Source organism: Rheinheimera tilapiae, assembly GCF_042432165.1.
GTDB lineage: Bacteria > Pseudomonadota > Gammaproteobacteria > Enterobacterales > Alteromonadaceae > Pararheinheimera > Pararheinheimera tilapiae.
On sequence record NZ_JBHLXP010000005.1, the window covers coordinates 343,823 to 401,493 of the forward strand.

General features: G+C 48.4%; 57 protein-coding genes, 1 tRNA gene and 1 pseudogene (2 of these 59 running past the window's edge). 18 read left to right on the forward strand and 41 right to left on the reverse strand.

Going from position 1 to position 57,671, the window contains the following annotated elements:
- From ACFFJP_RS17880 to ACFFJP_RS17890, 3 genes are all read right to left on the reverse strand, one after another.
- Positions 1–518, reverse strand: partial view of a sensor histidine kinase gene (locus ACFFJP_RS17880; RefSeq protein ID WP_377247456.1) — the start only. 661 nt of this gene lie to the left of the window's left edge; only the first 518 of its 1,179 coding nucleotides appear in the window; its start codon is at positions 516–518; its stop codon lies beyond the left edge, outside the window.
- A gap of 113 nt (positions 519–631) precedes the next feature.
- The gene (locus tag ACFFJP_RS17885; RefSeq protein ID WP_377247459.1) at positions 632–2,101 is read right to left on the reverse strand and encodes a sigma-54 dependent transcriptional regulator; all 1,470 of its coding nucleotides are present in this window, start codon (positions 2,099–2,101) and stop codon (positions 632–634) included.
- 107 nt (positions 2,102–2,208) lie between these two features.
- On the reverse strand, positions 2,209–3,009 hold the full coding sequence (locus ACFFJP_RS17890) for a flagellin (protein WP_377247462.1): 801 nt from the start codon (positions 3,007–3,009) through the stop codon (positions 2,209–2,211).
- 217 nt (positions 3,010–3,226) lie between these two features.
- Here ACFFJP_RS17890 and pseB point away from each other — a divergent pair, with 217 nt between their 5' ends.
- From pseB to ACFFJP_RS17950, 12 genes are read left to right on the forward strand one after another with little or no spacing between them, the layout of a single operon-like run.
- Complete coding sequence (gene pseB / locus ACFFJP_RS17895) at positions 3,227–4,228, forward strand: UDP-N-acetylglucosamine 4,6-dehydratase (inverting) (RefSeq protein WP_377247465.1); 1,002 nt, start codon at positions 3,227–3,229, stop codon at positions 4,226–4,228.
- Complete coding sequence (gene pseC, locus ACFFJP_RS17900) at positions 4,225–5,379, forward strand: UDP-4-amino-4,6-dideoxy-N-acetyl-beta-L-altrosamine transaminase (RefSeq protein WP_377247468.1); 1,155 nt, start codon at positions 4,225–4,227, stop codon at positions 5,377–5,379. Before pseB ends, pseC begins: the two co-directional genes overlap by 4 nt.
- Before the next feature lie 3 nt (positions 5,380–5,382).
- Positions 5,383–6,087 (forward strand): pseudaminic acid cytidylyltransferase, encoded by a 705-nt coding sequence (gene pseF / locus ACFFJP_RS17905; protein WP_377247471.1) that lies wholly within the window; start codon positions 5,383–5,385, stop codon positions 6,085–6,087.
- Entirely contained in the window at positions 6,087–7,205 is a 1,119-nt protein-coding gene (gene pseG, locus ACFFJP_RS17910; RefSeq protein ID WP_377247474.1) for a UDP-2,4-diacetamido-2,4,6-trideoxy-beta-L-altropyranose hydrolase, read from the forward strand. Before pseF ends, pseG begins: the two co-directional genes overlap by 1 nt.
- Before the next feature lie 26 nt (positions 7,206–7,231).
- A complete protein-coding gene (gene pseI / locus ACFFJP_RS17915; protein ID WP_377247477.1) occupies positions 7,232–8,293 on the forward strand; it encodes a pseudaminic acid synthase in 1,062 nt (353 codons plus the stop codon).
- Positions 8,290–8,865, forward strand: a complete 576-nt coding sequence (locus ACFFJP_RS17920) for a GNAT family N-acetyltransferase (RefSeq protein ID WP_377247480.1) — start codon at positions 8,290–8,292, stop codon at positions 8,863–8,865. Before pseI ends, ACFFJP_RS17920 begins: the two co-directional genes overlap by 4 nt.
- Positions 8,866–8,895: 30 nt before the next feature.
- Positions 8,896–9,159: an acyl carrier protein gene (locus tag ACFFJP_RS17925; RefSeq protein WP_377247483.1), complete on the forward strand. Its 264-nt coding sequence runs from the start codon at positions 8,896–8,898 to the stop codon at positions 9,157–9,159.
- Complete coding sequence (locus ACFFJP_RS17930) at positions 9,156–9,884, forward strand: SDR family NAD(P)-dependent oxidoreductase (protein ID WP_377247486.1); 729 nt, start codon at positions 9,156–9,158, stop codon at positions 9,882–9,884. Before ACFFJP_RS17925 ends, ACFFJP_RS17930 begins: the two co-directional genes overlap by 4 nt.
- Complete coding sequence (locus ACFFJP_RS17935) at positions 9,881–11,311, forward strand: AMP-binding protein (RefSeq protein ID WP_377247489.1); 1,431 nt, start codon at positions 9,881–9,883, stop codon at positions 11,309–11,311. The genes ACFFJP_RS17930 and ACFFJP_RS17935 overlap by 4 nt, the downstream gene beginning before the upstream one ends.
- Positions 11,311–12,387, forward strand: a complete 1,077-nt coding sequence (locus ACFFJP_RS17940; protein WP_377247492.1) for a LuxE/PaaK family acyltransferase — start codon at positions 11,311–11,313, stop codon at positions 12,385–12,387. The genes ACFFJP_RS17935 and ACFFJP_RS17940 overlap by 1 nt, the downstream gene beginning before the upstream one ends.
- 10 nt (positions 12,388–12,397) lie before the next feature.
- A complete protein-coding gene (locus tag ACFFJP_RS17945) occupies positions 12,398–13,573 on the forward strand; it encodes an acyl-CoA reductase (RefSeq protein WP_377247495.1) in 1,176 nt (391 codons plus the stop codon).
- 25 nt (positions 13,574–13,598) lie between these two features.
- Entirely contained in the window at positions 13,599–14,639 is a 1,041-nt protein-coding gene (locus ACFFJP_RS17950) for a hypothetical protein (RefSeq protein WP_377247498.1), read from the forward strand.
- Positions 14,640–14,672: 33 nt separating this feature from the next.
- On the opposite strand, the gene ACFFJP_RS17955 is transcribed toward ACFFJP_RS17950, so the two are convergent.
- From ACFFJP_RS17955 to ACFFJP_RS18115, 33 genes and pseudogenes are all read right to left on the reverse strand, one after another.
- Entirely contained in the window at positions 14,673–15,665 is a 993-nt protein-coding gene (locus tag ACFFJP_RS17955) for a GHMP family kinase ATP-binding protein (protein ID WP_377247501.1), read from the reverse strand.
- A complete protein-coding gene (locus ACFFJP_RS17960; protein ID WP_377247504.1) occupies positions 15,662–16,378 on the reverse strand; it encodes a sugar phosphate nucleotidyltransferase in 717 nt (238 codons plus the stop codon). Before ACFFJP_RS17960 ends, ACFFJP_RS17955 begins: the two co-directional genes overlap by 4 nt.
- Positions 16,375–17,892 carry a B12-binding domain-containing radical SAM protein gene (locus ACFFJP_RS17965; protein WP_377247507.1) on the reverse strand — a complete coding sequence of 506 codons (1,518 nt, stop codon included), beginning with the start codon at positions 17,890–17,892 and terminating at the stop codon, positions 16,375–16,377. The genes ACFFJP_RS17960 and ACFFJP_RS17965 overlap by 4 nt, the downstream gene beginning before the upstream one ends.
- 13 nt (positions 17,893–17,905) lie before the next feature.
- The gene (locus tag ACFFJP_RS17970) at positions 17,906–18,844 is read right to left on the reverse strand and encodes a CgeB family protein (RefSeq protein ID WP_377247510.1); all 939 of its coding nucleotides are present in this window, start codon (positions 18,842–18,844) and stop codon (positions 17,906–17,908) included.
- Positions 18,845–18,893: 49 nt separating this feature from the next.
- Positions 18,894–20,132, reverse strand: a complete 1,239-nt coding sequence (locus ACFFJP_RS17975; RefSeq protein ID WP_377247513.1) for a glycosyltransferase family protein — start codon at positions 20,130–20,132, stop codon at positions 18,894–18,896.
- Between the two features lie 73 nt (positions 20,133–20,205).
- Positions 20,206–21,147, reverse strand: coding sequence for a GDP-L-fucose synthase family protein (locus ACFFJP_RS17980; RefSeq protein WP_377247516.1), 942 nt, complete (start codon positions 21,145–21,147; stop codon positions 20,206–20,208).
- Positions 21,140–22,081 (reverse strand): NAD-dependent epimerase/dehydratase family protein, encoded by a 942-nt coding sequence (locus ACFFJP_RS17985; RefSeq protein WP_377247519.1) that lies wholly within the window; start codon positions 22,079–22,081, stop codon positions 21,140–21,142. The genes ACFFJP_RS17980 and ACFFJP_RS17985 overlap by 8 nt, the downstream gene beginning before the upstream one ends.
- The gene (locus ACFFJP_RS17990; RefSeq protein ID WP_377247522.1) at positions 22,078–23,256 is read right to left on the reverse strand and encodes a DegT/DnrJ/EryC1/StrS family aminotransferase; all 1,179 of its coding nucleotides are present in this window, start codon (positions 23,254–23,256) and stop codon (positions 22,078–22,080) included. The genes ACFFJP_RS17985 and ACFFJP_RS17990 overlap by 4 nt, the downstream gene beginning before the upstream one ends.
- A complete protein-coding gene (locus ACFFJP_RS17995) occupies positions 23,256–24,320 on the reverse strand; it encodes an alpha-ketoacid dehydrogenase subunit beta (protein WP_377247525.1) in 1,065 nt (354 codons plus the stop codon). Before ACFFJP_RS17995 ends, ACFFJP_RS17990 begins: the two co-directional genes overlap by 1 nt.
- A complete protein-coding gene (locus ACFFJP_RS18000; RefSeq protein ID WP_377247528.1) occupies positions 24,307–25,263 on the reverse strand; it encodes a thiamine pyrophosphate-dependent dehydrogenase E1 component subunit alpha in 957 nt (318 codons plus the stop codon). The genes ACFFJP_RS17995 and ACFFJP_RS18000 overlap by 14 nt, the downstream gene beginning before the upstream one ends.
- Positions 25,264–25,355: 92 nt before the next feature.
- A complete protein-coding gene (locus tag ACFFJP_RS18005) occupies positions 25,356–28,157 on the reverse strand; it encodes a 6-hydroxymethylpterin diphosphokinase MptE-like protein (RefSeq protein WP_377247531.1) in 2,802 nt (933 codons plus the stop codon).
- Positions 28,158–28,553: 396 nt separating this feature from the next.
- Positions 28,554–28,853 carry a hypothetical protein gene (locus ACFFJP_RS18010; protein WP_377247534.1) on the reverse strand — a complete coding sequence of 100 codons (300 nt, stop codon included), beginning with the start codon at positions 28,851–28,853 and terminating at the stop codon, positions 28,554–28,556.
- Positions 28,850–29,290, reverse strand: coding sequence for a flagellar export chaperone FliS (gene fliS, locus ACFFJP_RS18015; protein ID WP_377247537.1), 441 nt, complete (start codon positions 29,288–29,290; stop codon positions 28,850–28,852). The genes ACFFJP_RS18010 and fliS overlap by 4 nt, the downstream gene beginning before the upstream one ends.
- A 15-nt stretch (positions 29,291–29,305) precedes the next feature.
- Complete coding sequence (gene fliD, locus ACFFJP_RS18020; RefSeq protein ID WP_377247541.1) at positions 29,306–30,751, reverse strand: flagellar filament capping protein FliD; 1,446 nt, start codon at positions 30,749–30,751, stop codon at positions 29,306–29,308.
- A 17-nt stretch (positions 30,752–30,768) separates the two neighbouring features.
- Positions 30,769–31,176, reverse strand: coding sequence for a flagellar protein FlaG (locus ACFFJP_RS18025; RefSeq protein ID WP_377247544.1), 408 nt, complete (start codon positions 31,174–31,176; stop codon positions 30,769–30,771).
- An 82-nt stretch (positions 31,177–31,258) separates the two neighbouring features.
- A complete protein-coding gene (locus ACFFJP_RS18030; protein ID WP_377247547.1) occupies positions 31,259–32,086 on the reverse strand; it encodes a flagellin N-terminal helical domain-containing protein in 828 nt (275 codons plus the stop codon).
- Positions 32,087–32,727: 641 nt separating this feature from the next.
- On the reverse strand, positions 32,728–33,555 hold the full coding sequence (locus ACFFJP_RS18035) for a flagellin N-terminal helical domain-containing protein (RefSeq protein WP_377247550.1): 828 nt from the start codon (positions 33,553–33,555) through the stop codon (positions 32,728–32,730).
- A gap of 186 nt (positions 33,556–33,741) precedes the next feature.
- Positions 33,742–34,572, reverse strand: coding sequence for a flagellin N-terminal helical domain-containing protein (locus tag ACFFJP_RS18040; RefSeq protein WP_377247553.1), 831 nt, complete (start codon positions 34,570–34,572; stop codon positions 33,742–33,744).
- Positions 34,573–34,798: 226 nt separating this feature from the next.
- A complete protein-coding gene (locus tag ACFFJP_RS18045; protein WP_377247556.1) occupies positions 34,799–35,629 on the reverse strand; it encodes a flagellin N-terminal helical domain-containing protein in 831 nt (276 codons plus the stop codon).
- A 236-nt stretch (positions 35,630–35,865) separates the two neighbouring features.
- A pseudogene (locus ACFFJP_RS18050) lies at positions 35,866–36,573 on the reverse strand (flagellin).
- Between the two features lie 392 nt (positions 36,574–36,965).
- A complete protein-coding gene (flgL, locus tag ACFFJP_RS18055) occupies positions 36,966–38,192 on the reverse strand; it encodes a flagellar hook-associated protein FlgL (RefSeq protein WP_377247559.1) in 1,227 nt (408 codons plus the stop codon).
- Between the two features lie 6 nt (positions 38,193–38,198).
- Positions 38,199–40,229 carry a flagellar hook-associated protein FlgK gene (gene flgK, locus ACFFJP_RS18060; protein WP_377247562.1) on the reverse strand — a complete coding sequence of 677 codons (2,031 nt, stop codon included), beginning with the start codon at positions 40,227–40,229 and terminating at the stop codon, positions 38,199–38,201.
- A 32-nt stretch (positions 40,230–40,261) separates the two neighbouring features.
- Positions 40,262–41,476, reverse strand: coding sequence for a flagellar assembly peptidoglycan hydrolase FlgJ (gene flgJ, locus ACFFJP_RS18065; RefSeq protein ID WP_377247565.1), 1,215 nt, complete (start codon positions 41,474–41,476; stop codon positions 40,262–40,264).
- Between the two features lies 1 nt (position 41,477).
- Entirely contained in the window at positions 41,478–42,566 is a 1,089-nt protein-coding gene (locus tag ACFFJP_RS18070) for a flagellar basal body P-ring protein FlgI (RefSeq protein ID WP_377247568.1), read from the reverse strand.
- Between the two features lie 15 nt (positions 42,567–42,581).
- Positions 42,582–43,259: a flagellar basal body L-ring protein FlgH gene (gene flgH / locus ACFFJP_RS18075; RefSeq protein WP_377247571.1), complete on the reverse strand. Its 678-nt coding sequence runs from the start codon at positions 43,257–43,259 to the stop codon at positions 42,582–42,584.
- Between the two features lie 15 nt (positions 43,260–43,274).
- The gene (gene flgG / locus ACFFJP_RS18080) at positions 43,275–44,063 is read right to left on the reverse strand and encodes a flagellar basal-body rod protein FlgG (protein WP_377247574.1); all 789 of its coding nucleotides are present in this window, start codon (positions 44,061–44,063) and stop codon (positions 43,275–43,277) included.
- 23 nt (positions 44,064–44,086) lie between these two features.
- Complete coding sequence (flgF, locus tag ACFFJP_RS18085; RefSeq protein ID WP_377247577.1) at positions 44,087–44,830, reverse strand: flagellar basal-body rod protein FlgF; 744 nt, start codon at positions 44,828–44,830, stop codon at positions 44,087–44,089.
- Between the two features lie 154 nt (positions 44,831–44,984).
- On the reverse strand, positions 44,985–46,325 hold the full coding sequence (gene flgE / locus ACFFJP_RS18090) for a flagellar hook protein FlgE (protein WP_377247580.1): 1,341 nt from the start codon (positions 46,323–46,325) through the stop codon (positions 44,985–44,987).
- 22 nt (positions 46,326–46,347) lie between these two features.
- Positions 46,348–47,040 (reverse strand): flagellar hook assembly protein FlgD, encoded by a 693-nt coding sequence (locus tag ACFFJP_RS18095; RefSeq protein ID WP_377247583.1) that lies wholly within the window; start codon positions 47,038–47,040, stop codon positions 46,348–46,350.
- A 10-nt stretch (positions 47,041–47,050) separates the two neighbouring features.
- Complete coding sequence (flgC, locus tag ACFFJP_RS18100) at positions 47,051–47,464, reverse strand: flagellar basal body rod protein FlgC (RefSeq protein WP_208932143.1); 414 nt, start codon at positions 47,462–47,464, stop codon at positions 47,051–47,053.
- On the reverse strand, positions 47,464–47,862 hold the full coding sequence (gene flgB / locus ACFFJP_RS18105) for a flagellar basal body rod protein FlgB (protein WP_377247586.1): 399 nt from the start codon (positions 47,860–47,862) through the stop codon (positions 47,464–47,466). The genes flgC and flgB overlap by 1 nt, the downstream gene beginning before the upstream one ends.
- A gap of 110 nt (positions 47,863–47,972) precedes the next feature.
- Positions 47,973–48,803 (reverse strand): CheR family methyltransferase, encoded by an 831-nt coding sequence (locus ACFFJP_RS18110; protein ID WP_377247589.1) that lies wholly within the window; start codon positions 48,801–48,803, stop codon positions 47,973–47,975.
- Positions 48,804–48,820: 17 nt separating this feature from the next.
- Positions 48,821–49,750: a chemotaxis protein CheV gene (locus ACFFJP_RS18115; RefSeq protein WP_377247592.1), complete on the reverse strand. Its 930-nt coding sequence runs from the start codon at positions 49,748–49,750 to the stop codon at positions 48,821–48,823.
- Positions 49,751–49,892: 142 nt separating this feature from the next.
- On the opposite strand from ACFFJP_RS18115, the gene flgA reads away from it, so the two are divergent.
- The 3 genes from flgA to flgN all read left to right on the forward strand — a co-directional run bounded on the left by flgA (position 49,893) and on the right by flgN (position 51,415).
- Positions 49,893–50,585 carry a flagellar basal body P-ring formation chaperone FlgA gene (flgA, locus tag ACFFJP_RS18120; protein ID WP_377247595.1) on the forward strand — a complete coding sequence of 231 codons (693 nt, stop codon included), beginning with the start codon at positions 49,893–49,895 and terminating at the stop codon, positions 50,583–50,585.
- Positions 50,586–50,660: 75 nt separating this feature from the next.
- Positions 50,661–50,987, forward strand: coding sequence for a flagellar biosynthesis anti-sigma factor FlgM (gene flgM, locus ACFFJP_RS18125; RefSeq protein WP_377247598.1), 327 nt, complete (start codon positions 50,661–50,663; stop codon positions 50,985–50,987).
- Entirely contained in the window at positions 50,984–51,415 is a 432-nt protein-coding gene (flgN, locus tag ACFFJP_RS18130; RefSeq protein ID WP_377247601.1) for a flagellar export chaperone FlgN, read from the forward strand. The genes flgM and flgN overlap by 4 nt, the downstream gene beginning before the upstream one ends.
- Positions 51,416–51,456: 41 nt before the next feature.
- Here the strand turns inward: flgN and ACFFJP_RS18135 are convergent, their stop codons facing one another.
- Complete coding sequence (locus tag ACFFJP_RS18135; RefSeq protein ID WP_377247604.1) at positions 51,457–51,954, reverse strand: LPP20 family lipoprotein; 498 nt, start codon at positions 51,952–51,954, stop codon at positions 51,457–51,459.
- Positions 51,955–52,068: 114 nt separating this feature from the next.
- Between ACFFJP_RS18135 and ACFFJP_RS18140 the strand changes: the two genes are divergently transcribed.
- The gene (locus ACFFJP_RS18140; RefSeq protein ID WP_377247607.1) at positions 52,069–53,262 is read left to right on the forward strand and encodes a flagellar assembly protein T N-terminal domain-containing protein; all 1,194 of its coding nucleotides are present in this window, start codon (positions 52,069–52,071) and stop codon (positions 53,260–53,262) included.
- 2 nt (positions 53,263–53,264) lie between these two features.
- On the opposite strand, the gene ACFFJP_RS18145 is transcribed toward ACFFJP_RS18140, so the two are convergent.
- The 4 genes from ACFFJP_RS18145 to ACFFJP_RS18160 form a co-directional block, all read right to left on the reverse strand.
- Positions 53,265–53,340, reverse strand: a tRNA-Arg gene (locus tag ACFFJP_RS18145).
- Positions 53,341–53,457: 117 nt separating this feature from the next.
- Positions 53,458–54,087 carry a FlgO family outer membrane protein gene (locus ACFFJP_RS18150; RefSeq protein ID WP_377247610.1) on the reverse strand — a complete coding sequence of 210 codons (630 nt, stop codon included), beginning with the start codon at positions 54,085–54,087 and terminating at the stop codon, positions 53,458–53,460.
- 172 nt (positions 54,088–54,259) lie between these two features.
- Positions 54,260–54,976, reverse strand: a complete 717-nt coding sequence (locus tag ACFFJP_RS18155; RefSeq protein WP_377247613.1) for a FlgO family outer membrane protein — start codon at positions 54,974–54,976, stop codon at positions 54,260–54,262.
- Positions 54,977–55,003: 27 nt separating this feature from the next.
- Complete coding sequence (locus ACFFJP_RS18160; protein ID WP_377247616.1) at positions 55,004–55,597, reverse strand: FlgO family outer membrane protein; 594 nt, start codon at positions 55,595–55,597, stop codon at positions 55,004–55,006.
- Positions 55,598–55,762: 165 nt separating this feature from the next.
- On the opposite strand from ACFFJP_RS18160, the gene yegD reads away from it, so the two are divergent.
- Together yegD and ACFFJP_RS18170 are read left to right on the forward strand one after the other, a co-directional pair.
- Positions 55,763–57,070 (forward strand): molecular chaperone, encoded by a 1,308-nt coding sequence (yegD, locus tag ACFFJP_RS18165; RefSeq protein WP_377247619.1) that lies wholly within the window; start codon positions 55,763–55,765, stop codon positions 57,068–57,070.
- 124 nt (positions 57,071–57,194) lie between these two features.
- Positions 57,195–57,671, forward strand: the beginning of a protein-coding gene (locus ACFFJP_RS18170; RefSeq protein ID WP_377247622.1) for a DEAD/DEAH box helicase. It continues 942 nt past the right edge of the window; only the first 477 of its 1,419 coding nucleotides appear in the window; its start codon is at positions 57,195–57,197; the stop codon falls past the right edge of the window.

Below are 57,671 nucleotides of genomic sequence, written 5' to 3' on the forward strand. Positions count from 1 at the left end.
GCACCGGACAGCGGCGTGCGGATCTGATGCGCCAATGACGCCATCATCTTACCGAGCGAAGACAGGCGCTGCAGATGTGATAACCGGCTTTGCAACTGACGGGTTTCGGTCAGGTCAGTCAACACGATGAGTTGACCAGTTAAAGGTTCCAACGGGCTAATCGCCAGCTGCACACGCCGGCCATCATGTAACGACACTTCGAGACCATCATCATTGCGTGGCCGGAAACTGCGGTTAATCACATCCAGCCAGCGCTGCCCATGCAATGGCTCGCCGAGCATAGCGACAGCAACCGGATTTGCCTGCATCACATAGCCGCGCTGATCTAACACGACAATGCCGTTTGGCAACACCTGCAGTAAATGCTGTAAGCGCTGCAATTCCAGGCGCTCCGGATCAGAAATCGCCACAGGGACTACAGTCGCTGTCACACCTTGCAATAAGGCCAGATGAGGTACCGCAGACGCTGATGCCGGTAATGGACCTTTTTTCAGCGCAGCGTGTGGAGACGTGAGCATAATTTCACCGTCAGGGTTTTGAACACAACCCTTTCCAAGCAGAAATCATGCCACTAAATTTTATGTTGAAATTCAATATCTTAGATTATATTTGCCTGCCAAATTTTTGGCAGTCAGTCGTTTTGACCGTTGTCGGCTTCATCGCGCATCAGATTATACTTACGCATTTTTTCTACCAACGTAGTCCGGCGCAAGCATAAAATATCCGCAGCACGGGCAACAATAAAGTCGTGGCGTTCCAGTGCCTGATTGATCAGACTCACTTCCAGATCTGCCAAAAATTGTTTCAGGTCCATGCCATCATCCGGTAACAGATCGAGTTGCCCGGACGTCAGCGACGTGAAAGCAATCTCTTCATTACTCTCCTCGTCGTCACTGCCAAACTGAAACAGTTCATTGATTGCATCACGCTCCAGCAACGCTTCCGGATAATGCGGAATATAAGCTTCTACATCAATATGGCGATATTTTTGCGGCAGATCGGCAACATCAACCACTTGGTTCGGGAACATAATCGTCAAGCGTTCGACCAAATTTCCCAATTCGCGGACATTGCCCGGCCAGGCATGTAATTTCAGACTTTCAATGGCCCGTTCAGTAAATTTAACGCCGGCTTGTCCTTGAGTTTCCAGTCTTTGCAATAGTTCCGTCACCAATAAAGGCAAATCGTCAGCACGTTCTTTTAACGCCGGCGTGTCAATTGGAAATACATTCAGCCGGTAATACAAATCTTCCCGGAACCGACCGTCTTCAATCATGCCTTCAAGCTGGCGGTGAGTTGCCGCGATAATACGCACATCCGCGCGGATCGGCTGACTGCCGCCGACACGTTCATAGGTACGCTCTTGTAACACCCGCAGCAGTTTGACCTGCATTGGCAACGGCATGTCACCAATTTCGTCGAGGAAAATAGTCCCGCCCTGCGCCAGTTCAAACCGGCCCTTGCGAGTAGAAATGGCGCCGGTAAAAGCACCTTTTTCATGACCAAACAACTCGCTTTCGAGCAGTTCAGCCGGAATAGCGCCGCAATTAATCGGTACAAATGGGCCGTCACAGCGATGCGACAGTACATGAATGTTCCGCGCCACCACTTCTTTGCCGGTACCGGACTCGCCAAGGATCAGCACGTTAGCATCGGTCTTGGCCACTTGCTGGATCAGAAAACGCACTTGCTGCATCACCGGGCTCGTCCCCACCATCCCGACAAAACGGTGTTGCAAATCATGCTGACGCTGACCAGGCAACAGACGGTGATATTCCTGACAATCACGCAGTTGCTGAGTTAACGAGGCATAAGCAAATGGTTCAGTCAGCAAACCCACCGCATTGGCGTATTTCAACAGGGGTTTTAATGTCTCGCCGAGCAATAGAAACGCGCAGGCCGGATATTGCTGCAGGATCGGTTCGTGTTGTTGTGAGGTAAGTGCACCCAGCAATACCACGGCTTTTGGATCCGCGCCAAGTTCGGCATGGAGCTGCGCTTCGCTCAGTACCGCGTGCGGCTCGTGAATGAAATTCAGGATCACACTCAGGCGCTGCGCCCGGCTATCCTGTTGATCCAAAATAAATAAACGTGGGTTCATGAAGTCTGAGTGCCAGCTTTTTTTTTATTGTTGCAAAGGCTTGGCGCCCTTGCAAGCAACAAACGCTGGTTTTTTGACAGTGGCGTCAAAAAAACAGCGTTTTCGCATTAACTCAGCAGTTGCAACGCTTGTTCGGACTGGATCCGTCCTTGCGCCGCGACCGCGATACTAGCCTGTTCGCGGATTTGTCCCTGTACGCGTTCGGTGCTGGCTTTGGCATAATCTAAATCGGCAATGCGGCTGATGGCGGCTTGTTCATTAACATTCTGGTTGGCCAGATTGCGGGCCGATGCGGTCATTGCGTTAGATGTAGCACCAATTTCTGTGCGTTGGTTGTCAATTTGCTGACTACTGGATTTCACTACATCCAAAGCATTCGCCACACCATCTGCGCTTTGTAAATCGATGGCAAAAACCCCACCATCTTCCAGTTGTTTCGCCAGGTCGGTCGTTGGCAAACTGAACTGACTTTTTTCGCCACCAAGCGCAATACTGCCGTTGCTGGCAAATAATTTAGTACCGGCAAATTCGGTATTGGCTATTTGGTCTTTGATCCCGGCGCTGATGGCATCGACCTGCTTTTGCAGTGCGGCTTTGTCGTCTGCCGACAGGATGCCGCTGCCGGCTTGCGTAGCCAGGCGGCCAATTTCATTCAGACCGTCAGTGACACCTTGCAGCGACTGATCAGCCAGATTGGCCATCGACAAGCCATCATACAGATTCTGTTCGGTCTGGCGGGTACCACTATTTTGCGCGCTGAGACGGTTGGCGATTTGCAAACCAGCGGCATCATCCGCTGCGGAGTTGATCCGCTTCGCGGATGCCAGCTGCTTCAGCTTGTCGTCATTGCTACGCTGCAAGCGGTCTGAGAGCAAATCAATCACAGATGTCTGGCCATTGATATTCATAGAGTACCCCGCTCCGGTCGATGTATTTTGATTCTACGCCTTGTTGTTCCGAACAGGCAAAGTATGGCTGAGGTTATTTTTTGACGGGTGGCAGGTTCTGTGAACAAGCCACTGCTAACACCTTTAATCACAAGCATTTTTTAATACTGGAATAAATTATGCTATGGTTCTGTCTACTAGTGATGTAGCGTGATCCATCCGCTGCAAGGGGGACAATATGTTTAACGGCAAAAATATTTTCATTACCGGAGGCACTGGGTCCTTTGGTCATAAATACACTGAGACGCTGCTACAGCGTTACAAGCCGAATAAAATTATTATTTTCTCCCGCGACGAGCTAAAACAATACGAAATGCAGCAGCGTTTTAACGCGCCTTGTATGCGTTACATGATAGGTGACGTGCGCGATCAGGACCGACTGATCCGCGCTATGCGCGGGGTGGATTATGTGATCCATGCCGCTGCGTTAAAGCAGGTTCCCGCCGCAGAATACAATCCGATGGAATGCATCAAAACCAACATCAATGGCGCTGAACATGTGATCAATGCCGCTATTGAGAACAACGTTGAAAAAGTCATTGCCCTTTCGACTGACAAAGCGGCCAATCCGGTCAACCTGTACGGCGCAACCAAACTGGCATCCGACAAACTATTTATCGCTGCAAACAACATTTCCGGCGGCAGCAAACCACGGTTTTCTGTTGTGCGATACGGCAATGTCGTTGGGTCACGGGGTTCTGTGGTGCCATTTTTTGAAAAATTACGCGATAGTGGTTCGGACCATATCCCAATCACGCACCCGGAAATGACACGATTCTGGATCAGCTTGCAGCAAGGTGTTGATTTTGTTTTGAAAAACTTTGAACGCATGCTTGGTGGTGAGATATTCGTGCCCAAAATTCCGTCGATTCGGGTGGTTGATTTGGCCAAAGCAATAGCACCGGATTTACCGTTTAAAGATGTCGGCATCCGCCCGGGTGAAAAACTGCATGAAATGATGTGTCCCGGTGATATGTCTTATAACACCTACGAATATGATGACCACTTTGTGATCGCACCGTCGATTCTGTTCTCCAACCGGAGTAACGATTTCACAATCAATGCGTTAAAAGAACGGGGTCGCAAAGTGGAACCGGGGACTGAGTATGTTTCTGATAAAAATCCCTGGTTTTTAACAGTGGACGAGATCCGCCAATTTAATCAGGATGCAATGGAATGATCCCTTATGGGCGTCAGCAAATTGACGCTGCCGATATTGCTGCAGTCATTGATACTCTGCAATCAGACTTTCTGACACAGGGACCTAAAGTTCCTGCTTTTGAGCAAGCAGTTGCCCGCCAGTGTCAGGCCCGCTTTGCGGTTGCAATGAATAGTGCAACCTCTGCGCTACATCTGGCATGTTTAGCATTACAAGTAGGCCCGGGCGACCGGGTTTGGACCAGCCCAATCAGCTTTGTAGCCTCAGCCAACTGCGCCGTGTACTGCGGTGCTGATGTTGATTTTGTTGACGTGGATGCCAGCACCGGCTTAATGGATCCTGCCCAACTCGCAATAAAATTAGAGCAGGCCGCAACGACAAACACCTTACCTAAAGTGTTGATCCCGGTACATCTGGCTGGACACAGCTGTGATATGCAGCGAATTGCCGCGCTATGCCAGCCCTACAATATTCGCATCATCGAAGATGCTTCCCACGCCATTGGTGGTTACTACCAGCACCGCCCGGTTGGCTGCTGTCAGTACAGTGATATCACGGTCTTTAGCTTCCATCCGGTAAAAATCATCACCTCAGCCGAAGGTGGCATGGCGCTTTGCAATGATCCGGCACTGGATAACCAGTTGCGGCTACTCAGAAGTCACGGTATCACCCGCGACGCTGCAGACATGACCGAAGCATCACATGGCCCTTGGTATTATCAGCAAATTGGCCTTGGGTTTAATTATCGCATCACCGATTTACAAGCTGCGCTTGGGCTCAGTCAGCTCGACCGGCTTCAGCAATTTGTCCATCAGCGCATCAAAGCCACAGAGCTGTACCAGCAGCTGTTACAGGATCTGCCTGTCGAATTACCAGCTCCGGCTGTCGATGGTGTATCCGCCTGGCATCTGTATATAGTGCGCATGCACCAGCCGGCAAAACGGCTGCAGGTATTTGAATCGCTACGTGCCGCCGGTATTGGCGTGAATGTGCATTACATTCCAATCCATACCCAGCCGTATTATCAAAAACTCGGTTTTGACTGGGGACAGTTTCCAGACGCCGAACAGTTTTATAGCCAGATCATTAGTTTACCGTTATTCGCAGGCATTACGCCTGCACAGCAACAACAAGTGGCCGACGCGCTGCGTCTGGCCTGCAGTGAGCTCTGAAAAATGAAAACCGCTATTATTCCTGCCCGTGGCGGTAGCAAACGGATCCCCCGGAAAAATATCCGCCTGTTTAACGGCAAGCCTATGTTGGCCTGGTCGGTTGAAGCCGCCTTGCAAAGCGGTGTATTTGACCGTGTCATAGTCTCCACCGACGATGACGAAATAGCCGACGTGGCTCGTCAGGCCGGTGCCGAAGTACCGTTCCTACGCCCAAAGACCTTGGCTGATGATTTCACTGGCACAGGACCTGTGATCACCCATGCGATTCAATGGTTACGTGAACAACAACAGCCGCCGTCTCTGGTCGGTTGTATCTATGCCACAGCGCCCTTGTTGTTGCCATCTGACCTGCAACAAGCCGCTGCAGCACTTGTGGCAAATCCAGCACTGAAATTTGTGTTCTCCGGCTGCCGGTTTAGCTTCCCCATCCAGCGTGCTTTATACCGCAATGCGCAGGGCCAGATTGAGCCAGTGCAACCAGAGTCGATCCCCAAACGTTCGCAGGATTTGCCGGAAACCTTTCACGATGCCGGCCAGTTTTATCTGGGTCAGGCCGACGACTGGTGTAACGGTTTAGCGATGTTCGCGCCGCACAGTTTTTTGCAGGAACTGCCGCAACACCGGGTGCAAGACATTGATACTGAAGCGGACTGGTTACGTGCCGAACTGCTGCAGACTCTTTTGACGCAGACACCGCGGAGCCGTTGATGCAGGTGCTGTTTCGCACAGACGCGTCTGTAGCCATTAGCTCAGGACATCTGATGCGATGTCTGACGCTGGCACGTGCGCTCAGGCAAGCCGGTCATCAGGTGTATTTTGCCTGTCGGCAACATCCGGGACATCTGCTGCCATTATTGGCTGAGCAAGGCTTTACCACCTTTGTCTTACCGCTACTCACCAATCCACCACAGCATGGTTATCAGGCCTGGCTAGGTTGCACTGAAGCGGAAGATGCGTCAGCGCTCATTACCAGTCTTGATTCAACACAGAATACCGGAATATTCGACTGGCTGATTGTCGACCACTATGGCCTTGGCGCCATGTTTTGTAAGGCGATGCGGCCAAGATGCCGTGCAATACTGCAAATTGATGATCTGGCCAACCGGCAATATGACTGCGATGTGATGCTTGACCAGAATTTAGTGCCTGACTTCACCAGCCGTTATCAGTCTTTGTTACCCGAACATTGCCAACCATTGCTGGGGCCCCGCTTTGCTCTGCTCAGACCCGAATTTGCCGGCTTTGACCCGCTACAACGACAATTCCATACAGCATTTAATTCCCATTCTCCTGCACGGGTGCTGGTGTTTTTTGGTGGTAGCGACGAGCAAAATTTTACTACTCTGGCAATTAATGCTTTGCAGCAACTTCAGGAATCGCATTGGCTGGCCGATATCGTGATCGGTCAGGCCAACCCGCACCGTCTGTTGTTGCAGCAACTTTGTGCACAGGACCGGCGTCTGACCCTGCTTGTACAGACGCCAGGGATGGCAGGGCTGATGGCAGCTGCGGATTTGATGATTGGCGCCGGCGGCGCGACACACTGGGAACGGGCTTGCCTGGGGCTACCCGCCATTGTCGTCGCGCTGGCGGACAATCAACAGGCAACCACTCATTATCTGGCAAGCCTTGGCGCTTGTATTGATTTGGGTCCTGCGGACCAGCTCAGCGCCGGACAACTGACGCTGGCCATAGCGACGTTGCTAAACGATGCGCCGCTGCGAGCGCGGATGTCGGCAGCAGCGCAGCAACTGGTGCCTGCAGGCGGTGGCGTGCCCCATCTGCTGCAGTTGTTGCAGCAATCAACAGCAACAAACACGACCTGAGTTTTCATCTAACTGGAGCAGCGTAAATGGCAGCAGTCCCCACCATTGAACTGGGTTCTTATCAAATAGGTGCTAATCATGCGCCTTTTATCATTGCCGAATTGTCGGGTAACCATGATCAGTCGCTGGATAAAGCACTGGCGATGGTTGACGCCGCCGCAGCCGCCGGCGCTCATGCGATCAAATTGCAAACTTACACTGCAGATACGATGACGCTCGATATCGACAGCGGTGATTTTTTTATTGATAACCCGGATAGCCTCTGGTTCGGCCAAAGTCTCTATAAACTTTATGAGATTGCGAACACACCGTGGGACTGGCATGCACCGATTTTTGCCCGCGCTAAAGCGTTGGGTATGGTGGCGTTCAGTACGCCATTTGACCTGACTGCCGTCGATTTCCTCGAAACCCTCGATGTGCCCTGCTACAAAATTGCTTCCTTTGAAAACACCGATCACGCGCTGCTCGCCGCAGTGGCCCGCACCGGCAAGCCAGTGATTATGTCGACCGGCATGGCCAGTCAAAGTGAACTGGCCGAAGCGGTGGAGGTGCTCAAAGCGAACGGCTGTCAGGCGCTGATTCTGCTTAAATGCACCAGCAACTATCCGGCAGAACCGGTGGATGCCAACCTGCGCACTATCCCACATTTAGCGGAGCTGTTTCAGTGCCAGGCGGGATTATCAGACCACTGCACTGGCATTGGTGTAGCCGTCGCGGCCGTCGCCTTGGGGGCCACAGTGATTGAAAAACACTTTGTGTTAGATCGCAGCGAAGGCGGCGTAGATGCGGAATTCTCGCTGGAGCCGGCTGAATTGAAAATGCTGGTTGATGAAACCCGCCGCGCTCATCTTGCCCTCGGTGGCGTGCATTATGGCGTCACGGCTAAAGAAGTAGCTTCGCGCCGCCATCGCCGTTCTTTATATATCGCACAAGACCTCAAAGCCGGTGATGTGCTGAATGCAGAAAATGTCCGCGCTATCCGCCCTGGGCTTGGTCTCGCTCCCAAATACCTGCCACTGCTGCTTGGCAAAACCGTGAAGCAGGATGTAGCGCGTGGCACCGCGCTGAGTTGGGATTTATTGGCATGAATGCGGTATCGCCAGCAAATATTCGCGCTTATGGTGTTGATCTGACGCCCGTGCAGGCCACTGATTTACCACAATTGCGCACCTGGCGTAACAGCCCGGATATAGCCGCGCAAATGCTGGACCAACGCCAAATCAGCCCTGAGGCGCAACAGCAGTGGTTTACCCGCATCAGTGCCGATGTATCACAGCAACATTTTGTCATCCGCTATAAGGATCAACCGGTCGGCGCCTGTAATCTGAAACAACCAGAGGGTAAAGCTGTAACTGGCAGCACAGTATTGGAGAGTGGTTTTTATCTGGCCGATCCACGCTTTCGTGGTTCCATGCTGGCATTTTTCCCGGCACTTGCGCTCAATCAGTATTGCTTTCAGACGCTTGGCTGTACGACACTGCTGGCACATGTCAAACTGGACAACCAAGCTGCGCTGCGCTTTAACCAGCAACTCGGCTATCAAACGACACAACAGCTCAGCCAGCCAACCCCGGAAGGACCAGTATTAATGCAACAAATGCAGCTGGATTTGGCAGGATTTACTCAGGCGGCCAGTCGTTTTGCCCGCTTTGCTGGTTAGTCGAAATCAGCTCACCGAACGGAGTTTCAGATGCAACATCAAGAATTACAGCAAACGAACGTGCAAAAACTGCAACAAGCCTTCGCTACTGCGTTGGTGGTTGACCTGTCCCTGATCACCGACGATCTGGCCTACAATAGTATCCCGCAGTGGGATAGCACGGCCCATATGCTGCTGATCGCTGAACTGGAAAACAGTTTTAATCTGCTGCTGGATACCGACGACATTATCGACATGAGCTCGGTGGCCAAAGCACGGGAGATTTTAGCTAAACATGGCGTGGCCTTTGGATGACCAGCTCCGCACCAAGACCGATCAGTCTGATCACCGGCGCCAGTCGCGGGATTGGTGCGGCCTGTGTACAGCAGCTGCAACAAGCTGGTCATCAGTTAATTCTGGTCGCGCGCGACACCACAGCTTTACAGACTTTGGCAATGCCGGACGATCTGGTGATCAGCGCTGATCTGACGGATGAGAGCCAGATCCTCGCGTGTTTTCGTCAGGTACAACAACACTTCGGCCGGCTGGATCATCTGGTTAATGCAGCAGGCATGATGCAGGACAGCGCCTTGGCATTGACGAAATCCGCCAATCTGGCCGCGCATTTTCAGCTCAATGTTACCGCCACCTTCCTGTGCTGCCAGCTGGCAAGTCGGTTGATGTTGCGGCAAAAATGCGGAAATATTGTAACTTTCGGGTCCAAAGTTGGCGAAAATGGCAGTAGCGGTCAGGCTGCTTATTGTGCCAGCAAGGCCGCCGTATCGGGTATGAGTAAAGCCTTAGCAAAAGAACTGGGACCGCAGGGCATTCGCGTCAACGTGGTTGCTCCTGGCTTTATCGATACGACTTTAACTGCTCATTACAACGCAGAGCAACGGGCACAGCTGACCAGCCAGACGGCCTTACGCCGGCTCGGCACAGCTGCCGATGTTGCCGCGGTGGTCGGCTTTTTATGCTCAGATGCAGCCGGTTATATCACAGGTCAGGTGCTGGCTGTGGATGGCGGACTAGTGTTATGAACCTGCATTTTGCGAAAAATCTGCAACGTTTTGGCGAACAAACTGCGTTGCTTTTGCCGGACGGTACCGCCATCAGTTATCTAAAACTGGCACAGCTGGCCGATCATTTTGCTCAGCGCTTTGTTCAGTTTGATGTCTGGCCGCAACAGGTCTGCGCTTTATTATGTCGCAATAATCTGACGACCGTGGTGGCCTATCTGTGTTGTCTGCGCCATCAGCGACCGTTGGTGTTGTTAGATGCAAACCTGCCGCAAAGCCAACTCGACCCGCTGATCCGCCAACTAGAGATCGCCGTGTTAATCGATGACCTTGGCACGATGCGCCGCGTCAGTGCCAGCGCTTTTCGAGCCAGGCCAGATCTGGCACTGCTACTTAGCACCTCCGGTAGTACCGGCGATCCAAAATCGGTGATGTTGTCGCTGGATAATCTGCACAGTAATGCATTGGCTATCTCGCGGTATTTGCCGCTGCAGATGTCCGACGTTGCCATCACTGCACTGCCACTGCATTATTCCTATGGTCTGTCGGTACTGAATAGTCACCTGCTTTGCGGCGCAACAGTGCTGCTGACCGACTACTCCGTCATGAACAAAGAATTTTGGCAACTGATGCGCGACTTTGCTGTCAATAGCCTTGCTGGCGTACCATTTAGCTATAAGATGCTGAAAACACTGCGATTTGAACGTTTGCCACTGCCGGCGTTGCGCTACATGACCCAGGCCGGCGGACCGCTCAGTGACGACTTGCGCCAATACGTGCAATTGCTGGCAGAGCAAAAACAAATCCCGGTGTACCTGATGTATGGCCAGACCGAAGCCACGGCACGCATCGCTTGGCTTAGGCCGGAATATTTAGCTGATCACGCCGATTGCATCGGTGAGCCGATCCCTGGCGGCGCCCTGCTGCTGCGTGATGTCGAGAGCAGGACGGAGATCACCGAAGCAAATCTTGAGGGTGAGCTGGTTTATCAAGGGCCAAATGTGATGCTTGGCTATGCACAAAATTCAGCTGATCTACGTTCCAATGACAAAATGGCAGAACTAGCCACTGGCGACCTGGCTATCCTGCGACCAAATGGCTTGTTTCAAATTACTGGCCGGTTGAAACGGATGTTGAAAATTCAGGGGAAACGTTGGCAACTGGATCAGCTGGAAACATTATTACAGCGCGAACGATGGTCGACCGTTTGCACCGGACGAGATGATTTGCTGGTAGTGGCTGTTATTGATGCCAATGCCGAATCCACAGCGGCCGCTGCAGTCAGCGATTACCTGCATACCACACTGTTATTACATCCCAGCCTGTTTAAAGTATTGCTGGTACGGGATGTACCCTACACCAATAATGGCAAAGTGCATTATCACGCGCTATTGCGCATCGCCACCGGCGAGACGCTCACTGAAGGCCCGGGCGGGAGTACCCATTGATGCAAGCGCCATGGCAGCCATTAACTGATGAACCACCGTACGGTTTGACCGCACAGCAAAAAACGCCTCGATTGCTGGCAGAACTAATTGCACTGAACGGCCATCATCAAACTCACTGCGCCTTGTACCAAAGGCTACAACAAGCCTTGCCGCTCTGCCAGCAACAGCCGGGAAGTCTGGCTGAATTGCCTTATCTGTCAGTGCGGCTGTTCAAACAGTTTACCTTGCAGTCTGTGCCGGACAATCAGGTATTTAAAACGCTGTATTCGAGCGGTACCACAGGGCAGCCGTCGCGGATAGTGCTGGATAAAGACGCGGCGGCGCTGCAATCCAAAGTACTGGTGCGCATCATGCAACATTGGCTTGGCAAAGATCGCTTGCCAATGCTCATCATCGATCACCCTGGCGTAGTCAAAGATCGCAACAGTTTCAGTGCCCGTGGCGCTGGTATTCAAGGGCTGGCCTTTATGGGCCGCAACCACTGTTATGCGCTGAACGAAGATTTGTCAGTCAATACCGAAGCACTGACCGAGTTTTGCCAACGTTATAGTGAAGGGCCAGTACTGATTTTTGGTTTTACCTTTATGGTCTGGCAATGGCTTTCACAGTTAGCCGCCGGGCAGGTCCAGTTGCCACAGGCGATTTTGCTACACAGCGGCGGCTGGAAAAAACTGCAGGCACAGGCCGTCGGCAATGCTGAGTTCAAGGCTAAGTTGGCACAGGTTGCCGCGATCCAGCGGGTACACAATTTTTATGGCATGGTCGAACAAATCGGCGCCGTGTTTGTCGAGTGTGAGCAAGGCCACCTGCACTGCCCGGCTTCCGCCGATGTGCTAGTGCGTAACCCGCAAAACTGGCAACTGTGTGCACATGGTGAACCCGGGGTGCTCCAATTGCTATCTACCTTGCCCCGCTCTTATCCGGGTCATAGCCTATTGACCGAAGACCGCGGCGTGATCATTGGCGAAGACAACTGCCCTTGCGGCCGGCCCGGCAAGTATTTTCAGGTGCTCGGACGCTTGGCACTGGCCGAAGCTCGCGGCTGCAGTGATACCGTGACAGCCCAGGCAGTATAAGGATTTCCACATGCAGTTGCTAAACCCAGCGACCACAGCACCAACCTTACAGGCTGCGTTTTCTCAGGGCGCACAGGATTACATTCAGGCTTTGTCTGCAAGGCTCTTGGCCGATCCGATCTGCCGGACTATGCCAGATTTGTTGGCGCTGGGCTTTTGGTTCCGCCGACAAAAACTAACAGCGCTGGTGCAAAAATATCATGCAATGCCATATCAGTTTAAGCCGCTTGGACGGGTGTATCACAATACTCCGGCAAACGTCGATAGTCTGTTTATGTATCCCGCACTGCTGTCGTTGTTGTGTGGCAACAGCAATCTGCTCCGGCTGTCATCGCGTGCAGGTCAAAGCGCGCAGGTGCTGCTGACACACATTAACGCACTGGCGGAACAATACCCGGAGCAAAATGCTGCATTGCAATTTGTGTTGGCCCCGCATAACGACACCGATCTTGCACGGCATCTGACGCAAATGGACGGACGTGTATTGTGGGGGTCGGATGCGGCAATTATCACGCAGCGACAACAACCGGTGCCAGCGCATTGCCGTGACCTGATTTTCAGCCACAAAATGTCGCTGACGCTGCTTGACGCCAACGCCGTCTGTGAGGCTCCTGCCGCTGAATTTCAGGCCATGACTGAGCTGTTTAGCCGCGATCATCTGACCTACGCCCAGCAAGCCTGTGCTTCAGCCAAAGTCGTGGTGTGGCTTGGCCAGACAGACGACATCAGGCAGGCGCAACAACGATTCTGGCCAACACTCATTCAGCGTTCGATGCAGCAGGCGCTACTCACTGACAGCGACGCCTATCAGGCGCTGGCGGGCGCGCAACAGCTGTTATTGAGGAGTGAGAACTATCAAGACTGGCAAACCGGCCAGCTGCAACGCCTGCGTATCACCGACTTAGATACAGACATGCTGCAGCTGCACCCGGGCTGTGGCTTATTTCTCGAATTGCCACTGCAATCACTCAATGCGCTGACACCGATGCTGAATAATTGCCATCAGACTCTAAGTCACTGGGGGATCGACAGCAAATTACTGAGCGACTGGTATCCAACAGTACTGCGTGGCGCCGACCGGCTAGTACCGCTTGGTCAGTCCCTGCAATTTAACGAAGTTTGGGATGGCGTTGATTTGGTCGTGCAGCTCAGTCGCATTAGCAACACTCAATCTAGCCACGGCTAGCTTCAAATAAACAATAGGTTATATAATGATGAAAGTATTTTTGATGTCCCCACCCTATCTTTCTGACTTGGAAACGGGAAAATGTTCTGATTGGCCTGTTGATAGTGACATCTATTGGCAATTAAAACACTCACTCATTGATATGGGCTATGAAATATCCGAACCGGCATGGGAAGTCAGAAATGGATATTTAATATGTGGCGAAATTACAAATGAGAAAATAATTCAATCTGATTTTGCGGTCCTCGAATTGAACTTAATCGATTGCTTTTTTAGTCAAGCAATTAATGAAGCACTAAAAATAACAACGCAAAAAAATATAAAATCCATTGCCATAGTTGGTGATTTTTGCATTCACAGAAGCAAGAATGCCATAGATTCATTCATTAATATCATTTCAAATAAAATTGACTTGTTAGTCCCCATTTACAGTGAACCAGAAAAAATACTTGAATACTACGAAATAAAAGCAAACGCAGAAACTAGAAAAAGAATATTTGGAGTAAATTCATTACCTAATCTATGGCAAGACGGGGATAACTCAAATAAAGATTATTTCGCCAGCTATATTGGCAGCCCCAAAAGAACAAGAACAATCTTTTTTTCGAAACTAATCGATTACTGGCGCAATCTCCCAACTCTATATGTTACTGGAGGGCGGGTCGGAAGCAAGAATAATAATATGCGTGGCTATGACACATTCATTAAATGTATGACAGCATCACAATACAGCATTAATAGCTGTGCTATAGCAAGCTTTGAGGATCAAAAAGCAAAGTCACTTGACATAAAAGCTTTGCTTCCTGGAAGAGTAGGCCAGAGTATCTCTGCACAATGTATTCCCATTTGGCTTGGACCATTGTGGGCGACCCCTGAAATAATCCTTAAAGGAAAAACATATCTGCAATACGATATAAATGGTGAAGGTGACATTAATCAATTTCTTGAGTCACTTTCTAACATAAACATTATCACCGAGAAAACAAGCTACATGTATCATGAATGGGAGCGACATTACTCGCCAAAATCGTTCTGGCAGCCAATAATCAATAGACTTGGCCTGTAGTCAGTAATCACTGACTACAGTAATTTTTGGATATTAAGTATTCGGTTCATAGCTAACGATCTTACTACCCTCACTGCCTATGTTACAGTTGACATAGATCAGTTTACTTAAAGCCTGACGAATATCCGCATGTGTGTGCGGTGGTGCAAAAAACATCATAAAACCACCGCCGCCAGCACCTAGTAACTTACCACCAAGCGCACCTGCTTTGATTCCCGCATTATAAATATCGTCTATCATCGAGTTAGACACACCATCAGCTAGTTCACGCTTGAGTTTCCATGCATCGTTCAATAATAAGCCAACGTTCGTGAATTCAGGGGATTTTGATTGAAGGATTGTTCGAGCTTCGAATGCCATTTGCTGCAATGTAGTAAGTTGTGATTGTTTTGATCTCACATTTTCAATTTTTTTTACTGCGATCGTTTCGGCGATTCGAGTAAAGCCGGTAAAAAACAACAAAATATGGTCGTTTAAAAGAGCATGATTGCCGGGGCGCATAATCAGGCGTGATACGTTGATCATGCCATTTTGGTTAAACTCGATAAAGTTAGTACCACCGTACGCCGCCCATATCTGATCTTGCGATCCAACTTTCTCACCAATAACACTTTGCTCGATACGGATAGCTTCTAGACCCAATTGCTGCGCACTAGAAATTTTACCGTTTAATCCACGTAACGCGTTTATAAGCCCAACGGTAAATGCACTACTAGAACCTAAACCAGAACGGGCAGGTAGATCACTGAAGTGGTGCACTTCAATACCACCATCAACAGGACATTCCGTCATCACCGCTCGCACAGCAGGATGGACTATTTCATTGACAGCATTTACGGTTTCAATTTTGGAGTAGACGATACGATGCTTATGATCAAAAAATGGTGGCAGATGGCGAACACTGAGATAGCAGTATTTATCAATCGTTGTTCCGATCACTGCCCCCCCATGTTCAAGGTACCAGGCTGGGTAATCGGTACCGCCACCAAACAGTGAGACCCTAAATGGGGTTCTAGTAATAATCATGCTAAATCCTTAAACATCACTTGTGCCTGTTGGTAACTATCCGGGGTGCCAAAATCAATAAAGTTATGGCCAATCGTTAGACAGCGTATCGGCGGCTTTGTCATGAGCATGAGGTAATCGTGCTCTAAGGATTGCAATTGGCGCGCCAGGAGTTCATTAATGTGAGCAGCACCAAAATAATACCACCCAGCATTGATCTCGCCGGCACCACTGCAGGCAGTCTTCTCCTGAAAACCAATCAAAAACCTTTCACCATCACATTTTATAGATCCAAATCGACTGACATCTTCGACCTCTATAGTCAAAATACCGCCTGAGGATTGTTGTGACTGGCGGACAAACACATCAACATCAAACTGAACAAAGGTATCCCCGTTACACACCAGAGCACCATGAACCAATGCATCAGCTCCCAATTGCTGAAATGCAAGTTGAAGCGCACCTCCAGTTCCCAGCGGTGATGTTTCAATTTGCCAGCTAATATCAAGCGCAAGAGACTGCAATTGCAGCCAGTCGATCACCTGTTCCGCGCGGTATCCTAGGCACAAATGCAACCGCTGGATCCCTTTGCCAACACACCAGCGCAGGAAATGCGCCAGATAGGGTTCGCCGGCAATAGGCGCCAGAATTTTCGGCTGGTCCGATACAACGGGTTGCAGACGGGTACCAAATCCGCCAGCCAGCACAATCAACACAGGCAAAGCTTCGGTCATAACAGCGTGGCCAGCACGCGGACATCGATTTGTTGCGCTTGCTGTTCAGTTAAACGGCGCTTGAGACGTGTACTGGCCATTTCTTCGATATGGGCACGGGTTTCCGGGCCAAATTTCTGTGCAACCATCTGCAGATAGGGTTCATCGGAAAAATAACGATGGAAAGCATCATCGCGGAATTTCAGCACCGTCGCGGCACTGATATGGTTGGTCGGCAGCGGCTGGCAGTCATAGCTGTGCTGCGAAAATCCGCTCCAGGTTTTCGGTAATTCCCAGCCAAGCGTTTTAGCCTGCACATACAAACCAGATCCCGGATAAGCCATCGCACAGTACAGATTGACGAACTCACACTGCAGTTCCAGCGCCAAATCCAGTGTTTGTTGCATCGCATTTTCATCGTCATCCGGTAACCCAAAAATAAAGTTACCAATCACGCTGATATCGGCGGCCTGAATGGATTTAACGATGTGGCGGATATCATCCTGAGAAAATGACTTCTTGGCACCATCACGCACCACTTCACTGCCCGATTCGATACCCAGCGCCAACCAGCGGATCCCGGCTTTTCGTAGCAGCGGTAACGTATCGTCCCGCACGGTGTCGACGCGGGCATACGCCCAGATATTCAATTCGGCAGCGAAAGGCAAAGCCGCCAGCCCTTCGCAAATGGCTTCGTAATGACGCTTTTGCAACACGAACATCTCATCGATGATTTTGAAAGTTTTGACACCATAGGTGTGGTAAAGATGGGCCACTTCCTCTACCACCGCTTCCGGCGAACGTTTGCGATAACGATTGGAATCAAATGGCGCATTAATACAACAGAATACACAACGGTACGGGCAGCCCAACGTGGTGTAAATCGACGCATAAGGCTGGCGTGCGCCCAAATCCCCAAAACACTGCCAGTTGTGCGCACGGTATTTGGCCATCGGTAACAAATGCCAGACATTGCCGTGTAAATCAGCGTCCAGATCTTCAGAGATCGGCGCTTTAGGACCGTAAACCACAGTCCCATTTTCGCCGCGGCGGACCAGTCCACGCACCTCGGCCAGTGGTAACTTACCGTTCAGCGACTGCCACAATTCAAAGCTGGTAATAGTCCCTTCGCCCTGACAGGCATAATCGGCCTGGGTCAGTTGCAACGTTTCCTCTGGCAACGCAGACACATGGCCGCCGATCAACAGAGTCGGCACGCTGGCGCATTGCTGTTTCAGATCGGTGATGAGCTGTGACGCACCGACCATCGTCTGGGTCGACGCCGACGGTTGATGCCCAAAAGCGACCACTAACACCAACAGCGGATTAAGCTCAGCGATGCGACTCGCCGCAGCCACGGACCCTAACTGCTCGGCTTCCGTATCCAGAATGATGATCGGGACTTCACGGTCCAACAGATAGCCGCTAATCAGACGGACCCACAGTGGCGGTTCTATGGCGGTCAGTTCGTTGCCTAACGACTGATATATTTTGTCGCGACCACCTGGATTGACTACAACTATTGATTTACTCATCATAATCACCTTATTAATCATTAAACAATGAACGTGAACCAGCAACTTTGTAAACATCATCTAAAATAACTTTTAAATGACTATCTGAACCACCAAGAATTTTAAAACGTTCGTTCTGGATCGATGCCCTATAATTAAATTCACCAGCTGACAATTCACGAATGCAACTTTCAATAAAATTATCGCTAGACAAGGATATAAAATCATCAAGATCTGAGCGAAAACCGTCTAAAAATGACAATACTAATGAATCATTTATGATATGGTAAAAATATCTAGACTGAGAAGGATATTTCCACGCTGCCGATTGAGGTATATTTAGGCATATTTTTGCTCTTGAAATTAAATCATCACGATAAAACTGTGCAGTCAACATCCCAGACATCTCCACATTGAACCCGCGCTTTTTTAATTCATTAAGAATCTCCATCCGATAATCAGTCACTGTACCAGTGAATAAAAAATCAATATCCTTTCCAGAATCGCTTCGATGTATGACACTTTTATAATTATTGACGTACCTATGAGGCAAGTAGTGTACATTTCTATTCAAAAAATTAGAAAAATCTATAGCCGCTATATCACTAAGATGGCATATAGAATCACATAATGGAACAATTTCTAAAAATCTACTAAAACGTCCCAACCAGTATTCCTTATCTGAATACTGACCACCACTCTGAACCTGCATAAAATCATTGAATGTACACCCTGTCAGAAACTCTGTACACACAACTACAACATAACCGCCTTTCTCCTTTAATTCTTTAATTTTTAGAACATAACCTTCATCAAAATTTTCAATAAAAAAGTTCACTGAATTGTTACAAGGTTCTTTGCTGATTCTTGAATTGCATCCGAAATCATTGAGCGCTTTACTAAGGTATCGTATAGTATCACCAACACCGATACCAAAATTCCAGTGATTTCCATACACTACGTTAAAATCCAACACAAGCCCCCCGCGTGAATAAAAAATCAGTCAACTACTGAATTCAGCACTAAATATTTTCTAAAACAAATCGTGTCCAATTTTCAGCAGTGCCATATTTATTATAAAAAAAGTTTTGCTTTTTGATAGCGTCCTCGAGAATATTTTCATTCTCTAGCATTAGATTAATATATTTAAGAAGATCATCTTTGCTAGTGAAGTAACTAACAGTTCCTTCGCCTAAAAAAAACCTTGTTTCGCTATTATCTTGTTCGAGCAACAAGACGCCGCATTGAATGGACTCTCGGACTTTACCTTTACATTGCTGACGAAATTCGTAAGTCTGCGTATTAACAACAATCTTTGTCCGACGTAACAAATTGGCATATTCTTCAATCGGCAACGGCTGCCGATGTTCCCCTGAAACGCCACCAATATGGCGAAAACGATCGCCATAGGCGTGCTTTAACGAATCAATCCAGTAACCACGCTCACCAACTCGACTACCAAAGACTGCTATGTCTATATCGCGTTCAGCGAGCGAAATCGGATAAAACAGGCTGGGATCAAACCAAGTTGGGTGAAAGATGACACGTTCTGGGTTTGTATGCTGCTGATAGGGATGTTCGTTATTGTGCATCCGCGTCAACCGGCTGGCATTCGAGTTCTCGATCACTAGGTCGGCGTAAGACAACACTGCCCGTTCATAATCCAGGTAGCCGGCTGCGCTATTTTCTTCATCATAATCCCACCAGACGGTGACGATTTTCAGCTGCGGCAATTGCCGTTTCAACTGCAGAAAAAAACTGGCTGGCAGATTTTCCATGACGTGGGTTGGCGTGTGTACCAACAAATCCGGTTGAAAAGCCAGCACCCGCGCCGCAACCTGGTCGGCCCATGCCTGTAACTGCTGTTCCAGCCGTCCGGCATATAACGGTAGCAACTGCACCTGCGGCAAACTGGCAGCCAGTTCGCGCGTAATATTGCTTTCAAAGGCGCGACTGGAAATCAATACATGCCCAGCATACTGCGGAATATCCGCCGGCCGGATCACCGCCAATCCTTTGACCCGACTGCCCCACAGCGCTGGATTCTTATCCGCAATAGCTACTACATTAAGTTGTGATATTGCCGACCAATACTGCGTGGTGTGGGCCCCGGCGCCATAGACTACAACCGGTGCCGGCCCATAAACAGCGCAGTGTTCCTGCACAGCCTCAGCCACCAATTCTGCACTGAGCGCTTCGGTCCAGCCGAAATCAACACAGTCAGTAGGCCCCAGTAAACCGGATTGCAGCATCGGCGCCATCACTTCCAGATTCCCGGCAGAATCAGCAAATGGCTTGGATTCAAAGCGGTGAATGGCAAAAAACGTCCGGGGTTTAACCAGCATGCGTCAGATAATCCTGATAGGTCAGTGCAAGCCCCTGTTGAAAGTCAGTTTGCGGTCGCCATTGATAAGCAAAACAACGACTGTTATCCAATGCTTTATGTGGCATACCATCGGGTTTGCTGTGATCCCAGCATAATTCGCCTTGATACCCCACAATACCCGCAATGAGCTCGCCAAGCTCTTTGATGCTAATGCAATGCCCGCCCGCTAGATTCACCGGTTCATCGCCGTGGTAGTGTTCGGTAAAATACAACATGCCGAGTGCGGCATCGTCGATATACAAAAACTCCCTCGTTGGCGCCCCACTGCCCCATAAAGTAACTTGCGGCAGTTGTTGCAGTTTTGCCAGATGGAATCGATGGATAAGTGCAGGAATAACATGACCACGTTCATCGTTGAAGTGGTCACCCGGGCCGTACAGACTGGTCGGCACCAGCGTGAAAAAGCCTTTACCGTGCTGACGGGCGTAATACTGCGTCAACTTCATCGCGGCCAGCTTGGCGATGGCATAGGCTTCGTTGGTTGGTTCAAATGGCCCTGTCAGCAAACTGTTCTCGCTGATGGGCTGTGCGGCCAGTCGCGGATAATAGCAATTCGACGCTAGATTCAGCAGCCGGCTGACGCCTGATGCCGCGCTGGCATGGATCAAGTTCAAACTAATCATCAGGTTGTCATACAAAAAGTCGACCGGTTGCGTGCGGTTCGCTTCAATGCCCCCGACTTTGGCTGCGGCCAATAACACTAGATCTGGTCTGGTGTCCCCGATGAATTGCTGAGTTTGCTGTTGATTGCGCAGATCCAGTTCGGCTTTGCTGACCGTGATCAATTCAACCTGATAAGAAGAAAGCGCGCGGACCAATGCCCGACCAACCAGGCCGGTATGACCGGCCACAAACACGCGTTTGCCATGTAAATCAAAAACTTTAGACATTACTGAACTTCGAATTTGAGATCATTCGATAGCCTTTAATCAGCTCAGCAATCCCCGCGTCGAGTGAATGATCCGGCCGGTAGCCGGTGGCTTCAATTTTGGCATTCGACACGATGTAATCGCGTTTATCCGGATCTTCTCCCACCGCAGCTTCCAGAAAGGTAAAGCCTGGCACTTGTTGTTCAATGCGTTGGCAAAGCTCCAGTTTGGACAAATTAGCATCCGACAATCCGACGTTATAAGCCTGGCCTTTCATCTGCTCGAAGTTATCCAACCCATGCACAAAGGCCTTGGCCACATCGCGAATATGAATGTAATTTCGCTTAAAATGTGGTTCAAATAACACCAAAGCCCGATCTTTCACCGCACGGTAAACGAAATCGTTAACCAGCAGATCCAGCCGCATCCGCGGGGAAAAACCAAACACAGTGGCCAGCCGGAAACTAATTGCGCCCGGATGTTCAAGTACCGCCGCTTCAGCTTCTACTTTGGTGCGGCCATACAAGCTAATCGGGTTCAATGGCGATTCTTCAGTGCAGAATTTGCCGGCTTCGCCAATGCCATAACCACTGTTGGTAATTGGCATCAGCACCCGCTGATCTTTACTCAATAAGCGAGTTAACATCACCACCGCATCACGGTTGGTGGTAATAGTGCCGATTTCGTCACGCGAGCATAAAGGTGCGCCCACCAGCGCGGCTAGCGGGATCACTACATCTGCTTGTTTCAGCAGTCGCTTCATCGTCGCTTCATTACGACAATCACCGCGTTCCACGTCAAATGCCGGATTGGCACACAATGGATTTAATGAGTCCTGGCCAAACATAAAGTTATCAAGCACTGTGACGCGATGCCCCAAATCCAGCAGTCGCGGCACCATCACAGATCCCAGATAACCCGCTCCACCTGTCACCAGAATATGTAAAGACATCATGAAATCTCCTGTGCTGCGCTGTCCAATACCCGACGTAATGTCTGGATTTGTTCAGTTAAATCAAATGGATGGTTACCCACAAAAAAACCGTAGTCGTGCGCAATATGGGCATTTACTACTGGTGTGGCTTCGCTGTAATCGTAATATTTGATCACGTCGTGGCGCAGGAAACTGCCACCGGTGATAATTCGAAAGCCAATCTTCGCTTCTGTTAACGCAGCAAAAATCGCCTTACGATCCAGATTTTTCTTTGGATTCAGAATGATGGTGAAACTAAAACATGAACTCTGGCCATTTTCACGCTGAATAATAAAGCGATCATCGCCGGCAAATAACGACTGAAATAATTGCAGGTTTTTGCGTCGCGCGGCGGTAAAGGCCGGTAACTTTTTCAGCTGTTCAAGACCAGCTGCGGCATTGAGTTCAGTCGGACGCACATTGTAGCCAGGCAGAATAAAACGATAGGCTTCAAACAAATCTTCACCGGTGCGTTGATACAACATCGAATCTGCCGGTAAATCACGGGTCCAGCCGTGTGCGCGTAAACAACGACACAGCTGGTACAGCTCTTCATCATCGGTCAGGATCATGCCACCTTCAATGGTGGAAATATGATGGGAAAAGAAGAAACTAAAGGTATTCAAATCACCATAAGTGCCGGCCTTTTTACCGTGCAGCTCTGCATCCATCGACTCGCAGTTGTCTTCCATAAAGTACAGACCGTGCCGGTCAGCAACATCTCGCATCACATCCAGTGCCGCCGGATTGCCGAGAATACTGACGGCAAGGATGAGCTTGGTGTCTGGCGTGATGGCTTTTTCAATCAACGCCGGATCCATGTTCAGTGTATCCAGTTCAATATCAACAAACCGGACTTTTAAACCATATTGTTGCAGTGGATGGTAAGTGGTAGCCCAACTCAGTGCTGGCACCAACACTTCATCACCGCGTTTTAACGGATTGTCTTTTTTGAAAAATAACGCCGCAATAGCAATCAGGTTGGCAGAGGAGCCGGAATTTACCATGATGCCGTATTTTTTCTGGTGGTAGTCGGCAAACTCGCGCTCAAACTGCGCAACTCGTGGGCCCATAGTAAAAAAGCCCGAGCTAATGACTGTTTGCAGGGCATCCAGTTCTTCCTGGCCCCAGGTCGGTACAGCTAATTCATAAAACATCAAAATGGTCCTTTAAACTGAGTCTGATACGCAAGTTTGCAACGTTCCTCGTCTGGCTGCCATGCAACGTCAGGCCGCAGCATTTGATGCACTGTCGTGGCTATCGTCACCGGTGAAGGATAAAAAGCAGCTTCTAACGTTGGCGTTGTTGGACAAGTGGTCGCAGCAAAACCGAGTCGTTTCACTTGCGGTTTAAAATCGATATGTGGGCTCTCACTGAGCCGGGCAACGATCTCCGCCGAGATCCCACAGTTCAGCCAGCCATTGTCAACGACCAGCAACCGTCCGGTTCTTGCCACGGATTTTTCAATAGTTTCACTGTCAAGAGGGCTAATGGACACCGGATCAATCACTTCGGCATCGATACCGGCCTCAGCCAGTAACTCGGCGGCACGCATCGCTTCCATCACCATATTCGACACGCCAACAATCGTAATGTCTTTGCCACTACGCATTGTTTTGGCCTGGCCGAATTCCACACAATAGGGCTGTTCAGGCACATAAGCTTCAGTACCGTATAACAGCCGGTGCTCCATGATAAGTACTGGATTATTATCTTTTAACGCCTGCAACAGGAGCCCTTTAGCATCATAGGCGTTAGACGGCGCCACGACTTTAAGGCCGGGTACATGGGCAAACATCGCATGTAACCCCTGCGAATGCTGCGCGCCCTGTCCCCAGGATTTACCAATCATGGTACGGATAACCAATGGCACACTAACGGTACCGCCATACATGTAATGACTTTTCGCGGCAATATTGACCAGCTGATTCATACACAACAGCAGGAAATCCATCCGGATATGCACATGGATAGGTTTGCGGCCAGCCATCGCTGCGCCTATGGCGACGCCAGTCATGGCATCTTCAGACAGCGGCGTAGTAAAAACTCGTTGCGGGCCAAACTTTTCTAATAAACCACGAGTGGAGCCCTGAATGGATTTATGATCATCCACATCCAGTCCCATCATGAATACGCGGTCATCCGCCGCCATCCCCTGTTCAGTCCCTTCACGGATCGCATCAACATAACGCAGTAGGCGCATCTCATTAGGCATAGACATAATCGTACAACTCCTCTGCGCCCGGGAATGGACTTTGTTCGGCAAAAGCGACAGCGGCGGCAACAACTTGCTCCACATGCTGGTCAATATCAGCCTTTACGTTGCCAGGTAAACCGGCGCCAAGCTGCAGATATACATCTTGTTCGCGCCAGCGCCGGCCTTCGTCAGCGCTGCGATAGCCTTGATCATAATCTTCATTCGGACCGACATGTTCTACCCAACGGTGGGTCTGACATTCAATAAAAGCCGGGCCCGCGCCATCGCGCATCGTGCTAATCACCGCCGCAGTGTGTTGGTGAATTGCCATCACATCCGGCGTGGTAAAGCGGCGGCTTGGGATGCCGTAGGTCGCCACGCGCTCGGTCAGCGTATCGGCGGCCCAACGTTTTTCCAATGGCTCATGGATAGCTAAGCGATTGTTTTCACATACGAATAAGATTGGAAGCTTGTGCAATGCTGCAAAATTGATACTTTCACTAAAGCATCCCTCTTCAGTGGCGCCATCGCCCATAAACACCACAACAACGTCGCTGCGTTGTTGCTGCTTCAAAGCCAGCGCATGCCCAACCGCCACAGGGATCCCTGTCCCAACGACCGCTGACATACCAATCACATTTTTACCGGTTTCCACCAAATGCATGGAGCCAGCGCGCCCTTTGGCGCAGCCGGTCGCTTTGCCATATAACTCTGCCATCAATGCGTTCACGTCGCCCCCTTTGGCAAGGTAAACGCCATGGCCACGATAGGTTCCTGCGACGTAGTCGGACTGCCGTAAATGGTCAATTACGGCGGCTGAAATGTATTCCTGACCTATGGCTAAATGCACCGGGCTTTTGATTTTGTCGGTCGGATATATGGCGGCGATGACTTCTTCTATCCGCCTGATTAAGGCGATAGAGGCATACAACCTGGACTCTGTGGTTGGCATGTCTGGCATGAACATCCTCGTTTGCTGCACCTGCAGCTGAGGCCAGCGGCAGGCATTATTAACTGATTTAGTTATATTCATCGGCGCTTGCCGACATTACTTAAGGGTTATTGAAAAAGATCCATCACGGTGATTTCGTCTAAAGCCAATGGCTCAGCAAGATAAGTGTCACGCGCTTCCCGGACGTAGTCCTGATAAATACTCAGCACGAAGTTAAATGCGTCGACAAATTCATCACCTTCTTCGTTGATATTGGCTTGAATTTTAGTCAGTACACCAGCGAGATAATTGGAACTACCGTGCATCAAGAAAAAGGTCATATTATTATCTTTAACAGCATGCTCGCGCATAAATGCCCATTGTTTCTTTATCGAATTCAGTGCCTGTTCTCTGTTATTTATTTTCTCCGATACTATATCCCATAAGCGGTCCATGCTGGCCTTGTACGCCTCCATGGAAAACGCAGAAAAAATAACATCAGCAGAGTTTTTTAATGAGGCATGAAACGTATTGTCAATGAGGTTCTCTATTTCAATGGATAAATCAAAATCGAGATCAGCTAGTAAAATATTTTCAGGTAATAATGGCTGTGCACCAGTTATTTTCACACCATTGCTACAGTTATAAACCTCTATCTTATGTGCGGATTTTGAAATCACTTGTTCAAGCAATTTCCGCGATACATCAAATTCTGGTTTTGTAAATACAAAATCAAGGAAATTCCCAGGCGCAGGGATGCCACCGCCATGCGTAGCCTGATAGTCATAAACCTCAGTCCCACCATTTTTGAAATACGCCGACAACGAAGAATGATGCTTGTTAACATCGACATAACCGAGATCAACACCCAGCAAATAAAAATATTTAAAACCCCAACGAACAAAATAATTTGACACTAGGTTGGTAACTGTCGGATAGGCATAGCTTAACGAAGCTAACTCTATATTTATTTTTTTCAAACCTTCGGTATATATATAAGACGATGCCTCACCTTCTTTTATACATAGCAGAGCTTTCTTGAATAATGCGGCGGTATCCGGATGAATTCCGTTAACGCTTATTAAATTTATTCCTTTTAAATACTCTGGATCATCAATCCGGGTAACCCAGTCATAAGTCGCCCGACTTTGCTCTATTTCAGCATGAAAGTCAGGTTTAATGCCTCGCGCGTGTAACGCTTTTAACGCAGTGCCGCAACTAACAACTATCGCCTGTGCACGGTTACTAATAATATATGGATAACATTCGTCTAGACTCGGACCATTACCAACAATAAAAACTGGCACATCTTGTACTTTAAATGACTGCCTGGGAAAATCTTTCTTCATAAATAGATTATTACTGTGCAAGATCTCTTTTGTGTGGGCGATACCATAACGTGCATGATCGTAATATTCGCCAAGCGCCAAAACCACTTTCAATTCAGCTCGTAAATCGGTAACAGCTTTTTGCATAGCCTGTGTATAATAACTCGTTAACATGTAAGTATCGGCCAGCGCATAAGCACCAACCTGGTAAAACTGTGCCATCAAATCATAAAAATAGTTGCTGCCGTCACCACCAAGATTCAGATAAATTCGAGTTTTATTTTCATTTGCCTTAGCAAAAATTGCCGACCAGTCTGTTACAAACAAACTTTGGTAGAAATAATCAAGATTTGGTTCGCAAATGAATAGGTTATGGATCAAATGATTGCGAGTTAATTCTTCTACATGGAGTCCGAGTGCAACACCGAATATTATTAATGAATTAATATCGTTCGGCAATTTACTCTGAGACAACAAAGTTTTTTCAAAGATAGGGGTTAACTTTTGAATAGTTCTAAAATGCAAATACTTGCCGAGCTTACCTACCGTCTTCATCCCAAGAACAACATCGTCTTTGAAGGGGTGATTGGTAAAATAGTCAACAATCTCCTCAGATTCTACCGCCAAATTACTATATAAAAGTGCGTGCCGCTCAGTATGGTACAAATTGCAATTTTTATTTTCATCTAGAACTAATTGCCATTTCTGACATTGATAGGTAAGCATCGTCTGATGAATTTCTGGATAAAGGCTCGCTAATGCAGCCATATTCCGTTCAAATACCAGCTGATACTCCCGCCCTTGCACAAGCTCAACTTGATAAGTGTTATTGGTGTTGCCTGCATGTTCGGGAACGTAATCAGTGCTGGCCTGGTACCCATGAAATACTGGCCGCGTGGCCAGCAATTTATCGCGATCACCTGAGTGCTTCAGCAGATATGCAAAGACCTCATCCATTACCGGATGAAATTGGTGTCGATACAAGAATATTTCTTTGATTTCAGGGTGATATTCGAGAAGTTCTGACAAATCTTGGGAGATTGAACTGGCATCAGATCCAATCTGTAAGAAAATTTGCGTCCCCAAAGCCTGAGCAGTTTCCAGTAACTGTGCCCAATCATGAGCCTGTATCGAACACAGCAAAAAATCGGCATTTGGCTCATACACAATAAGCTGGCCAATCCGACAATTAGTGATCAATTCCGTCAGATGAAACCCCATGCCCATCCCGAACACAATCATCGTATCAATTTTTGCTGGTAATGGCTTGTAGTTGACTTCGGTCCTGGTATCTAGCGAAATAAAACTGGCTCGCTCACAGTATTTACTAAATTCCGTTTGGATATCCTGCAATGGTTCTGGACCATAAAACACCCTCCCAGTCGCAAAGTTGACAATATTCACTTGTCCAAACTTCGTACAGAACAATGAGTACTGCTGCAAATTGTGATTTTCAATAATCTCAATCAACGACGGAATATTTTGGCGAAATGCCGCGATGTTTTGTTTTATATTTCGGGCGATATCTGCAGCAACTGATTTTTCAAGCTCTAGCTGCGCAGCGGCGTCGTCTAATAGTTGGTATTGAATAAATTTAAGCATTGTTTCAGTCCACAATCCTCTAAGAACGCCTTTTCTGCGATCCATATTTCCAATTTTTATGCCAAGTCATCTCAGCAGACCAATGGCCAAGCCTAACGGAGCTAAGTTGCAGTGATTAAGACTATATTCCTGTAATGTAACAGTACTTTAGCTTGATTCGAAACATCATTTTGCCGGGGAGATGCAAGTTTTATGTTGATTGAAGCAGCAGAATTCACATGCGGTAAAACTCTGTGAGCGGCATCAAGAGAGTCAAATTTCTGACGAATCTCGCGAAGCCGCAATACCACAATGACTGGTTGATGCTTATATGGCCACCAGATGGTGCCAACGTATATATAGCACCGAAACAACATCTGACCGCGTGGGGTTTAGTTGATGAATAGGCGGGGTTTACTATTCTGCGGGAAAACGGCCATATTGGCCAACCGCTTTACGGCCTTGCTGCAAGTTCATTAATTGCTGGCTAATGGCTGCGCGCTCAGAATTTACATGCGTTATCGCTAGTTGCACCCAATCTAACTCACTCTGTAGCAAATCCGCATCCGCTGCAGGCGAACTTTCGCAATAGCGTACGAGAGCATGCTGGTAAGTTTGCCACAAAGAGCTAAAAGTTGAAGTGTCATAGTTTTCCAAAGTCAGTAAGCTTTGGATTGCCTCGCGACAGCACTTGATATCAGCAGCTAGCGAGTTCATGCCGTTGCCCGGTCTGACTGAGAGTCACGATCTTGGATCAAACGATAGCCGGTTTCACGGTCGGCGACAGGGATTGAATCCCAGGCAGACTTAATTTTCAACATAATTTCTATAACATCATCGACTTTAGTGATACTGCTTTCACGGCTCGCTTGCATCAAATGATTGACCATAAAATCGTATAACGACCACAAGTTTTGCGATACTTCACCACCGACATCCATATCCAACGAATGCTGCAAAGCAGAGATAATGCTCATTGCTTTTGACATTGTTTGTGATTTTCCCAGGAAATCTTTCCGCTCAATGCAACCACGCGCTTTGGCCATATTTTCCAAGGAACCTTGCATTAATAGTTGGATCACACGATGCGGATCTGCGACCGCGAGGTCGTTTTTCACGCCAACAGACTTATAGGCGTTGATACCGTAGCTCATGTTCTACTCCTGTGTTCAGCGACTTCTAGGTAAAGATGCCAATTGCGATGAAAGCATTGAAGACGTGCCCTGCAACTGGCCTAATTGAGTATCTAACGCACCGTAACGTTGCCGTAACGTAGTCTCATAACTCTCAATGTATCGGTTATGTACCTCTAAATCTTTAGCGTTTTTTGTTAAATTGTTTCTCAGTGATGTTTCCTTGTTCTCCAGCAATCCACCCTTTTGCGTGAATTGTGATAAAAGACCATTTAAGGTGGTATTAAAACCATCACTATTGCCAAATAGCTTTGCAATGCCATCAAAGTTATCTGCTAAAGCGCTGTCCAACCGTTCTCGACCCGATGACGAGCCAATTTTACTCGAGGAAATTTCTAAGCGACCACTACTGGTCATCGTAATACCAAGCGAATACAAGTTATTTAATCCTGCCGATGCAGATGGCACGCTTTTCCCTAATGCGCTGGTCACCATGTTCAACATACTGCGTACTGTCGGATCATTATTCAGCGCCCCGCCTTCGGTTACGACTGACTTGCCATCCGGTCCTAACACGCGGTTTTTCGTCAACCCCTCAACTTCGGTAACTAGTGCATTGTAGTTATCGATAAATGCTTTGAGTTTATCCTCAGTCCCTTTTTTATCGGTAGCAATCGTCAATGTGGCGTTATTGCCATCAGGGGTTAAATTTTGGACTTTGAATTCTGTATCTTGCAGCGCATTGGTAAAAGTATTCGTTTTACTAAAGGTACTGATACCGTCAATGATAACTTCCGCACTAGCTGCAGGTTTGGTTACTGTTAAACCTGCGGTTCCGCCACCATTTGGGACAGTGGAAATGCCGTCTAATGCAGCGTTGTTGTTGGTGATAGTTAAATCGTTGGTCGCGCCGGTAATATTCGAAGTCAATACCAACTTGGTGCCAACAGTACCGCCGCCATTAATAATGTTTGCGCTAACGCCAAAGTTGTCTTTTTTACTATTAATGGCCTGACGTAATTGATCTAATGTCATGCCAGCTGTTACATCAATTTTAAATGACTTCCCATCAGCACCAAACGTTAACTCGCCAGCCGTTGCACTCACTACGTCGGAGGTTGATGAATAGGCAAGATCTGCACTCTCAACTCGGCTACCAGCAGCCAGCGCTTTCACTTTGATGTCGAACACACCAGCTGCAGCGGTGTTTTTCGCTGTCGCTTCAATGTACGTTTTAGTATCCGTTGGTTGTTTCACGGTCGCAGTGCGGGCGTTGAGATTATCAAGGCTCAACGCCTTTACTGCATCCTGAAATTTCGACATTGCCGATTTCAGTTTTCCGTAGCCAGACAACGAGGAATCAAGACTCTTCTTTGCCGTCTCAAGCCGGTCTTCTTTGGAGATACGTTCGGCTTTCACCAATTGTGTCACCAAACTTTCCAGGTCTAGACCCGAAGCAGACCCTAGGGCTCGAATTGCCATGATTTATCCTCACTGTTTTACACTTTACTATTGATCAGCAAACCGGTTGCTGATCCGAGATCTTCCTGCAACCTTTTGATTGCACTTGCCATTTTTAACACTTCCTCGCCCGGGATCTGCCGAATTACATCTTTGGTATCAAAGTCGACTACTTTGACCACCGGTTTTCCGGAGTTCTCGTCCACTGAAAAATTCAGCGTGCGCATCTGTGCATTTACAAACTGGTTAATGCTTTCTACCGCCTCGCCAAGCTCTGCGCCAGTTGGCACAGTTTCAGCTTTTGCTTTTACATTGGCGGCAACCAAATCAGTCGGCAGCTTGGCTGCGTCCTGTTGGGTTCGGCTTGCAGTCTTGACCTCTTTGTCGAACGCCACTACATCCTTTGGCGGCGGCACATTGCGCTGTGTTCTAGCTGCAGCGCCCATTTCGACTGAGCTCATGACTTATTACTCCTTATCGGCCGGCTTGGCAGAAACTTAACTTCCGCCGTGCCGGTCAAAGCCAGAATTAACCCAGTAAAGATAACGCAGATTGCGGACGGGTGTTAGCTTGCGCCAGCACTGTTGTACTCGCTTGCTGCAAAATCTGTGCCCGTGTCAGTTCAGCCGTTTCTTTAGCGAAGTCAGTATCGCGGATCCGGCTACGAGCGCCGGAGACGTTTTCAACGACGTTACTTAAGTTACGAATAGTCGATTGGAAACGGTTTTGTATCGCGCCCAAATCTGCTCGTTTGCCGTCGATGGCTTTGATTGCGCTGTCCACTTTCGCTAAAGCTGCAGACGCAGTACCAACCGATGCTACCGTCAAAGTGCCTACCAAGCTAGAAGCACCAAACCCACCTGTACGAGATAAACTAACTTCGATGTTTTGGTTCGCAGCAGCATTCGCTCCCACTAAAAACTTCGATGTGTAATTCCCCTTAAGTAAGTCAACACCACCGAATTGTGTTGTGGTCGCTATCCGGCTAATTTCAACTTTCAGTGCCGAAACTTCTTTTTGTAACGCGGCACGGTCTGCTGAGTTGTTGATGCCGTTTTGTGACTGAACGGCCAAAGTTCGGATCCGTTGTAAGCCAGTCGTGATTTCTTCCAACGCACCTTCAGCGACCTGAGCCACTGATATACCATCATTGGCATTACTGATCGCTTGGTTCAGACCGTTTACTTGAGACGTTAAACGGTTACTGATTTGCAAACCCGCAGCGTCATCGGCCGCGCTGTTGATCCGCAAACCAGAGGATAAGCGTTTGTATGAAGTATCAAGCGCATTGCCTGAAGTTAATAATTGGCGTTGAGCATTTAACGCCGAGACGTTGGTATTTACTGATAAAGCCATAAGTCACTCCTTAAAAGTTGGTCCGGTCTGCAAACCTTCAGCAACTTCATGATTAAGCGGATCCCCGCAATTTTCGCCAAACTGCAATTTGGCTTAACTGAGGTATCGGCAACAACTTTCAGGACTTTAGGAAAAAAGGCAATTTTTTTCCATTTTTTAATAAATATTATTTATTCCTATATTTTTCAAATAGATATGAACGGAAACTATTTGCACTCTTTTGAGGTTTCGATAGAAAAACGGCAGAAATTAGCCACAACAACATCAGGATGGGTAAACGCCCGGCAAAATATCGCATGGTATTCTACATAATGATCAGCATCGGCAAAGTAAACTGAACGTAGTGGCAAATTCATCTGACAAGAACCAGCAAAAGCGTCAGCAAACTGTTTTATTGGCTAATGGCTGCAATGTTGACGTCAAATCGGACGATAACAACGAGAGGTTGACGGTGTTCTTTTAGCTAAATGACATGGCTTGACTATGGCCTGGGGCTAACTGGCGATTTAGATTCGTGACGCTCTCGGGTATCCGAATCTTTGATGATTTGGGGATATATCGCAGAAATAAGAGCGCCGCTGACCGGAAACCGGGCAGCGGCGTTCATCCCTGAAGCATCTCTGAAATTACCAACTATTGGCTTAACCCAACAGTGATAAAGCCGCCTGCGGACGCTGATTTGCCTGAGATAAAATCGTTGTACTAGCTTGTTGCAGGATCTGCGAACGCGTTAGTTCAGCGGTTTCTTTCGCGAAATCAGTATCTCTGATCCGGCTCCGAGCGCCTGCAACGTTTTCAACAATGTTACTCAGGTTACGGATTGTAGACTGGAAGCGGTTTTGAATCGCACCCAAATCTGCTCGTTTACCATCGATTGCTTTGATTGCGCTGTCCACTTTTGCCAAAGCAGCCGACGCAGTACCTACCGAAGCCACCGTCAATGTACCAATTAAACTAGATGCACCAAACCCACCTGCACGAGACAAACTAACTTCGATGTTTTGGCTCGCGCCAGCATTCGCACCTACTAAAAACTTCGATGTGTAATTTCCCTTGAGTAGTTCAACGCCCCCAAATTGGGTTGTGGAGGCTATCCGACTGATTTCAACCTTCAACGCTGACACTTCTTTTTGTAACGCGGCACGGTCACCAGAATTGTTAATACCATTCTGCGATTGTACCGCCAGCGTGCGGATCCGTTGCAGCGCAGTAGTGATTTCATCCATGGCACCTTCAGCAACCTGAGCTAAAGAAATGCCGTCATTAGCATTACTGATCCCCTGGTTTAATCCATTGACCTGAGATGACAAACGGTTGCTGATTTGCAAACCAGCCGCATCATCGGCCGCACTGTTAATCCGAAAACCTGAAGACAAACGTTTAAACGAATTGTCTAAAGAATTGCCTGAGTTAATCAGCTGACGCTGTGCATTTAACGCTGAAACGTTAGTGTTTACATATAATGACATGGTGTCATCCTCCGGTTGTGTAATTATTAGCCATAAAAGCCATCCTCTTTTCTTCGACAGTCATCACCTATTTGTATTGCGGCGATAACGTCATCAGTCGTTGCCCTGGTCTGGTCGTAAAATTCAAGAATGCTCCAGACCTCATGTGATCGTGCGGGGCGTTATGCGCCCCAAACCAGTTCCCGCTTAACCTTGCAGCAGAGATAGCGCCGACTGCGGTCTTTGATTCGCCTGGGACAAAATAGTGGTACTGGCCTGTTGTAGAATTTGTGAGCGCGTGAGCTCGGCCGTTTCTTTGGCGAAGTCGGTATCGCGGATCCGACTGCGAGCGCCAGAAACGTTTTCCACGATGTTGGATAAATTTCGGATAGTGGATTGAAAACGGTTTTGGATCGCACCAAGGTCAGCCCGTTTTGAATCGATAATGCTAATCGCACTATCTATTTTCGTGAGCGCACTAGATGCTCCAGTCAGCGTGGCAATTGACAACGTAGCCAGATTTAAACCAGACGCACCATAGCCGCCGCCAGTGCGCTGAATGTTCACACTGATTTTTTGGCCAGCGTTCGCACCAACCAGGAAGGTCGAGGAATAATTACCATCGAGTACTTTCACACCACCAAATTGGGTAGTTGTAGCAATTCGGCTAATTTCAGTTTTGAGCGCTGAAACTTCTTTTTGCAAAGCCAGTCGGTCGCCCGAGCTATTGATACCGTTTTGCGATTGCACCGACAGCACACGGATCCGCTGCAAGGCCGTGGTAATTTCATCCATTGCGCCTTCAGCAACTTGAGACAATGAAATCCCGTCGTTGGCGTTTCGGATCGCTTGGTCAAGCCCTTGAATTTGACTGGTCAACCGATTACTGATTTGTAAGCCCGCGGCATCATCGGCAGCGCTATTAATCCGCAAACCGGAAGAAAGCCGCTGGAACGATGTATCCAATGATTTACCTGAGTTAATCAATTGACGTTGCGCGTTAAGCGCTGAAATATTGCTATTGACAAATAAAGCCATGATACTATCTCCTGAACTGATTATTGATTATGCGAGAACTACTTTTATTTATTTAACTCGCTCAATATATATATCGGATAGCTGGCCACATTCTTTAGTTTTTTTATATAAAATTTATAATTTAATTTTCCGAAAAACATACAAAATAAAAAAGGCCACACAATAAAGTGTGGCCAATGAGCAAAAGCTCAGGAGTCGTAGAATCAATTTAATCTTATTATTTTTATTAGCCCTGCAACAAAGATAATGCTTGTTGCGGTCTTTGGTTTGACTGCGCCAGGATCGTTGTGCTGGCTTGTTGTAAAATCTGCGCCCGTGTCAGCTCTGCGGTTTCTTTCGCAAAATCAGTATCTCTGATCCGGCTGCGTGCTGATGACACGTTTTCCACGATGTTCGACAAGTTCCGAATCGTCGACTGAAAACGGTTCTGGATCGCCCCCAAATCTGCTCGTTTCGCGTCTATGGCATTAATCGCACTATCTATCTTAGTTAAGGCAGAAGAGGCACCTGTCAATGTTGCGATTGAAATTGTCGCTAGTTTGAGCCCTGATGTGCCATAGCCACCGCCGGTGCGGGAGATATTCACGCTGATGCTTTGCCCGGCATTCGCGCCTACCAGGAAGCTCGATGAATACTTACCGTCGAGAATTTTTACTCCACCAAACTGAGTAGTGGTAGCAATCCGACTGATTTCGGCTTTTAACGCTGACACTTCTTTCTGCAGAGCCAACCGATCTGACGAGCTGTTAATCCCGTTTTGCGATTGTACTGACAGCACGCGGATCCGTTGCAATGCAGTGGTAATTTCATCCATCGCGCCTTCAGCCACCTGAGCCAGCGAAATACCATCATTCGCATTACGGATAGCTTGATCCAGACCTTGAATTTGGCTAGTCAACCGGTTACTGATTTGCAGACCTGCTGCATCATCGGCTGCACTATTGATTCTTAACCCAGAAGATAAACGCTGAAATGCGGTATCTAAGGATTTTCCTGAATTTATCAACTGACGCTGGGCGTTCAGTGATGAGATATTACTGTTGACAAATAATGCCATGATACTTTTCTCCTGAGTTTTATATTTAGCAAGCTACTTTACTTCTGTGCCCGCTTAATTAATGTATCGACCAAAACTCAGTGAACTTTAATTTTTATATGCTATTTCTTGTATCTAACTATGGCAAAAACTATTCAATATCACGCTTATCGAATGTATCGACATCATCAATATAAACTTTAGGAAAAAAATTAAAAAAGGAGTATCGGCTCCTTTTTCAACCGTTGATGCTTAGCCTATTGGCTTTGACGCAGGGACAAAAGCCGAGGTGGTCGTTGGTTTGATAGAGCAGAATCGTGGTGCTGGCTTGTTGTAGAATCTGTGCGCGCGTCAGCTCGACGGTTTCTTTGGCGAAATCAGTGTCCCGACTCCGGCTGCGGGCAGAGGACACGTTTTCGACAATTCTCGACAAATTACGAATGGTTGATTGAAAACGATTTTGGCTCGCCCCCAAATCCGCATGTTTGGCGTCTATAGCATTAGTCGCATTATCAATCGCCGTGAGCGCTGCAGATCGCCAGCGAGCGTGGCGATCGATATAGTCGCCAAACTCAAACCGGAGGCGCCATATCCAACGCCAGCGCGAGAAATATTGATACTAATGCTCTGACCTGCATTGGCACAGATCAGGAATGTGGATGAATATTTCCCAGCAAGGATTTTCACACCTCCAAACTGAGTAGTCGTAGCGATCAGCTATTAATGCTGATACTTCTTTTTGCAATGCCAATCGGTCTGAAGAACTGTTGATACCATTCTGCGATTGAACCGACAACACTCGGATCCGTTGCTGTGCCGATATAATTTCATCCATCGCACCTTTAGCAACCTGGGCCAACAAAATACCATCGCTGGCATTACGGACCGCTTAATCCAGTCCCTGAATTAATCAGCTGACGTTGGCCGTTCAGCGATGACACATTAGTATTGACGAATAGAGCCATGATAAGTTTCTCCTAGTGCTATTTTGCTACATCACCAGCGGATTTTATGATTCTGAATGCTGATACTTATATAACGGCCATTGCCCAGAATTACAGGGCGAATTTCGCCCCCCCCCCTATTTTAAAAGGGCTGCAGGGCAGTATCAAACATCTATAAAGGCGGCAAAACATTGCCAAAATGGCATGAACTGAGTATTTAGCAGATTCTTTTCAGCATCTGACGCCGAAATCACTGAAAACCCTAAGATTTCATTCGAAATGGGTTAGCAATTCAGTAGCAGAGACTTGCCGTTGAAAGGGTATACGCGATGAAGTATGGACAAAATTGCAAGAATAATAGAATGTCGATACAGGGAAAGCATACATCAATGCCTCCCTGTCAAGAGCTCAACTCAACGGATATAGTCAAACAAACTGGTGTTCGTCACCCGCTGAAAGGTATTTTGCACGGCCTGAAGAGCAGTTTCCTGCTTAGTCAGTTCTGTCAGCGCTTCGGCATAGTCAACTTCATAAATCTGGGCGCGGAATGCTTTGTTCGTGATCTGCAAATCTTCATTTCCTTCGAACACACTGTCGAGGACATTCTGACGTCCCCCAACCCCTGATACTCCCGCATCTATCTTCAGTGCCGCATTATCAATTTGTACTAAAGCGTCAGCAATCGCTTCCGACAGCGGCCTGCCAATCGCCTGATCTTTCTCTATGGCGTTGACCAGCTCCTGGAGCGTATTTAGCACATTTTTCTTTTCCGGCGCCTGCAAAGTAAAATCGAGTTGGCCTGGCCCTGCTCCCTGAGTTTGCAGGCTCAAGCCCTGAAAACTAACCGCTTGTCCAGATGTATAGGCACCCGTCACTGGTGGGCTAAGACTGGCACCATTGCGGCGGATCTCATAATTATTTGCGGCATCGACTATCAGGCGATAGTTATTGTTTGCTGGTGTCTGCCCGTCGTAATTTTGCCGGTAAAAATCATCGAATACTGACTGATTCTGCACATTGATAGAACCGGTCGTTAGGCCGCCACCCACTATAGCCGTGGTCGTTTTAAATCTCGCATTGACATCTTCGAACAGCACTTTCCCACTGTCATTGCTGGGGATCGTGACTGTTGGCGACACCTGCAGAGCTTTTTGCCCTTCATCACCATTAAATTCATACATGCCAGTAGACTGATTAAAACTATAAGGCTGTGTTTCTTGCTGGAAACCAGAGAACAGATAGCCCCCAGCGGCATCCTTTTGATTCATCAGGTCGTACATTTGGGTTTTGATATTATCCAGTTGCTTGGCTATTGCACTGCGATCTTGCTGGGAATAAGCGCCGTTACCGAGCGATACGACCAGACTACGAGCCTGATCACTGGAAGTCCGGAGACTGGATAATACCGTTTCTTCGATACCCAAGCTGTTTTTCAGCATTACACTGTTATTCTGATATTGGCCAACCTGAGAGATTTGCTGATCCAGCGCAACCACACGTGCGGACCCCGCAGGGTCATCAGATGGACTGAGAATTTTAGTTTGCTTCTCAAGTTTAGCGCTGGCGGTTTGCAGTTTCTCCTGTGCATTAAGGATCGCATTCAGATTGATCTGATACTTCTGATTGAATGAAAGTCGCATCTGTTACTACCTCGCCGCCGCCAATAACGTGTCAAATATGGTTTGGGATGTGGAAATAATCTTAGCCGCTGCAGCATAAGATTGCTGGAAGCGGATCAGATTCGCAGCTTCTTCGTCCAGATTCACCCCAGAAATTGATTCATACCAGGATTGAGACTGCGCCAACAGAGCCTTTGACGACTCAGTGGCAATTTTCACCTGGCTGGTTTTCTCACCAATAAAACCGACCATCACCCCATAGCCTTCGTTCAAACTCATCTGGTTATCGGCACCTGGAACTGCAACTGCATTTTTTCTGATAATTTCTTTTTCCTGCAATTGCGCCAAGGCTAGACCGTTACGGTTATCTTTCTGCCCACCGGTGTTGTAACTTAAGGTAAATTTATCACCAGCTTTAGGAACTCCTGAGATAGACATGTCAAAGCCATATGTCGTTAAACCTGCAGAATTAAACAAATTATTGTAATTCCCAGCAGACATAACAGCTGTAGTCCCCAACAATGTATTCGCATTATTGCGGATCTCAAATTGCTCACCGCCAATGTACGTCAGTGTGAAAGGTTCACCATTCACATCTCCGGGCGACGTAAACTGCGACGTTGCTGGGTTGGTATTCGTTACGTTGATAGTACCAATTTTGCCATTTCCCAGATTATTAACGCTGAATTCTCCACGCAGTGGCGACGCCAAAGCCAGATCTTCAGGCCGGCTGTTTAGCAAAGTAACGTTCTGGGCGGCAACACCTAACGGTTTCAGCACAAACTGATCACCATTACCAAAAGCACCGGCAGAGTTATCCAATTTGATTTCGTAGCCGTTCAGAAAATTGCCCGGCACGTTTGTACTGTTAAAGGTTGCAGGATACGCAGTGATCGTTTGTGTGACGGCAGATCCTGCAATCACCTTGCCTCGCTCATCTAAGGTTTCCAGCTTAAACTGATTCGGTGCGGTAAATGTCACCAATAAGTCATTTGGTGGAACATCCTTCCCTTTGCCTGATTCGACTGTCGCAGTCACGAGTCCAGAACCGGTATTGCTCGTCAGAGGATAACCACCATAAGTGCCTAGACTAAAAATATTTTTGCCGAGCTGACCATTTCCGTCCATCCCCAAGCGATTCTGCGTATTAAACGCATCCGCAAGACCCAGCGCCAACTGACCTAGTTTGTTCTGGGTCGGTTCCAGCAGCTGCGCCCGGAATTCCAGTAAGCCGCCAATTTTGCCGCCAAGTGTCTGACTCTCAACTTCACCAATCACATTACTGTTGTAGTCCAGTTGCAGTTGCAGAGTTTTACGTTCGGGATCAGGATTGCCCACAGCACTCATCAGACTGAATTTGCCGTGTTGCAATACCACCGACTGTCCGGTGTTGAGAAATACCAGCTTTTCACCATTTTCTGCATCAAGTGTGCTGATTTCAACCATCTCAGATAATTGACGCAATGCTTCATCACGTTTATCCAACAAATCCAACGGCATCGGTGTGTTGGTGCCAGTACCATATGCTGAAATCTGCCTATTCATTTCAGCGATAGTGGTGATTTGCGCATTGGCGGCAGAGACAAGGTTATCCAGCTGCTGGTTAATGGATGTACGTTGTTCTAATACGATACTAGATAAGGTATTGAATTTACTTATTAGAGTTTGTGCACTGCCCATCACTAACTGACGCGAAGACGTATTCGCCGGATCATTGTTAGCGGATTGCAGTTGCTTAAACATATCCGAAATGCCGCTGGAAATGCTGTTAGATGTATTGGAGAACAACGTATCGACCCGACTAGCTTCAGTCAGAAATTGCTGGTTATAGCTTAAAGCGGATGTATCACGCCGCAATTGCAACATAGAGAATTCATTGGCCAGCCGGTTGGTAGTGCCCCGGCCGACGCCGAGCCCCAATATCGACGACTGATATTCAGTGCTTTGCCGGACATAACCTTTGCTATTCAGGTTACTAATGTTATTACCGGTGGTATTGAGCAAGCCTGTACTGGCCAGGACACCTGAGGTGCCTATCGTTAATAAATTATCAGCCATGGTTTACTCCTGTTCAGGCGCATTGCACCGGTTCACAACGCTGTTTGACCTGAGTTTTTCAGCAAATTCCGTACCTCTTTAAGCACAGAACCATTCATCACCTGTAAAATCTTCTGTGCATAATTTGGATCCGTCGCATATCCAGCAGCTTGCAGCTGCTGGAAATAATTCGCCGCGTCATGACTGACCGCTACTGCATCCTGATAACGCGGTTGTTGGCGAATAAAATCGACATAATCCTGCAAACTGGCCTGAACATCCTGATAAATCCGAAATTTTGCTTTTTCCTGCCGGGCAATACCCTGCCGGTATTCTAATGTATCCACCACGGCCACATCGCCCTGCCATTCGCCATGCGCTTTAATGCCAAAAAGATTAAAACTTTCACGGCCATCCGCGGCTTTTAACATACGTTGACCCCAACCGGTTTCCAGTGCAGCCTGCGCCACCAATGCCAGAGGCTCTAGTCCGAGCTGACGGGCAGCCTGGCGCGCTGCTGGCAAAATATTGCGGACAAACTCGGCTTCAGGTCCTTGCAACGCAGCAAGTGGATCTGCTGTTTCGACGTCTGTAGCAACCGAAATCAGCGGCGGTGTGGATTGCGCCATCGTAGTAACGGAGGACTGACCGGCTTTTGCCGGAACGATGGATTGTGCGACGACAATCTCCGCACCCAGTTGATGCAAGCCTGCCACTGCTGGACTTGCAGCTACGGGAATCTCTGTCTGTCCGTCAAGCGCAGTGACGGCACCCGCCGTCGAAGGTTTAATCTCAATGCTATGTTGCGCCGGATAGATGATACGTTCTGCATCAAGTTTCATCGCCTGATGCTTAGGCAGTACTTTGGCGTGCACCATCTTTTCCAGTGGCAACGATTTTTCTGTCTGTTCAGAAAACTGATTGGATGTGGATACCAGGCTCGCCGCTTTACTTTTTGCTGCTTCTGGAGCCAATTGCTGTACCATCAGATCTGCTAGTCCCAGCGTGCCCTTTTTTGATAACTCTGCAGTTAGCTGACTATCGTACATATCGCGATAAAATCCGGTCGCCTGACTGTTTAAAGGGTTATCCTCCTCAAACGTCTGGTTTGCTTTGCGCATACTCGACATCAGCATGCCCATAAAAACCGATTCAAACTGCTGTGCCGCCTGCCGGATCGCGCCGACTTTATCCTTGCTGGCTAAAGCTCGGATATCATTCAGACTGGAGAGGTCGTGATACGACACATCTACTTGTGGCGCGCCCATATTAGATCACCACCAGTTCGCCGTGGATAGCGCCAGCTTCTTTCAGTGCTTCCAGGATAGCCATCAGGTCACCAGGGGCTGCGCCCACTGCATTCACAGTTTGTACCAGCTCATCCAGTGTGGTGCCGGGGTCAAATTTGAACATCCGCGATTTATCCGGCCGGACATCAATAATGGTATTTTGCTCGACAGCCGTCTGACCGCCGGCTAATGCATTCGGTTGCACTACAGTTGGGTTTTCAGCAATGGTTACTGTCATACCACCGTGCGTGATCGCTGCCGGAAACAGCCGCACGTCTTTACCAATCACAATAGTGCCGGTGCGCGAATTGATTATGATTTTGGCGGCATCGGAGGCAGGTTCAAAACTGAGATTTTCCAGCGTGGATAGATAAGACACCCGCTGATCAATATCGCGCGGCGCGCGCACCTGTACTGAACGTGCATCAAGTGTGCGTGCAGTATCAGCACCAATAAACTGATTAATGGCTGCTGTCAGATTTTTGGCGGTCGTGAAGTCGCCACGATTTAAATTAAATGTGATGTAGTCGCCCTGTGCAAATGGCGTTGGCACTTCACGCTCAACGGTAGCGCCATTCGGAATACGGCCAACTGTTGGCGTATTGACCACCACTTGTGAACCATCGGCCCCTTCAGCACCAAGACCTGACACGATGAGACTACCCTGTGCAACGGCATATACCTGCCCGTCCAGCCCTTTTAGAAAAGTCTGTAATAACTGTCCGCCACGCAGACCTTTGGAGCTGCCGACAGAAGCCACAGTGATATCCAGATTCTGGCCCGGTTTGGCAAAGGGTGGCAACTCTGCAGTCACTGCAACGGCTGCGACGTTTTTAATCTGTGCTTTCATCCCGGCCGGTAAATTGATGCCGAAATTCGCCAGCATGGTTTTAAAACTCTGCTCGGTAAAAGGGCTTTGTTCGCCAGTCCCCGGTAAACCAACCACCAGACCGTAACCAACCAGTTGGTTGTGACGTACACCTTCGACAGTTGCCACGTCTTTGACACGTGCCGCCTGAGCCGACGTGCCAAGCAGAATCAACAGTAAACTGAACATGTACTTAGACATAAATTACCCCTTGCCTCAGAATGGCCACAGTGCGCTTGAAAAGAACCGGGTCAGCCAACCAGGACCTTGTCCGCCGTGCGCGGCACCAGTACCGCTATATTCAATTCGGGCGTTAGCAATCTTGGTCGATTCAACAGTATTGCGCGAATCGACATCTTCTGGCCGGATCACGCCAGTCAGGCGGATATATTCTTTCCCGGTGTTTAATGTCAGCCATTTCTCACCACGGATCACCAAATTACCGTTTGCCATCACCCGCAGCACATTCACTGAAATATCACCGACTAAGCTATTACTTTGGTCTGCTTTCGAATCGCCTTTAAATTCACTACTGGAATTGATCCCCAGCTGCAAAGTATTGTTCGCCACGGACACGTTACGCCCGCCAAGACCAATCATCGGGTCAACAGAGTTGCTGGCGTCCTTACCAAATTCGGTTTTAGCCTTTTTCGAGGCCTGAGTATTTTCTTTTAGTACCACTGTGATGATATCGCCCTCACGCCGGGCTTTGTTATCTGAATACAGACCATTGGACAAACCATTGGCATACAGAGAACCGGTATTTAGCACCGGCTTTGCTGCAGGTTCTGGCGGCAACGGCGCAAAAGCAGGATCATCCGGAAATGCTTCCGGCGTATAGGTAGCACAAGATGCCAACCCCCAACACAACAACACCAGCCATAACTGCCGCATAAATCCCCCTTGCACTTAGAGCTGCTGGATCGCAAAACTCAGCATCTGATCTACAGCTGAGATAACTTTGGAGTTCATCTCATAGACGCGCTGACTCTCAATCAAGCCTACCAACTCTTCAGTCACATTGACGTTAGATGCTTCCAATGCGCCTTGTACAATAAAACCGATACCTTCAATACCTGGTACGCCTTGCACCGGGTCGCCACTGGCGCCGGTTTGTTTAAACAGGTTTTGGCCGATAGGTTCAAGACCTGCCGGATTGATAAAATTGGTCACAACAAGCTGACCCAACACGGCATTTTCGACTTGTCCAGGCAGCTTCACTGACACCTCACCATCTTGAGAAATGGTGATTTCGGTGGCTTCAGGCGGAATAGTGATAGTTGGCTGGATCTGATAACCTGCGCCGGATGTGACCAGATTACCTTCGTTATCCGTTGTGAACTGGCCGTTACGGGAATAAGAAATGGTGCCGTCTGGCATCAACACTTCAAAAAATCCTGGTCCCTGAATCATCACATCCAACGCATTGTCAGTGTTCATGTGATTGCCCTGACTGAAGTTTTTCTGCGTCGCGACCACTTTGGTCCCGGCACCAATCATCAGGCCATTCGGCAACTCTGAGTTCTGCGACGAACGTCCGCCTGGCTGGTTGATATTTTGATACAGCAAATCCTCAAACACAGCGCGGCTTTTTTTGTAGCCAACTGTACTGGCGTTCGCCAAATTGTTAGAGATCACCGAAATGTCGCGCTGTTTGGCGTCTAAGCCGGTTTTACTGATCCAAAGTGCCGGATGCATAGAGTCCTCCTGAGCTTTAAGCTCTAGATGATACGAAGTACCTGATTATGTTGACGGTCCATATCTTCGGCCGTCTTCATCATTTTTACCTGCAGCTCATATTGCCTTTGCAGGTTGATCATATAAGTCATTTCAGACACCGCGTTGACATTGCTGCCTTCGACGGCACCGCTGAGCAAATTCACTGTCGGGTCAACTTCAGCTGCTTCACCGTCTTTGCGTCGGAACAGGCCGTCATTGCCCTTAAACATGTCCTGATTTTCTGGCTTTACCAACTTGATCCGAGCAACTTCCACCATTGCGGTTGAAGGTGCTCCGCGTGGTAATACATTAACGCCACCGTCTTTGGTGATCTCAATTTTGCTCATCGGCTGAGGCACCTCAATAGGCCCATCCTCACCGATAATATTGAGACCTGACGAGGTCTGTAAAAAACCTTGAGCGCTGACTTGCAGGTTGCCGGCACGGGTATAGGCTTCATTACCTTCACCATCTTCAACCGCGAACCAGCCGTCGCCCTGAATAGCTACATCTAGTTCGTTCTGCGTGACTTTGATTTCGCCGGCGTCAAAATTCTGACTTGGCATTTCAGTGAGCGCAAACACCCGGGTTGGCTGGCCATCGCCGAAAGCCTGCATGGCGCGCGCTTGCGCTAAATCTGCTTTAAAACCAACGGTATTGGCATTAGCCAGGTTATTAGCCCGCACTGACAGCGCATTCATATTTTCTTTAGCGCCCGTCATTGCGATGTAAACCATGCGATCCATAGTGATCCCCCTTGTGTGCTCAATAAGTTAAAGCAAGGATGGTGCCACAATGAGAAAGCCTTGCCGGATAAGGCTTGCGGCAACATAGTGCCGAATAACTGCTGCCGTAAAACAAAAAAACCACCCGAAGGTGGTTTTCAAATCAACGGCTAAATTAGCGGATCTGCAGGACTGTCTGTTGCAGCGAGCTGTTTACTTCCAGTGCCCGCGAGTTAGCCTGGAAGTTACGCTGCGCAGCAATCAAATCAACCAGCTCGTTGGTCAGGTTGACGTTGGAACTTTCCAAAGCCGAAGAGTTGATAGCGCCAAGGGTGCCGGTATTGGCTTCCCCTGCCAGCGCTTCACCCGAGCGCAGACTTTGCTTCCAGGATGTATTGCCGGCCTGCGTCAGGCCTTGTGGATTGGCAAATTTTACCATACTGACCTGAGACAAGAATGTTTGATCGCCGTTACTATAACTAGCCATCACTTTGCCTGATGCATCGATATCAATACTGGTCAAACGACCGACGGTCGTGCCATCCTGATTGAGAGACCCTACTTCGAACTTACTGGCATATTGCGTTGGGAAATTCGTCCCTGCAGAGTTACTAAAATTAACCGTCAGGTTAGAAGTAAACTGAGCGCCATTCGTTAAGTACGCTGTTGTGTTTAACGCAGCGGATGGGATCACCAGGTCTGGCATCGACGTGGAAGTTGGAGACTCCGGCAGACCATTGGCATCAAACCTCAGCAAAGTACCTGTACCAAAGTAAGCGCCATTCGTCGCGTTTCCTGGTGGGGCCGCAGTATTATCATCAAACACGGCAAACACTTCCCAATCATTGTCTGTCGCAGTCGCTGTCCGACGGAAATAGAATGACAACACGTGTGGTTCACCCAAGCTGTCATAGACAGTGGTAGATGTTGTGGCACCATTGTTATAGGTTGCTTTGTCAGTCGGATTAAATGCTGGCCAACCGCCCGCTGGTGCCGTCATCGTCGAATTCAGGTTCATCGTCATATAGACATTATTCGTCGACCGTGGGGCGCCAGCAGTGCTTGGGATCTGGATCGGTTTGGTTGTACTCAGGCTGACTGAACTGGCTGACCCCGTAGCCGGATCAACAGGGTAGCCCTGCAAAAAGTTGCCGTTATTATCAACAATAAAATTATCTTTGCTGAGTTTAAACGCGCCGGAGCGGGTAAAGGTCATATCTCGCGAGGCCAAATCAGCAGTCAGAGCAAAAAAGCCATCGCCGGTGATTGCCATATCCAGCGAGTTTTGCGTGAATTTCAACGCCCCTTGGCTGAACTGTTGTGCGACTTGTGACGTCGTGACACCATCACCCACTTTGGTGCGCCCTGGAGAAAAAATTGAGCCAGCATATACGTCGGCAAATTCAGCACGGGATTCTTTAAAACCAGTCGTATTCACGTTAGCGATGTTATTTGCGGTGGTATCCAGATCTTTCTGGGCCGCAGCCAGACCACTCAATGCAATATTAAAACTCATAGTTCACCTCGATAGTCAGGCATTAGCCTGCTGCAATTTCTAAAATGTCCGACATTTTTTTGGCACCAAGGCCAAGTAAATTCAGTTTCATGTCTGCGGTTGAAGTGCCGAGTGTGACACTCGCAACAGGTACATAGCTCGACGTCACCAGGCTTTGACTTTTACCATCGACGGTGGCGTCGATTTTCATCGTATACAGACCAGCTGTTTGTTTCACACCCGCTTCATTTGTTCCGTCCCATGCCAGCTCGAACTTACCTTCGTCAGGGTTCGACACCGTATCGCTTTTCACCAGAGCACCGCTGGCATCATAGATACTGACTTTCATTGAGGTGGTTTTTCCTGGTACCTCAATAGCGCCATAAGACTTGTTGGTGCCATCAAAAATAAGAGTATCCGAATTGACCCTTACATTACGTCCAACCAGACTGGATGCCTGCAGAGCCTGATTTGAATTCATGCTGGCAGCAAAATCTTTGAAATTGGTATTCAATGAACTGATGCCATCGGCCATCGTAAAACTGGTCATTTGAGCAATCATTTGATCATTCTCGACTGGCTTGGTTGGGTCTTGAAACGCCAGTTGTTGCGTCAACAAAGCAAAAAAGTCAGACTGGGTTAACGCCCCGCTGTCTTCTTTTTTTGCGCCATCATTGACGCCCTTTAAGCTATCGATATAACTACTACCGCTTGTATTAGAAACCGTGGTCATCATTTACTCCTTATCAACGCTGACCAAGGGTCAGAGTCCGGCTCAGCATTTGTTTTGCTGCATCAGCGACCTGCACGTTGGCATCATAAGAGCGTGATGCAGAAATCATGTTGGCCATCTCTTCCATCACATTTACATTTGGTTTGTAGATAAATCCGTTCTCATCTGCGAGCGGGTGGGCCGGGTTGTACTCTTTATTCAGTGGTGCATCACTCTCGACGACCCCAAGTACTTTAACGCCAGCGCCTTGTTCCGACATTGCATTGTCATACTCAGCTGCAAACACCGGATGCCTGCCCCGATAGGTCGACTCTAAATTTGAGCTGACACTTTCCGCGTTGGCAATGTTACTGGCAGTCGTATTTAATCGCAGGGCCTGTGCAGTCAATCCTGTTCCGGCAATATCAAAAACTCTGTATAAGCTCATCAGGATTGCCCTCCTAAAGCTTTCTTTAATCCACTAATTTTACTGTTCAAAAACTGAAGGGAGCTTTGATATTCCATGGCATTCTGACTAAATGCATTGCGTTCTCGATGGATGTCCACGCTATTGCCATCGCCAGTGTCGGTTTGATCTGCGTTGCGGAATAGCACTTCGTGCCGAGTGGATGGAGAAATATCAAAGTGATTGACGTCAGATTGATGCAGAGACCCAGTTTGCCGCGCCTGCGCATTTGTCAGCGCAGTATGAAAATCTAAATCGCGCGCTTTGTAGCCAGGTGTATCTGCGTTGGCGATGTTATTAGCTAACAACTCAGTCCGACGTTCACGTAGTAACGTCCCCTGCTCATGTAAACCAAATGCGTTATTAAAACTGATGGCCATGACCTGCCCCTTCATCAAACCCTATTGGTTTGTTAGCAAGAGTCAGGCCAACAGCGGTGTCAGATTTATAACGGTGTTGAAGTGAAAATAGGTTTTGTTGTCAGCAAAACCTAGTTTTTGCGGCGGTAGATGATACCTGGATTACAGCGGATCATCTCGAAGTCATTGTTGGTGCTGGATAAAGACTCGGAAGCGCCCAATATAAGGAAGCCTTTTGGGTTCAGAGCCTGTGCAAACTGACGGATAATTTTTGCTTTAACTTCAGGCGAGAAATATATCAGTACATTGCGGCAAAAAATGATGTCAAATTTACCAAGCAATGTGTAGCTATCAAGCAGATTCAAATGTCGAAAGCTGACATTACGCCTAGCAGCATCCTTCACGCGCATCATGCCATTCCCACTATCTTCAAAAAATTTAGTACGGCGCTCCGGCGACAATCCACGCGACAATGCTAATCCATCGTATTCAGCACGTTGGCAATGTTCCAGCATCGTATTGGATATATCCGTCCCCAATATGTGAACACCTAAACCGAATGCTGCAGGGCGCATCTGTTGATACTCAAGACCTGTCATCGCAATTGAATAAGGTTCTTGCCCACTGGAGCTAGCGGCCGACCAGATTTTGACATTACGGTGATCTTTCTCAAGTTCAGGAAAAATTTGTTTTTTCAGTAGTTCATAGGGATAAGTGTCACGAAACCATAAGGTTTCATTAGTAGTCATCGCATCAATGACGGCTGACCTGAGTTGGCGTTCAAACGGACTCAGCGTTTTATTTACCAGCTCGGACAAGCTCTCAAGATTAAAACGCATCATCAAAGGCGCAAGCCGGCTTTTGACCAGATACTGTTTATTCTCCCCAAGCACAATCCCGCATTGCTGCTCAAGGAAATCCCGGAAGGTTTTGTACTCGCTGTCGTGCAGCTCTTTATTCACGCGTCTGTTTCCGCAAGTTATTCAGTATGCAACCATTTACGTACTGACTCAGCCAATTCATCCGGATTAAACTTGGCAATGAAGTCGTCAGCACCAACTTTTTGCACCATTTGCTGATTAAACACTCCGCTGAGTGATGTATGCAAAATAACATGCAGTGGCTTGAGCTTAGGATCGAGACGAACTTCCGCCGTCAGGGTATAGCCATCCATATCAGGCATTTCGATATCGGAAATCATCAAACCGATTTTCTCGGTTACTGACTGATCACACTGGGCGGCAACTTCTTGCAGGTAAGTTAGTGCTTCCCGGCCATTTTTCACCAAATGCATTGCAATTCCCAAACTGTCTAATGCACGTTTTACCTGATTTCGTGCAACCGCAGAATCATCAGCGATGAGAATAATCCGATCACCAAGATCCTGTTGGATGGTCTGGGTTTCAAAAGTGTTACTGACTGCGGTTGGTGACGGCGAGATCTCTTCCAGGATTTTTTCAACGTCGATAATTTCAACTAGCTCTTTATCGATTTCCGTCACTGCAGTTAAATAGCTTTGGCGACCGCCCGTCCCTTTCGGTGGCGGCATAATCGCTTCCCAATTAATATTGATGATGCGCTCAACTGAGTTGACCAAAAACCCCTGCACGGACCGGTTATATTCTGCAATGATAATAAAGCTGTCTTTGGTATTTTCAATCGGCCGTCCGCCTGTTGCCAGACTGAGGTCGATGACCGAGATAGTCTGACCACGGATGTGAGCGATCCCTCTGACAAATTTATTCCGTTTTGGGATGGCTGTCAGTGGTGGGCACTGCAGAACTTCACGCACCTTAAATACGTTAATGCCAAATCTTTGACGGCCAGCGAGACGGAATAGCAATAACTCTAAGCGGTTCTGTCCGACTAATTGGGTGCGCTGATTGACTGAATCAAGAATACTCGCCATTTAAGACTCCAAGCAAAACAGTTCGGATCGATTCTTGCAGACCTACGTGTAAGTAGAGAGTATCTGCAGCAAAGTACTGAAAATACAAAGAACTGTATGTTATTCCCCTTTGTCGATAAAGCATAGCCGAAACCATATGAAAATGTACGACAATTTTAAGTTCAACAAGTTAAGTACGCTGGCTCTGTTGCTCGGATTTCAGCATGGTGTGGCCTTAGCCGAAATATATTCACCGGACAATTTGACTGCTGCTGCCCAGCACTGGCTGCAGCAAAGCGTTGGATCGGAGCAAGCTCTAGTCCGCGTACATCCGTTGGACGCGCGTAGTAAGGATCGGGAATGTGCTGTTCCTCTGCAATTCAGTCTGGTCAATCCTAAGTTACAAACTCAGAACAGTATAAAAGTACTGTGTGAAACCGAGCTGGGTTGGCAAATTTACTTAAGTGCAAAAGTAAGTCAGATGCAAGAGGTTGTTGTCAGCCGCCGGCAATTGGCACCGGGCGTTATTCTGAGCAAAGAAATGATCCAACTAGAAACGAGAGACCAGCTTATTAGCCGCGGGGCTGTCGTCACTGATACTGAACTGCTGGACGGCGCCAGGACCAAAAGGTCAGTCAGTCGTGGACAGATATTAACTCTGCAGGATCTTTGCCTTGTATGTAAGGGAGATATGGTTACAATTGAAGGGATCTCTGGTAGTCTGATCGTTGCAACCAGCGGCAAAGCGTTATCTGACGGCAGTTTAGGCGACAACATTCAGGTACAAAATCTGAATTCGGGGCGCAAGGTTCAGGCCAGCGTCACTGCAGTGAAAAGAGTCGCGATAAATCTGTAAATAGTCCTAAAGTTTCAGCAGGAGCTGCCGTTAAAATGGTCAAGGAAGAGGCCAGCAGGTCAATGGGGTGTCAAAATGTCTATTAATGTGAATCAAACGGTGCCGGCAACCACCACGGTGAAAACTGATAAAGTTGACCAAAATATCCAGAAACAACAACAAGTTGCACAGCAGCAGACTGCTATTAGTCAACCTGCACAACGTCAGGATTCTGTGTCTTTGACCAGCCAGGCGCAGCAATTTACCAAAGCACAAGAAAAGGCCAGTAATAGTTCGGGCGTTGACCATAAAAAAGTTGACGAGATTAAGCAGGCGATTGCTGAAGGCAAGTATAAAGTGAACGTAGAACAGTTAGCACGTCGCATTGTTCAATTTGAAGGCGAGTTGTTCGGTAAAAAATGACCAGTCAGCCCCCTGTACTTTCCTTACTGACACAACAACAAGAGCACCTCGATGTGCTTTTGTTGCTTTTAAAGCAAGAGCTCAGCGCCATCAGTAATCGTGATATTGCCGCTCTTGAAGAAAACTCTACTGTCAAACTTCGGCAACTTGAACAAATTCAGCTGTTGGACCAACAGATCGCTAGCCACCCGGATTTACCACAGCTGAAAACAGCGCTGCCATTGATCAGCCAGGTACGCAGCATTGATAGCGTGTTACTACTCTGCAAAGAACAAAATGAAATAAACCGACTGACATTAGAGCAAAGCCAATTGAAAATTGAACGCTTTAAACATGAGCTACTGCAGCAGCGCGGTAAGTCGGGGCTTACTTATAATGCTAAAGGTAAACCGTCCCTTGACTCGGTCGGCAAAGGCATCAAAGCCTGACAGAATCACGCCGTCAATATCACTTCTGTTTGTTATCCCACTTAATAATATTTTACTGACTTGATTCGTCTTACAGGCGCTGAGTTCTGATAAATTTCGTATACCTGTTTGAAATCTAATTCCATCTCGGTTGCATAAAATTCACCGACCGGGTAGGTTTTTACAACGCGAGCGCCCTTGATAATGCCCTGCACTGAGGCTTTCAGTTTGTCATTACCAATCACCGCTTGCTGCATCGTCACTTTATAGTCCACTTTTTGGCCATACACCTGCTCTGCAAGCTCGCGGTATGCTTCTAATTTAGATGCTTTGATCGCCATCAGCATCCGCTGCTCCGCACTGTCGGCTTTTTGCTCAGCTAACGGTGCGTAACCTACCGCTTTAAGCACGGGGAATGTTTTTGGCGGGACTGTTTCCCATTGAACTTCGCGGTCATAAAACATGCTGCAACCAGACAGCAGTCCTAGGCTAAGAAAGATAAACATAAGGCGCATCTGAATTCTCCGGATAAGTAAGTGTGTGGCATACAATTCCAGCACATGACGGCCAAAACTTTGCAGAAATCACGCCAACACTGCTATGCGCACAGAAATTCTGCGGCAAAGGCATAGTCTTTGCTTAATCACTTCAATATCGGAATGCGGAGTTGTGTTATGTCATCATCAGCCAAATTGTGGATCCCTGCTCTGCTCGGGATCTCTGCCCTGCCCGCGACGGCACAGTGGTACGAAACCACCGGCCGGGCAATGATCAGGCAGGGTGATGAAGCGACAGCTCGTGCGCAGGCAACTGAAGACGCGGTAAAGCGCGCTTTGCTGTTTGCCGGTGTCAGTATCCGTAGCGTTCAGCAAGTGACTGACGGATTATTGACGCAAGAAAGCCTGCAGGTTGAAAGTAGTGGTGAAGTACAAAATGTGCAGTTAGTCTCTGAAATGACCCGCGATGGTTATTTTGAAGTAACCATCAGGGCCGATATTGAGCCGACAGAAGCAATTTGCCCAACGATGGCGTACCGCAAAAAATTATTAATCACACCGTTTAGACTGGCAATACCAGAGCAGGCGATTGTCGGCGATCTGTTTAATATCGGTAAAGTCAGTGGCAAGGTATTTAGCAGTAAATTGGAAGAAGTTGGCCATAGCAGCTGGCCTGCAGCCTACAACAATCCGATTGATGTCACTGCACTGAGTTATCTAGAACGTAAAGCGCTACAGCAACAGCTTGGCGCCCGTTATGTGTTAAGCGCCAGTATTGAAGACGTTTCGTTGGGCGGCACCACAGGGACAAACTGGACATTCTGGACTGACGCTGATCGAGACCGCTATTACCATTTGCAAGTGCAGGTATTTGATTTGGCTGAAGAACGTACCGTTTTCAGTCAAAAATACCAAACCACAGCGTTATGGTCCCATCGAAAATCCACTAATCTCGACCCAGACTACTTTCGGTTCTGGGAGACTCCCTATGGTCAGGCAGCAGAACGAATTTTAAACGCGGCGGCGATGGATGTGGAAGAAGCAATTCGTTGCGAACCACTACAAGCCGAAGTGATACAGGTGAAACAAAATCAAGTCCTGCTAAGTATTGGCAAAGCGCATGGCGCCAGTATTGGTGACACTTTCAAACTGGTCCATCGCCGCGAAGTCCCAGACAGCTTTGGGCGGATCCAACCTTTACTGGCTGTCACTGAGCTGACGGTAAAAATTACGCAGCTGAGCAGTGAAGCGGCGTGGGCAGAGAGCGTCAATGCTGATTTATTGGCCAACATCCAAGCAGGTGACTTGGCTATGCCAAACCGCAAACCGCTGGATGATTTTGGCGACGAGGCAGATATAACAGAAGACTGAACTGGCTGCCCCGGCGAGACTCGAACTCACGACTGGCGCTTAGGAGGCACCCGTTATATCCAGTTTAACTACGAGGCAGCAGAGTACAGAGTCTACCAGATGGCCGCACTGCTGTGAATCTCTCTGAAATCAACAGATTAAATTAACAGCGCCTGCACGAACAGGCATCTGTGAATTGACCGACTCTGAGTAGTTTCAAGGCTGAATTTGTTGCAGTACGAGATGGGGTAACAAGGTTGAAGCTGCGGCGACCACTTGCTGGCCTCTGACCGACACTACCCGGCTATTGATTTGCACTCCACGACGTGTTGTCACCAGTGTGCCAACCAGGATGTAATCCATGCCTGCTTTTTCAGATAACTGACGAACATCTCGGGATAGAGCGAAATCCCCTTCCCGGCTGACAGTTATCTTTTTGGTCAGTTTAAAATCAATCACTTCCACGCCGTGTTGCGGCAGTGTCGTCGCCATTGCTTCAGCGAATTGATTTCCAAGTGCATTACTGTTCTGCAGGCTATCGTCGAATTCAACAAAACTGGTTACACCTACTTTGGCACCTTTTAATACATCAAATGCAGCCAGTTTGAAACCAAGCTGGCCGGCATAATCTGTCAGCTGCTTCTTACTATGTTGCAAATTTGGGTATGCCGAAGCCGGTACCGTAGTTCCTTCTATTGCGACCGGAAACTCCGACGGCAGCATCTTGCGAGTCAGTCGTGGCTGAGATGTTGCGAGCGGCAAAAATGGCCTGGCGTTGGGGTCGTTGGCGACCATATCCAGCTGAGATGGCCGGATGATAGTGCCGACAGGTTCCGCTTCAGCCATAGGCTTGTCTTGCAGTACATAGCCGTCAGTGCCAACAGCGGTGGTACTAGTCTGTTCGGGTGCTACTGGCACGGTTGAGTTAGAAACAGACCGACTCTGTTTGTCACACTCACACCATTGAGCACAGCCAGACAAACTGAGTAACATCAAGCTCAACGCTGTTCTTTTCATTTTATTCACCCTGCTTCAGTAATAGTTTTTCTGAACCACCTGATTGATAGAGTGCGTCGACAACCTGTTGTGGAATAAAACCCTGCGCAGTTGCAGCAACTTTTTTACTGGCCACGGACACCAGCCGCGCATTGATCAAAGTCCCGCCCTGATGACGCACTAGCGTGCCACCGAGCACAAACTCAATCGGCTGTTCTTCTTTGAGTTCCATAAAATCGCGGCTGAACACAAAATCGCCTTGCGGTGTGACCCTGATGTAATCAGTTGTTTTGAAGTCAATCACACCAAGGCCAAACTGATGCACTTCATGCATAAAGCTTTCTGATAATTGATTGCCGAGCAAATCCGTTTGATCATAAGGACCGTCGAGGTAAACAAAACTGGTCATGCCAATCACCATTTGCGGATTGACTAAATCGAGATTGGCCACCAGATCATGCATCATACTTTGCACATAGTGATTCACGTTCACGGCGGCTTGTGGTTGATACTGTGACTGTAGCTTCTGAGCGGCCTGCTGAGTAGCCTGATAAGCCTCACCGTTATACAAGGCAGGACTAACATAGTATTGCGGTTTTAACGACTGCTTTGCCGGGCCTTGTAAGGCGACTTCCGATTCCGCGTCATCATTTCCGGTCAGTAGCGAATAACGCTCCCAGCTGGCACAACCGGATAACATGGCCAGACATAACAACAAAAGACTGTGAATTTTTTTCATAGTTGGTTCCAATTTATTCCGGCGATCTTAATTGTCACTCTGACGATATAACTTTTGTTGCCGCAGCTGCACTTGTTCAGTGGCGCCCAGCACTTCAGCCGGGATCAGATCTGACGCGGCTGCCACAACAGTATTGGTTTGTATATCGACCATCCGGGCATTTACTGTAGTGTACTGTTCTGCCTGGTTTAGCGTACCGACGATGATGTAACGCACAGCCTGTTGCGTAGCAAGGTCAGTTAAATCACGGGTCAGCAAGCGTTCGTGATCACTAAAGACTTCAACCGCCTGGCCTGCCCGCAGCTCTTTGACCTGATAACCACGCTGCGAAGCCACGGCGATCATGCTTTCCTGCAATTGTAATCCGAGCAGGTTCTGTGACAGGTTATATGGATCCGGCGTCAGACTGCGCAACTCGGTAAAACTAACCACGGCGAGCGCTCCCTTTGGCAAAGGTTGCACCCCGGCAAATAATCTGCCAGCCAGCCGCTCGGTGTACATCAAGATGGGCCCAACGGCCACTTCCTGCACCATAGCGGCAGATTCCTGCCGATCTGGTTGTTGCTGGCAAGCCGCCAAACTGGCGCTCAGCGCCAGCAGGATTAAGCAGGAATGTCGCATGGAACCCCCGGACAAATAAAAAAACCGCTGAATTGACAAAGATTCAGCAAAAAACCTGCCAGAGTGTCAGTCAGAGCAAAATTATCCGTCAGAAATTTGGGGTATGCCGGGTGCTTCGGTATACTGCGGCGCTTTTTTGGCGCAAAGCTCAGGGTTCAGCACGTTATGCATTCATCTTATCTCGGTATCGACTTTGGCACCTCTAACTGCACAGCCGGGCGACTGAGCCAATCAGCGCAACCGGAATTGTTGGCATTGGAAGCCGGGTCAGCATATTTAAGTTCGGCGCTGTACCTCCCTTGGCCGGACAGCTACGACATTGAAGATGACAGCCAGAAAAAGCCGTCACTGGCTCAACTGTTACGACAACCACAGATGGCTTTACTGGGCCAGGCTGCACATGACCGCTATAGTACCGACCCCCTCGGCGGCATTTTTATCCGTTCCCCCAAATCGATGTTGGGGTCAAGACTTAATCCGCTGCAAACTCAGCTATATCAGCAAGTGTGTGGTCTGATGCTATCGCATATTCACCAATGCGCTGACCAAAGCAGCCAGCAGCATGCCGAATTTGCCGTGATTGGCCGGCCTGTGCATTTTCAGGGGATTGATGGCGCCGATGGCGATGCCCGCGCCGAAACATTACTGCGCGCCGCAGCGGCCAGCGCTGGTTTTCGTGAGGTTCAGTTTGCCTATGAACCAGTCGCCGCCGCTGTTGAATACGAACGCACGTTAACATCTGAACAACTGGTGCTGGTCGTTGATATTGGTGGCGGGACATCCGACATCAGTTTGATCCGCTTAGGTCCAAGTCGTGCACATCAGGCCGACCGCAGCGCCGATTTACTCAGTCACGCCGGCCGGCGCCTCGGTGGCGTCGATATGGATATCAAACTGGCGATTTATGGCCTGATGCCGTTATTGGGCCGCGGCAGTCTGGCGCAAAACGGTAAACCGCTTCCCTCTGCTTTGTTCAGTGATGCGGTCAACATTATCGATATCTATGCACAGGAGCAGTTTTATCAAAGTGCTACCGCAAAAGAGATCAGTAAATTGCTGGAGATAGCCGCAGCACCGGCGCAGGTAGCATTGCTGCAGACTTTGTATCAGCAGCACCTGAGTTATTATTTGGTACAGCAGGCGGAACAAGCCAAAATTAGCCTCGCAACAGCAGCTCAAGTGCAGGTCAATCTGGACCGATTACAGCCAAGCCTCGGTACTGTATTGGACAATGCCATGCTGGATCATGCGCTTTATGTCGAAATGAATAGTTTAAGGGGGTTGATCAGTGATTGCCTGGCAGCCGCCGGAGTTATTCCCGATCAGATTTTTTTAACCGGCGGCGCTTCTGCAGCTAGTGGAGTCAAACGTCAATTGCAGCAATTACTGCCTGATGTCCCACTAATCGCCGGAGATCGCTTCGGTTCTGTAGGTAAAGGACTGTGCACGCTGGCGGCCCTGCATTTCGCCTGACGGCAAACTAGTGGCCAATCGGCGAAATGCTGACACAAAGATAGCCAGCGCCCGGCATCCAAGGTAGAATGCGCGACTTTTTCGTACAGCCCCACCCCGGCGCGCTGTGCTACCTGGGGTTGATATGTCGTTTTCTGCGTTAAATTTAGATCCGAAGCTGTTACAGGCGATTACTGATGCTGGTTACAGCACGCCTACTCCGATCCAGCAACAAGCTATTCCGGCGGTGCTGAGTGGCCGCGACCTGATGGCCGCTGCCCAGACCGGTACCGGCAAAACTGCCAGCTTTGTACTGCCGATCCTGCAGCAGCTGATGAGTCAGCCAGTGGCGCATCCACGCCCGGTCCGCGCATTAATCCTGACCCCAACCCGTGAACTGGCCGCACAGGTCAGTGAACAAGTGGCAAAATATAGCCAACATCTGCAGCCAAAACTGAAACATCTGGTGGTATTTGGTGGTGTATCCATCAACCCACAGATGCAGGCACTGCGTGGCGGTGTTGATATTCTGACCGCAACACCGGGCCGTTTATTAGATTTGATTGGCCAGAACGCCCTGAAAATCAATCAGGTGCAAACTTTAGTGCTGGATGAAGCTGAC

Bases quoted from the DNA above. Each gene is read 5' to 3' on its own strand.
- ACFFJP_RS17950 (WP_377247498.1), top strand. From the start codon at position 13,599: ATGATGAAAGTATTTTTGATGTCCCCACCCTATCTTTCTGACTTGGAA.
- ACFFJP_RS17940 (WP_377247492.1), top strand. From the start codon at position 11,311: ATGCAAGCGCCATGGCAGCCATTAACTGATGAACCACCGTACGGTTTG.
- ACFFJP_RS17995 (WP_377247525.1), bottom strand. From the start codon at position 24,320: ATGTCTATGCCTAATGAGATGCGCCTACTGCGTTATGTTGATGCGATC.
- fliD (WP_377247541.1), bottom strand. From the start codon at position 30,751: ATGGCAATTCGAGCCCTAGGGTCTGCTTCGGGTCTAGACCTGGAAAGT.
- pseF (WP_377247471.1), top strand. From the start codon at position 5,383: ATGAAAACCGCTATTATTCCTGCCCGTGGCGGTAGCAAACGGATCCCC.
- flgH (WP_377247571.1), bottom strand. From the start codon at position 43,259: ATGCGGCAGTTATGGCTGGTGTTGTTGTGTTGGGGGTTGGCATCTTGT.
- ACFFJP_RS17935 (WP_377247489.1), top strand. From the start codon at position 9,881: ATGAACCTGCATTTTGCGAAAAATCTGCAACGTTTTGGCGAACAAACT.
- ACFFJP_RS17890 (WP_377247462.1), bottom strand. From the start codon at position 3,009: ATGAATATCAATGGCCAGACATCTGTGATTGATTTGCTCTCAGACCGC.
- flgC (WP_208932143.1), bottom strand. From the start codon at position 47,464: ATGAGCTTATACAGAGTTTTTGATATTGCCGGAACAGGATTGACTGCA.
- ACFFJP_RS17930 (WP_377247486.1), top strand. From the start codon at position 9,156: ATGACCAGCTCCGCACCAAGACCGATCAGTCTGATCACCGGCGCCAGT.
- flgL (WP_377247559.1), bottom strand. From the start codon at position 38,192: ATGCGACTTTCATTCAATCAGAAGTATCAGATCAATCTGAATGCGATC.
- ACFFJP_RS18030 (WP_377247547.1), bottom strand. From the start codon at position 32,086: ATGGCTTTATCAGTAAATACCAACGTCTCGGCGTTAAATGCTCAACGC.
- ACFFJP_RS18095 (WP_377247583.1), bottom strand. From the start codon at position 47,040: ATGATGACCACGGTTTCTAATACAAGCGGTAGTAGTTATATCGATAGC.
- ACFFJP_RS17945 (WP_377247495.1), top strand. From the start codon at position 12,398: ATGCAGTTGCTAAACCCAGCGACCACAGCACCAACCTTACAGGCTGCG.
- ACFFJP_RS17920 (WP_377247480.1), top strand. From the start codon at position 8,290: ATGAATGCGGTATCGCCAGCAAATATTCGCGCTTATGGTGTTGATCTG.
- pseC (WP_377247468.1), top strand. From the start codon at position 4,225: ATGATCCCTTATGGGCGTCAGCAAATTGACGCTGCCGATATTGCTGCA.
- flgF (WP_377247577.1), bottom strand. From the start codon at position 44,830: ATGGATCGCATGGTTTACATCGCAATGACGGGCGCTAAAGAAAATATG.
- flgJ (WP_377247565.1), bottom strand. From the start codon at position 41,476: ATGGGCGCGCCACAAGTAGATGTGTCGTATCACGACCTCTCCAGTCTG.
- ACFFJP_RS18045 (WP_377247556.1), bottom strand. From the start codon at position 35,629: ATGGCATTATTTGTCAACAGTAATATCTCATCACTGAACGCCCAGCGT.
- ACFFJP_RS18005 (WP_377247531.1), bottom strand. From the start codon at position 28,157: ATGCTTAAATTTATTCAATACCAACTATTAGACGACGCCGCTGCGCAG.
- ACFFJP_RS17980 (WP_377247516.1), bottom strand. From the start codon at position 21,147: ATGTCTAAAGTTTTTGATTTACATGGCAAACGCGTGTTTGTGGCCGGT.
- flgB (WP_377247586.1), bottom strand. From the start codon at position 47,862: ATGGCCATCAGTTTTAATAACGCATTTGGTTTACATGAGCAGGGGACG.
- ACFFJP_RS17965 (WP_377247507.1), bottom strand. From the start codon at position 17,892: ATGAGTAAATCAATAGTTGTAGTCAATCCAGGTGGTCGCGACAAAATA.
- ACFFJP_RS17925 (WP_377247483.1), top strand. From the start codon at position 8,896: ATGCAACATCAAGAATTACAGCAAACGAACGTGCAAAAACTGCAACAA.
- ACFFJP_RS18140 (WP_377247607.1), top strand. From the start codon at position 52,069: ATGTCATCATCAGCCAAATTGTGGATCCCTGCTCTGCTCGGGATCTCT.
- pseB (WP_377247465.1), top strand. From the start codon at position 3,227: ATGTTTAACGGCAAAAATATTTTCATTACCGGAGGCACTGGGTCCTTT.
- flgK (WP_377247562.1), bottom strand. From the start codon at position 40,229: ATGGCTGATAATTTATTAACGATAGGCACCTCAGGTGTCCTGGCCAGT.
- ACFFJP_RS18150 (WP_377247610.1), bottom strand. From the start codon at position 54,087: ATGGCTGAAGCGGAACCTGTCGGCACTATCATCCGGCCATCTCAGCTG.
- yegD (WP_377247619.1), top strand. From the start codon at position 55,763: ATGCATTCATCTTATCTCGGTATCGACTTTGGCACCTCTAACTGCACA.
- ACFFJP_RS17885 (WP_377247459.1), bottom strand. From the start codon at position 2,101: ATGAACCCACGTTTATTTATTTTGGATCAACAGGATAGCCGGGCGCAG.
- ACFFJP_RS18000 (WP_377247528.1), bottom strand. From the start codon at position 25,263: ATGTTCATGCCAGACATGCCAACCACAGAGTCCAGGTTGTATGCCTCT.
- ACFFJP_RS18025 (WP_377247544.1), bottom strand. From the start codon at position 31,176: ATGGGCGCTGCAGCTAGAACACAGCGCAATGTGCCGCCGCCAAAGGAT.
- ACFFJP_RS18040 (WP_377247553.1), bottom strand. From the start codon at position 34,572: ATGGCTTTATTTGTCAATAGCAATATTTCAGCGCTTAACGCGCAACGT.
- flgG (WP_377247574.1), bottom strand. From the start codon at position 44,063: ATGCATCCGGCACTTTGGATCAGTAAAACCGGCTTAGACGCCAAACAG.
- ACFFJP_RS17955 (WP_377247501.1), bottom strand. From the start codon at position 15,665: ATGATTATTACTAGAACCCCATTTAGGGTCTCACTGTTTGGTGGCGGT.
- ACFFJP_RS18155 (WP_377247613.1), bottom strand. From the start codon at position 54,976: ATGAAAAAAATTCACAGTCTTTTGTTGTTATGTCTGGCCATGTTATCC.
- flgA (WP_377247595.1), top strand. From the start codon at position 49,893: ATGTACGACAATTTTAAGTTCAACAAGTTAAGTACGCTGGCTCTGTTG.
- flgN (WP_377247601.1), top strand. From the start codon at position 50,984: ATGACCAGTCAGCCCCCTGTACTTTCCTTACTGACACAACAACAAGAG.
- flgM (WP_377247598.1), top strand. From the start codon at position 50,661: ATGTCTATTAATGTGAATCAAACGGTGCCGGCAACCACCACGGTGAAA.
- flgE (WP_377247580.1), bottom strand. From the start codon at position 46,325: ATGAGTTTTAATATTGCATTGAGTGGTCTGGCTGCGGCCCAGAAAGAT.
- ACFFJP_RS17985 (WP_377247519.1), bottom strand. From the start codon at position 22,081: ATGATGTCTTTACATATTCTGGTGACAGGTGGAGCGGGTTATCTGGGA.
- ACFFJP_RS17960 (WP_377247504.1), bottom strand. From the start codon at position 16,378: ATGACCGAAGCTTTGCCTGTGTTGATTGTGCTGGCTGGCGGATTTGGT.
- pseI (WP_377247477.1), top strand. From the start codon at position 7,232: ATGGCAGCAGTCCCCACCATTGAACTGGGTTCTTATCAAATAGGTGCT.
- pseG (WP_377247474.1), top strand. From the start codon at position 6,087: ATGCAGGTGCTGTTTCGCACAGACGCGTCTGTAGCCATTAGCTCAGGA.
- ACFFJP_RS18070 (WP_377247568.1), bottom strand. From the start codon at position 42,566: ATGTCTAAGTACATGTTCAGTTTACTGTTGATTCTGCTTGGCACGTCG.
- ACFFJP_RS18010 (WP_377247534.1), bottom strand. From the start codon at position 28,853: ATGAACTCGCTAGCTGCTGATATCAAGTGCTGTCGCGAGGCAATCCAA.
- ACFFJP_RS18035 (WP_377247550.1), bottom strand. From the start codon at position 33,555: ATGTCATTATATGTAAACACTAACGTTTCAGCGTTAAATGCACAGCGT.
- ACFFJP_RS17990 (WP_377247522.1), bottom strand. From the start codon at position 23,256: ATGTTTTATGAATTAGCTGTACCGACCTGGGGCCAGGAAGAACTGGAT.
- ACFFJP_RS18115 (WP_377247592.1), bottom strand. From the start codon at position 49,750: ATGGCGAGTATTCTTGATTCAGTCAATCAGCGCACCCAATTAGTCGGA.
- ACFFJP_RS18160 (WP_377247616.1), bottom strand. From the start codon at position 55,597: ATGCGACATTCCTGCTTAATCCTGCTGGCGCTGAGCGCCAGTTTGGCG.
- ACFFJP_RS17975 (WP_377247513.1), bottom strand. From the start codon at position 20,132: ATGGCGCCGATGCTGCAATCCGGTTTACTGGGGCCTACTGACTGTGTT.
- fliS (WP_377247537.1), bottom strand. From the start codon at position 29,290: ATGAGCTACGGTATCAACGCCTATAAGTCTGTTGGCGTGAAAAACGAC.